The sequence below is a fragment of the Sphingomonas sp. Leaf357 genome, assembly GCF_001423845.1.
Taxonomy (GTDB): Bacteria; Pseudomonadota; Alphaproteobacteria; order Sphingomonadales; family Sphingomonadaceae; genus Sphingomonas.
The window spans coordinates 55,116-111,606 of record NZ_LMPM01000002.1; the positions used below are offsets into that span (position 1 = coordinate 55,116).

Annotated in this window: 51 protein-coding genes, 1 tRNA gene and 2 pseudogenes (1 of these 54 running past the window's edge); 28 read left to right on the plus strand and 26 right to left on the minus strand. The window is 66.3% G+C overall.

What is annotated here, in order from left to right:
* Positions 1-13: 13 nt before the first annotated feature.
* The 4 genes from ASG11_RS13255 to ASG11_RS13270 all read right to left on the minus strand — a co-directional run bounded on the left by ASG11_RS13255 (position 14) and on the right by ASG11_RS13270 (position 7,193).
* Positions 14-1,336 (minus strand): spinster family MFS transporter, encoded by a 1,323-nt coding sequence (locus ASG11_RS13255; protein WP_055780998.1) that lies wholly within the window; start codon positions 1,334-1,336, stop codon positions 14-16.
* 300 nt (positions 1,337-1,636) lie between these two features.
* A complete protein-coding gene (locus ASG11_RS13260) occupies positions 1,637-4,498 on the minus strand; it encodes a TonB-dependent receptor (protein ID WP_055781002.1) in 2,862 nt (953 codons plus the stop codon).
* Positions 4,499-4,799: 301 nt separating this feature from the next.
* Positions 4,800-5,867, minus strand: coding sequence for an acyl-CoA dehydrogenase family protein (locus ASG11_RS13265; RefSeq protein ID WP_055781005.1), 1,068 nt, complete (start codon positions 5,865-5,867; stop codon positions 4,800-4,802).
* A 108-nt stretch (positions 5,868-5,975) separates the two neighbouring features.
* Positions 5,976-7,193 carry an acyl-CoA dehydrogenase family protein gene (locus ASG11_RS13270; RefSeq protein WP_055781008.1) on the minus strand — a complete coding sequence of 406 codons (1,218 nt, stop codon included), beginning with the start codon at positions 7,191-7,193 and terminating at the stop codon, positions 5,976-5,978.
* Positions 7,194-7,596: 403 nt separating this feature from the next.
* On the opposite strand from ASG11_RS13270, the gene ASG11_RS13275 reads away from it, so the two are divergent.
* Together ASG11_RS13275 and ASG11_RS13280 are read left to right on the plus strand one after the other, a co-directional pair.
* Positions 7,597-8,814, plus strand: coding sequence for an MFS transporter (locus tag ASG11_RS13275; RefSeq protein ID WP_055781011.1), 1,218 nt, complete (start codon positions 7,597-7,599; stop codon positions 8,812-8,814).
* Between the two features lie 46 nt (positions 8,815-8,860).
* Positions 8,861-9,559 carry a glutathione binding-like protein gene (locus ASG11_RS13280; protein WP_055781014.1) on the plus strand — a complete coding sequence of 233 codons (699 nt, stop codon included), beginning with the start codon at positions 8,861-8,863 and terminating at the stop codon, positions 9,557-9,559.
* 189 nt (positions 9,560-9,748) lie between these two features.
* Here ASG11_RS13280 and ASG11_RS18795 read toward each other — a convergent pair whose 3' ends face one another.
* Together ASG11_RS18795 and ASG11_RS13290 are read right to left on the minus strand one after the other, a co-directional pair.
* A complete protein-coding gene (locus ASG11_RS18795) occupies positions 9,749-10,348 on the minus strand; it encodes a hypothetical protein (protein WP_236697520.1) in 600 nt (199 codons plus the stop codon).
* 189 nt (positions 10,349-10,537) lie between these two features.
* Positions 10,538-11,323: an SDR family NAD(P)-dependent oxidoreductase gene (locus tag ASG11_RS13290; RefSeq protein ID WP_055782668.1), complete on the minus strand. Its 786-nt coding sequence runs from the start codon at positions 11,321-11,323 to the stop codon at positions 10,538-10,540.
* A gap of 78 nt (positions 11,324-11,401) precedes the next feature.
* On the opposite strand from ASG11_RS13290, the gene ASG11_RS13295 reads away from it, so the two are divergent.
* The 5 genes from ASG11_RS13295 (at position 11,402) to ASG11_RS13315 (ending at position 17,024) form a co-directional block, all read left to right on the plus strand.
* Positions 11,402-12,955: a class I adenylate-forming enzyme family protein gene (locus ASG11_RS13295; RefSeq protein WP_055781021.1), complete on the plus strand. Its 1,554-nt coding sequence runs from the start codon at positions 11,402-11,404 to the stop codon at positions 12,953-12,955.
* On the plus strand, positions 12,952-13,725 hold the full coding sequence (locus tag ASG11_RS13300; protein ID WP_055781022.1) for a thioesterase family protein: 774 nt from the start codon (positions 12,952-12,954) through the stop codon (positions 13,723-13,725). Before ASG11_RS13295 ends, ASG11_RS13300 begins: the two co-directional genes overlap by 4 nt.
* Positions 13,726-14,061: 336 nt before the next feature.
* Positions 14,062-14,745 (plus strand): EF-hand domain-containing protein, encoded by a 684-nt coding sequence (locus tag ASG11_RS13305; RefSeq protein WP_055781025.1) that lies wholly within the window; start codon positions 14,062-14,064, stop codon positions 14,743-14,745.
* A 196-nt stretch (positions 14,746-14,941) separates the two neighbouring features.
* A complete protein-coding gene (locus ASG11_RS13310; RefSeq protein WP_055781028.1) occupies positions 14,942-15,661 on the plus strand; it encodes a response regulator in 720 nt (239 codons plus the stop codon).
* A 55-nt stretch (positions 15,662-15,716) separates the two neighbouring features.
* A complete protein-coding gene (locus tag ASG11_RS13315) occupies positions 15,717-17,024 on the plus strand; it encodes a sensor histidine kinase (RefSeq protein ID WP_082472845.1) in 1,308 nt (435 codons plus the stop codon).
* A 21-nt stretch (positions 17,025-17,045) separates the two neighbouring features.
* Here ASG11_RS13315 and ASG11_RS13320 read toward each other — a convergent pair.
* Positions 17,046-17,130, minus strand: a tRNA-Leu gene (locus tag ASG11_RS13320).
* A gap of 130 nt (positions 17,131-17,260) precedes the next feature.
* Here ASG11_RS13320 and ASG11_RS13325 point away from each other — a divergent pair.
* Together ASG11_RS13325 and ASG11_RS13330 are read left to right on the plus strand one after the other, a co-directional pair.
* A complete protein-coding gene (locus tag ASG11_RS13325; protein WP_055781034.1) occupies positions 17,261-17,641 on the plus strand; it encodes a hypothetical protein in 381 nt (126 codons plus the stop codon).
* A 67-nt stretch (positions 17,642-17,708) separates the two neighbouring features.
* Positions 17,709-18,212, plus strand: coding sequence for a methylated-DNA--[protein]-cysteine S-methyltransferase (locus tag ASG11_RS13330; RefSeq protein WP_055781036.1), 504 nt, complete (start codon positions 17,709-17,711; stop codon positions 18,210-18,212).
* Positions 18,213-18,305: 93 nt separating this feature from the next.
* Here ASG11_RS13330 and ASG11_RS13335 read toward each other — a convergent pair.
* Positions 18,306-19,187, minus strand: a pseudogene (locus tag ASG11_RS13335) (YifB family Mg chelatase-like AAA ATPase); the annotation flags it as partial.
* 31 nt (positions 19,188-19,218) lie between these two features.
* Here ASG11_RS13335 and ASG11_RS13340 point away from each other — a divergent pair.
* Positions 19,219-20,916, plus strand: coding sequence for a recombinase family protein (locus tag ASG11_RS13340; protein WP_055781039.1), 1,698 nt, complete (start codon positions 19,219-19,221; stop codon positions 20,914-20,916).
* Here ASG11_RS13340 and ASG11_RS13345 read toward each other — a convergent pair.
* The 4 genes from ASG11_RS13345 to ASG11_RS13360 are packed head-to-tail and all read right to left on the minus strand — an operon-like array spanning position 20,913 to position 27,188.
* Complete coding sequence (locus ASG11_RS13345; protein WP_055781042.1) at positions 20,913-24,119, minus strand: efflux RND transporter permease subunit; 3,207 nt, start codon at positions 24,117-24,119, stop codon at positions 20,913-20,915. The genes ASG11_RS13340 and ASG11_RS13345 overlap by 4 nt on opposite strands.
* Positions 24,119-25,276, minus strand: a complete 1,158-nt coding sequence (locus tag ASG11_RS13350) for an efflux RND transporter periplasmic adaptor subunit (RefSeq protein ID WP_055782671.1) — start codon at positions 25,274-25,276, stop codon at positions 24,119-24,121. The genes ASG11_RS13345 and ASG11_RS13350 overlap by 1 nt, the downstream gene beginning before the upstream one ends.
* Before the next feature lie 5 nt (positions 25,277-25,281).
* Positions 25,282-26,538 (minus strand): TolC family protein, encoded by a 1,257-nt coding sequence (locus tag ASG11_RS13355; protein WP_055781044.1) that lies wholly within the window; start codon positions 26,536-26,538, stop codon positions 25,282-25,284.
* On the minus strand, positions 26,535-27,188 hold the full coding sequence (locus ASG11_RS13360; RefSeq protein WP_055781049.1) for a cation transporter: 654 nt from the start codon (positions 27,186-27,188) through the stop codon (positions 26,535-26,537). The genes ASG11_RS13355 and ASG11_RS13360 overlap by 4 nt, the downstream gene beginning before the upstream one ends.
* Positions 27,189-27,246: 58 nt before the next feature.
* Here ASG11_RS13360 and ASG11_RS13365 point away from each other — a divergent pair, with 58 nt between their 5' ends.
* From ASG11_RS13365 to arsH, 5 genes are all read left to right on the plus strand, one after another.
* The gene (locus ASG11_RS13365; protein ID WP_055781052.1) at positions 27,247-27,657 is read left to right on the plus strand and encodes a MerR family transcriptional regulator; all 411 of its coding nucleotides are present in this window, start codon (positions 27,247-27,249) and stop codon (positions 27,655-27,657) included.
* Between the two features lie 174 nt (positions 27,658-27,831).
* A complete protein-coding gene (locus ASG11_RS13370; RefSeq protein ID WP_055781055.1) occupies positions 27,832-28,164 on the plus strand; it encodes an ArsR/SmtB family transcription factor in 333 nt (110 codons plus the stop codon).
* 11 nt (positions 28,165-28,175) lie between these two features.
* Positions 28,176-28,604 carry an arsenate reductase (glutaredoxin) gene (gene arsC, locus ASG11_RS13375; RefSeq protein ID WP_055781058.1) on the plus strand — a complete coding sequence of 143 codons (429 nt, stop codon included), beginning with the start codon at positions 28,176-28,178 and terminating at the stop codon, positions 28,602-28,604.
* Positions 28,604-29,890: an arsenic transporter gene (locus tag ASG11_RS13380; RefSeq protein WP_055781060.1), complete on the plus strand. Its 1,287-nt coding sequence runs from the start codon at positions 28,604-28,606 to the stop codon at positions 29,888-29,890. The genes arsC and ASG11_RS13380 overlap by 1 nt, the downstream gene beginning before the upstream one ends.
* 40 nt (positions 29,891-29,930) lie before the next feature.
* Entirely contained in the window at positions 29,931-30,674 is a 744-nt protein-coding gene (gene arsH / locus ASG11_RS13385) for an arsenical resistance protein ArsH (protein WP_055781063.1), read from the plus strand.
* Between the two features lie 185 nt (positions 30,675-30,859).
* Here the strand turns inward: arsH and ASG11_RS13390 are convergent, their stop codons facing one another.
* From ASG11_RS13390 to ASG11_RS13415, 6 genes and pseudogenes are all read right to left on the minus strand, one after another.
* On the minus strand, positions 30,860-32,068 hold the full coding sequence (locus ASG11_RS13390; RefSeq protein ID WP_055781066.1) for a reverse transcriptase domain-containing protein: 1,209 nt from the start codon (positions 32,066-32,068) through the stop codon (positions 30,860-30,862).
* A gap of 597 nt (positions 32,069-32,665) precedes the next feature.
* Positions 32,666-35,458 (minus strand): MobF family relaxase, encoded by a 2,793-nt coding sequence (mobF, locus tag ASG11_RS13395; protein ID WP_055781069.1) that lies wholly within the window; start codon positions 35,456-35,458, stop codon positions 32,666-32,668.
* Positions 35,458-37,284, minus strand: a complete 1,827-nt coding sequence (locus ASG11_RS13400; RefSeq protein ID WP_055781072.1) for a type IV secretion system DNA-binding domain-containing protein — start codon at positions 37,282-37,284, stop codon at positions 35,458-35,460. The genes mobF and ASG11_RS13400 overlap by 1 nt, the downstream gene beginning before the upstream one ends.
* A complete protein-coding gene (locus ASG11_RS13405) occupies positions 37,281-37,652 on the minus strand; it encodes a ribbon-helix-helix protein, CopG family (protein WP_055781075.1) in 372 nt (123 codons plus the stop codon). The genes ASG11_RS13400 and ASG11_RS13405 overlap by 4 nt, the downstream gene beginning before the upstream one ends.
* A 174-nt stretch (positions 37,653-37,826) precedes the next feature.
* A complete protein-coding gene (locus ASG11_RS13410) occupies positions 37,827-38,135 on the minus strand; it encodes a hypothetical protein (protein ID WP_055781078.1) in 309 nt (102 codons plus the stop codon).
* Positions 38,136-38,202: 67 nt separating this feature from the next.
* A pseudogene (locus ASG11_RS13415) lies at positions 38,203-38,841 on the minus strand (magnesium chelatase domain-containing protein); the annotation flags it as partial.
* Positions 38,842-38,994: 153 nt separating this feature from the next.
* Here ASG11_RS13415 and ASG11_RS13420 point away from each other — a divergent pair.
* The 8 genes from ASG11_RS13420 to dapE all read left to right on the plus strand — a co-directional run bounded on the left by ASG11_RS13420 (position 38,995) and on the right by dapE (position 44,918).
* Entirely contained in the window at positions 38,995-39,297 is a 303-nt protein-coding gene (locus ASG11_RS13420) for a hypothetical protein (protein ID WP_236697521.1), read from the plus strand.
* A 119-nt stretch (positions 39,298-39,416) separates the two neighbouring features.
* Positions 39,417-39,551, plus strand: a complete 135-nt coding sequence (gene rpmH / locus ASG11_RS13425; protein ID WP_055781084.1) for a 50S ribosomal protein L34 — start codon at positions 39,417-39,419, stop codon at positions 39,549-39,551.
* A gap of 11 nt (positions 39,552-39,562) precedes the next feature.
* Positions 39,563-39,874 (plus strand): ribonuclease P protein component, encoded by a 312-nt coding sequence (gene rnpA, locus ASG11_RS13430; RefSeq protein WP_082472901.1) that lies wholly within the window; start codon positions 39,563-39,565, stop codon positions 39,872-39,874.
* A 127-nt stretch (positions 39,875-40,001) separates the two neighbouring features.
* Complete coding sequence (gene yidD, locus ASG11_RS13435; RefSeq protein ID WP_055781087.1) at positions 40,002-40,214, plus strand: membrane protein insertion efficiency factor YidD; 213 nt, start codon at positions 40,002-40,004, stop codon at positions 40,212-40,214.
* A 30-nt stretch (positions 40,215-40,244) separates the two neighbouring features.
* A complete protein-coding gene (yidC, locus tag ASG11_RS13440) occupies positions 40,245-41,951 on the plus strand; it encodes a membrane protein insertase YidC (protein ID WP_055781090.1) in 1,707 nt (568 codons plus the stop codon).
* 173 nt (positions 41,952-42,124) lie between these two features.
* Positions 42,125-42,790: a ribosome biogenesis GTP-binding protein YihA/YsxC gene (gene yihA, locus ASG11_RS13445; protein WP_055781094.1), complete on the plus strand. Its 666-nt coding sequence runs from the start codon at positions 42,125-42,127 to the stop codon at positions 42,788-42,790.
* A gap of 353 nt (positions 42,791-43,143) precedes the next feature.
* Positions 43,144-43,806, plus strand: coding sequence for a glutathione S-transferase family protein (locus ASG11_RS13450; protein ID WP_055781096.1), 663 nt, complete (start codon positions 43,144-43,146; stop codon positions 43,804-43,806).
* Positions 43,770-44,918, plus strand: coding sequence for a succinyl-diaminopimelate desuccinylase (gene dapE / locus ASG11_RS13455; protein ID WP_055781099.1), 1,149 nt, complete (start codon positions 43,770-43,772; stop codon positions 44,916-44,918). Before ASG11_RS13450 ends, dapE begins: the two co-directional genes overlap by 37 nt.
* Before the next feature lie 137 nt (positions 44,919-45,055).
* On the opposite strand, the gene ASG11_RS13460 is transcribed toward dapE, so the two are convergent.
* The 3 genes from ASG11_RS13460 to ASG11_RS13470 form a co-directional block, all read right to left on the minus strand.
* A complete protein-coding gene (locus tag ASG11_RS13460) occupies positions 45,056-46,732 on the minus strand; it encodes a putative bifunctional diguanylate cyclase/phosphodiesterase (protein WP_055781103.1) in 1,677 nt (558 codons plus the stop codon).
* A gap of 68 nt (positions 46,733-46,800) precedes the next feature.
* Complete coding sequence (locus ASG11_RS13465) at positions 46,801-47,523, minus strand: Smr/MutS family protein (RefSeq protein WP_443024482.1); 723 nt, start codon at positions 47,521-47,523, stop codon at positions 46,801-46,803.
* Between the two features lie 92 nt (positions 47,524-47,615).
* On the minus strand, positions 47,616-48,260 hold the full coding sequence (locus ASG11_RS13470; RefSeq protein ID WP_156363812.1) for a Tim44/TimA family putative adaptor protein: 645 nt from the start codon (positions 48,258-48,260) through the stop codon (positions 47,616-47,618).
* A gap of 164 nt (positions 48,261-48,424) precedes the next feature.
* On the opposite strand from ASG11_RS13470, the gene secB reads away from it, so the two are divergent.
* From secB to trpS, 3 genes are all read left to right on the plus strand, one after another.
* Positions 48,425-48,928, plus strand: coding sequence for a protein-export chaperone SecB (gene secB / locus ASG11_RS13475; protein ID WP_055781111.1), 504 nt, complete (start codon positions 48,425-48,427; stop codon positions 48,926-48,928).
* A gap of 61 nt (positions 48,929-48,989) precedes the next feature.
* The gene (murJ, locus tag ASG11_RS13480; RefSeq protein ID WP_055781114.1) at positions 48,990-50,558 is read left to right on the plus strand and encodes a murein biosynthesis integral membrane protein MurJ; all 1,569 of its coding nucleotides are present in this window, start codon (positions 48,990-48,992) and stop codon (positions 50,556-50,558) included.
* A 17-nt stretch (positions 50,559-50,575) separates the two neighbouring features.
* Positions 50,576-51,583 (plus strand): tryptophan--tRNA ligase, encoded by a 1,008-nt coding sequence (trpS, locus tag ASG11_RS13485; RefSeq protein WP_055781117.1) that lies wholly within the window; start codon positions 50,576-50,578, stop codon positions 51,581-51,583.
* Here the strand turns inward: trpS and ASG11_RS13490 are convergent.
* From ASG11_RS13490 to mutM, 5 genes are all read right to left on the minus strand, one after another.
* Positions 51,580-51,981, minus strand: coding sequence for a PIN domain-containing protein (locus ASG11_RS13490; RefSeq protein ID WP_055781120.1), 402 nt, complete (start codon positions 51,979-51,981; stop codon positions 51,580-51,582). The two genes, trpS and ASG11_RS13490, sit on opposite strands and share 4 nt — an antisense overlap.
* Complete coding sequence (locus tag ASG11_RS13495; RefSeq protein WP_055781123.1) at positions 51,971-52,201, minus strand: AbrB/MazE/SpoVT family DNA-binding domain-containing protein; 231 nt, start codon at positions 52,199-52,201, stop codon at positions 51,971-51,973. Before ASG11_RS13495 ends, ASG11_RS13490 begins: the two co-directional genes overlap by 11 nt.
* Before the next feature lie 60 nt (positions 52,202-52,261).
* Positions 52,262-53,632 carry a chromosomal replication initiator protein DnaA gene (gene dnaA / locus ASG11_RS13500; protein WP_055781125.1) on the minus strand — a complete coding sequence of 457 codons (1,371 nt, stop codon included), beginning with the start codon at positions 53,630-53,632 and terminating at the stop codon, positions 52,262-52,264.
* A 471-nt stretch (positions 53,633-54,103) separates the two neighbouring features.
* Positions 54,104-54,367 (minus strand): 30S ribosomal protein S20, encoded by a 264-nt coding sequence (gene rpsT, locus ASG11_RS13505; RefSeq protein WP_055781128.1) that lies wholly within the window; start codon positions 54,365-54,367, stop codon positions 54,104-54,106.
* 134 nt (positions 54,368-54,501) lie between these two features.
* Positions 54,502-55,314 carry a bifunctional DNA-formamidopyrimidine glycosylase/DNA-(apurinic or apyrimidinic site) lyase gene (gene mutM, locus ASG11_RS13510; protein ID WP_055781130.1) on the minus strand — a complete coding sequence of 271 codons (813 nt, stop codon included), beginning with the start codon at positions 55,312-55,314 and terminating at the stop codon, positions 54,502-54,504.
* Positions 55,315-55,560: 246 nt separating this feature from the next.
* Between mutM and ASG11_RS13515 the strand changes: the two genes are divergently transcribed.
* Positions 55,561-56,304 (plus strand): class I SAM-dependent methyltransferase, encoded by a 744-nt coding sequence (locus ASG11_RS13515; protein ID WP_055781134.1) that lies wholly within the window; start codon positions 55,561-55,563, stop codon positions 56,302-56,304.
* Between the two features lie 48 nt (positions 56,305-56,352).
* Positions 56,353-56,491, plus strand: the 5' end (the start) of a protein-coding gene (gene ubiB, locus ASG11_RS13520) for a 2-polyprenylphenol 6-hydroxylase (protein WP_055781136.1). The gene runs 1,397 nt beyond the window's last position; only the first 139 of its 1,536 coding nucleotides appear in the window; the start codon lies at positions 56,353-56,355; the stop codon falls past the right edge of the window.

Consider the following 56,491-nt stretch of genomic DNA (forward strand, 5'->3'; position numbering starts at 1 on the left):
CTCCCCCCGTCATCTACTTCGGCGTCACCAGTTCCTGCCGCCGCTTCAGGATCACGCCAGCGCGCCAGTAATGGAAGATCGCCCAGGGCGTCGCCGCCACCGCGACGACCAGCGCCCAGCGCAGCGATTCCGCCTTGCCCACATACGGCACCAGCGCGTCGCTGAGCAGCCCGATCGACGTCGGCCCCAGCCCAAGCCCGACCAGGTTGATCACCAGCAACGTGATCGCCGCCCACATCGCCCGCATCCGCAAGGGGGCCAGACCCTGCAGCATCGCGAAGGTCGGCCCGAGATACGAATTGGCGAACAGCATGTTGCAGGCATAGACCGCGATCGCCACCGCCGGGATATGGGTGGTGAAGAAGATCAGGGTGAACGGCAGGGCCGCGCATTTCAGCAGCCCGACCATCCAGCTTTGCGCGTGGATGCCCCAGCGTTTCGCCGCCCAGTCCGCCACGCGCCCGCCGCCGACGCCCGATACCGTGCCCAGCACCGCCGCGATCGGCGCGACGATCAACGCCACTTGGCCGACCGAAAAGCCCAGCGAGCGCTGCAGATAGCTCGGCCCCCAATAGGTCGTCGCATAGCCGATCAGCGAGGTCAGCGTGACCGCCAGCACCAGGTGCCGCGCTGCCGCGTCGCGCCACATATCGGAAAAGGCGGACCAGATGCCGGGCAGTTCCCCCGATCCTGCGGCACTATCCACCGCGCGCGCCGCGTCGGACAATCCCCGTCGCGGCTCGATCACGAACATCCGCACGACCAGCGCGAGCACGATCCCGGGAATGCCGATCGCGATGATCGCCACGCGCCAGCCGTAATGGCTGGCCAGCGCCCCCCCCAGCATCGTGCCGAACCCGCCGCCCAGCACGACGCCGAGCGAATAGATCGCCATCGCGCTCGCCCGTTTCTCGACCGGATAGAGATCGGCGATGATCGAATGCGATGGCGGGCTCGATCCGGCCTCGCCCACCCCGACGCCGATCCGCGCGAGCAGCAATTGCACGAAATTCTGGGCCAGCCCGCACAGCGCCGTCATCAGGCTCCATAGCGCCAGCGACACCGCGATGATGTTGCGCCGGTTCGAGCGATCGGCGAAGCGCGCCACCGGAATGCCCAGCCCGGCATAGAAGACCGCGAAGGCCAGCCCGCCCAGCATCCCCATCTGCGTGTCGGACAGCTTCAGGTCCGCCTTGATCAGCTCGACCAGGATCGAGAGGATCTGCCGGTCCATATAGCTGAAGAAATACACCATCGTCAGCAAGGCGAGCGTCAGCGTGCGACGCTTCAGCGCCAGCGTATCGGCGATCTCGGGATGGCTCGCGGCGAGGGTCATGATGGCTCCTCTGTCATCTTAGAGAGGAAACAGGCGCGCCCAATCCCATTGCCGTCACCCCGGGCTTGACCCGGGGTCCCGCTTCTTTGCCACCGAGGCCCCCGCTCGAAGAAAGCTGGACCCCGGATCAAGTCCGGGGTGACGGAGCGTTGAAATGCAGGCTGCGCGTCACCACACATGAATCCGGGATCAAAGATCATCGCAGGCCTCAAAAAAAAGCCCCCCGTCCTTCATGTCGGACGAGGGGCTGTCAGTCACTTCATTCCGGCATGTCCGCCGGTAACATTGTGTTGCTGGCGATCAGAACTTGCCCCGCAGCGTGATGCCGTAGGTACGCGGCTCGGCGAGGAACTGCGAGAACAGCTGGCGGCCACCCGGATATTGCGGATCCTGGAAGGCGGCCGTCGCGGCACCTTCCTGGAACGGCGAGTTGAACGCGACCTGGGCATAGTTCTTGTTGAAGATGTTCTGGCCCCAGAACTCGATCGCCCACACCTGATCCTTGCCGCGCAGGCCCACGCGGGCGTTGAACAGCGCGTAGCCGTCCTGCGCCTTTTGCGGGAACAGATCGGAACCGGTATTGTAGTCGCTGGTCAGGCGGCCATCGACGTAGAACAAGGCCGAGAGCCCGCTATCGCCGATCTCCGGCGTGAACGACACCGACGTCGTCGCGACGATCCCGGCGGAGTTCGACAGGCGCTGTCCGGGCAACAGGCGGAGCGCCTGATCGAGCGGAGCGCCGGCCGAGTTGCCGACCAGATTGTTGCGATACTTCGTGTCGGTGAACGTCGCACCCAGCGAGACGCGGAAGTCGCGCGCCGGCACCAGCGACGCTTCCAGCTCGACGCCCTGCGCCCGCACGCCATAGCCCACGCTGCTCGCGGCGCACGCGCCGGTCGTCGCGGCGGCGGCGTTGTAATTGGTCGCCCCGGCGAACTTGCTCTGGTCGCGATCGCCGCCGTTCAGGCTGTCGCTGCACCCGTTGATGTTCTGCACCAGGAAGACCGTGCCGTTGAACGTGTTCAGCTGGAAATTGCTGAAGTTCTGACGGAACGCGGCAATGTTGAGCGAGAACGGACCGGTGGCATATTTCGCCCCCAGTTCGAACGCGTTGACCGTCTCCGGATCGAACTGCAGGTTGTTGACCAGAGCCTGTGCGCCACCAGCCGCAGCGAAGGTCGCCGTCGGCACGCCGTTCACGATCTGGATCGGGTTCTTCAATGCCGAGCGATCGAGATTGAAGCCGCCGGCCTTGTAGCCGCGGGCGAAGCTCGCATAGACGAGCAGGTCGTCCATCGGCTTCCACGACAACACCGCCGTGCCGGTGAACTTGCTTTCGCTACGCTTGGAATTGATCGAGACGCCGTTCAACTCGGCCGTCGAATTGCCCTGGCAGCCCAGACCGATCAAAGCCGCGGCCAAGGCCCGCGCGGTCGCGACCTGGCTGGCGGTGCCCGCCGTCGTCGTCGTCAGATCGTCCGTCAGCGAGGATTCGAGCCGCGTGCAGACCGTGTTGTCGTTGCCGAACGTCGCGTTGAACTTCTTGCGTTCATGCGTGTAGCGGCCACCCAGCGTCAGGCTGACCGTATCGGTGACGTGGATGATATTGTGCGTGAACGCGGCGTAGCTGCGGCTATTCTGCTTGTAGACGTCGTTGGTCGTGCCGAGATCGTTGAGCGAATCCAGCAGGTTGAAACCGGCAACGATGTCCGGGCCGCTGGTTCCGGTGGCACCGGCCAAGGTCGCCGAACCGATCCCGGGCGCGTTGGAGCCGCCGGCGACGCAGCCGGGGCTGGTCGGAGAATAGAGCCCGGCCAGACCGCCACCGGAAATGATGCGGCAGGTGGCGAAGCGGCCATATTGGCTGCCGAAGCGCAGATTGTCGTGCACCGTCAGGTCTTCGTTGGCGAAGAATCCGCCGACCAGCCAGTCGAGCTTGCCGCCGAAGGCCTCGCCCTGCAGGCGAAGTTCCTGGGTGAAGGTCTTGAACTGACGCGACGAATTGCCGTCTGCCTTGCGATACAGGATGTCCGCCGTGCTGTAATCGGTGTCGGAACCCTGGTCGGACTTGTAGTCGCGATACGCGGTGATCGAGGTCAGCTTGGCGCCGCCGAAATCATAATCGATCTGGCCCGAAAAGCCGTAATCCTTGGTGACGCCGCCGAACCCACGCCCGGCGGTCGACGAGATCGTGCGCGAATAGCCCGCCGACTGCAGCCGGTCGAGCGGCTGGCCCAGTGCCGTCAGCACGTTGACGATGTTGTTGCCGTTGGGCAGCCCGGTCGTCAGCGGCGTCGCCGGATCGTTCAGGTTGCCGATATACGGATTGACCGAGCGCGTGACGTACGTCGCCGCGCAGCACTTTTCCTTGCGATGCGTGTAATCCGCGATGAGGCGGATCTTCAGGTCCGACGACGGCTCGAACAGCAACTGGCCGCGCACGAAATAGCGGTTGCGGTTGTTCACGTCGGTGTTGTTGGCCGGATCGTAATAGAAGCCGTCGCGCTTGTTGTAGACCGCATCGACGCGCGCCGCGATCGTCTCGCTCAGCGGCACGTTGACGTTACCGGCCAGGCGGATGTTGTTGTAATTGCCGTAGGTCGCCTCGCCGCCGGCGCTGATGCGGCTGAAGCTCGGCGACTTGCTGATGATGCTGAGCAGACCGGCGGTCGAGTTGCGGCCGCCGAGCGTGCCCTGCGGCCCGCGCAGCACTTCGATCCGGTCGATCTCACCCAGATCGTTCATGCCGATGCCGGCGCGCGAGCGGTACACGCCGTCGATGAACACCGCGACCGAGCTTTCCAGGCCGGGATTGTCGCCGACCGTGCCGATGCCACGAATACGCGGCGAGGCGTTCGCCTCGGAACCGGTCGAGGAGACCAGCAGCGACGGCGCGACCTGGTTCAGCTGGCGGATGTCGTTCGCGCCGGAATTCTGCAGCGTCTCGGCCGAGACGGCGGAAATGGCGACCGGCACGTCGGCCAGCGCCTGGGCACGGCCCTGCGCGGTGACGACGATATTGCCCTGGTCCGAAGTATCGTCGGCCGGCGTTTCGGCCGGTGCGGGCGCGGTCGGCTGGGCCACCTGCGCGAATGCCGGCGTCGCCAATCCCAGAGCCAGGACCGTAAGGGCGCACGCCGACATATACTGCTTCTTGAGCATCACTCTCTCCCATATTGGCCGAAGCGCTAACCGGCTCCGTACCTCATCCTCGAAATGACAGGCAGAGTGCGTTCGCGTCAAGCGGAACTAACGTTGCAAAACGCTACTTACGGAGGCGTGTTGCCTAAAAAGCATAGTCGAGAAACTTCCGAACCGGCCAGAACGTACATTCGAAACGGGTGTTTCGCGGTTTAAAAACCGGGATGACGTAACGTTAACCTCGACGGCATCCGGCCAAACGTCCCCGCCGCCCCTGCGGAGGCAAGGATGACGGAAGGCGACAATTTCGTTCGATCAGCCCTCAATAACCGTTCAACCGGGCGAACCGCTCGCGATGGAACGCCGCATTTCCCCACATCGTCTCAAGCACATAGGCGCGCTTCAGATAGAAGCCGGCATCGTGCTCGTCGGTCATGCCGATGCCGCCATGCAGCTGCACCATCTCGCGGCTGACCAGATGCAGCGCGTCGCTGGCGATCGCCTTGGCCAGGCTCACCGCCTGGTCGGTATCGCTGCGCCCGGCATCGATCGCCTCCAGCGCGCCTTCCACGGCGGAGCGCATCAATTCCAGTTCGGTGAACATCTTCGCCATCCGGTGCTGCAGCGCCTGGAAGGTCGACAGCGCCTGGCCGAACTGCACGCGGGTCTTCAGATAATCGTTGGTCACCGAAAACGCCTGCTCCGCCATGCCGAGCATTTCCGCCGACAGCGCGGCGGTGGCGAGATCGATTACCTTCGCGGTCAAGTCCGGCCCGCCGAGCTTCTCGGCCTTGGCACCATCGAATGTCACCTGCGCGTGGCTGCGGAAATCCGCCATCTTGCGCGTCGAGCGCGTCACGCCGGTATCGCCCGATACGAGATACAGCCCGTCCACCGCCGCGACGACGAACAGCTGCGCGCTGTCGCCCTCGGCGACGAATTCCTTCGTGCCGGTCAGCAGCCCGTCCGAGACGCTCGTCGCGATCTTCGCCGGATCGTGGTTCGGGCCTTCGTCCACGGCCACGGTCGCCACCACCTCGCCCACCGCGATCTTCGGCAGCCATTCCGCCTTCGCCGTATCCGATCCGCCCAAAGCGATCGCCGCCGCCGCCGCTGCGGTCGAGGCCAAGGGCGACGCGGTCAGGTTGCGCCCCAATTGCTCCAGCACCATGCCGAGCGACAGATAGCCGAACGCCGATCCGCCGAATTCCTCCGGCACGACGATCCCGGCCCAGCCCATCTGGCCCATTTCGGCCCAGGCGGCGGTATCGTACCCTTCCGTCGGCGCGGCGTTGCGCACCTTGCGAAATGCGCTCACCGGCGCCTCGTTATCCGCCCATTCCCGCGCCATGTCGCGCAGCATCGTCTGTTCTTCGTTGAGTACGGCCATGTGAAATTCCCCAGCCCAATTTCGTCATCCCAGCGCATGCTGGATTATCGAGGAGGCGCGCGCAGCGCCTGCCCATAAAGATCCCGGCCTTCGCCGGGGTGACGCTATCTATTGATGATCCAGCATCCCCAGGATGCGCTTGGCGATCACGTTGTTCTGGATCTCGCTCGATCCGCCATAGATCGACACCGCCTTGCCCCACAGCCAGGTGCGCGTCTGGTTCAGCTCGTCCTCGCTGAACCCCTCGCCTTCCCAGCCGAGACCGTTCATCCCCATGATCTCGATCGACAGTTCGGCGCGGTCCTGCGTGATCCGCGCGCCGACATTCTTCATGATCGAGGTCGCTGCCGACGGCCCCTGGTTGGAGCGCGATTCCAGCGCCGCGCGGCGCAGCGTCAGCGCGAAGGCGCGGCTGTCCATCTCGTGCCGCACGATCCGCATCCGCAGGTCGCTGTCGTTGACCCGGCCCGCCTCGTCCGTGCCGCGATACTCCCTGGCCAGCGCGCCCATCGGCTTGCCCGCGAACATCCGCGCCGCCGATCCGCCGCCCGACAGGCTGGAGCGTTCGTGCTGCAACAGCCGCTTGCCGATCGTCCAGCCCTCGCCCTCGCGCCCGACCAGATTGCCCTTCGGCACGCTGACATTGGTGAAGAACGTCTCGCAGAACGGCGACGAGCCCGAGATCAGCCGGATCGGCTTCACCTCGACACCGGGCGAGGTCATGTCGATCAGCAGGAAGCTGATGCCCTCATGCTTCCTGGTCTTGTCGGTCCGCACCAGGGCGAAGCATTTGTCCGCCCATTGCCCGCCGCTGGTCCAGGTCTTCTGCCCGTTGACGAGATAGTGATCGCCCTTGTCCTCGGCGAACATCTGCAGGCTGGCCAGATCGGATCCCGCGCCCGGCTCCGAATAGCCCTGGCACCAGCGGATCTCGCCGCGTGCGATCGGCGGGATATGCTCCTGCTTCTGCGCCTCGGTGCCATATTCTAGCAAAGTCGGGCCGAACATCATCACGCCCATGCCGCCGATCGGGTTCCACGCGCCGATCCGCGCCATCTCCTCCTGCAGCACGCGCACCTCGGCCTTGCCCAGGCCACCGCCGCCATATTGCGCCGGCCAGGCCGGCACGCCCCAGCCCTTCTCGCCGACCGCTTTCTTCCACTGCGCCTCGGCCGGGGACAATTCGGTCGGCCCGTCGATCGCGGACATCGCATTGTCCTTGCCCTTCAGCTCGGGCGGGAAATTCGCCGCAAGCCAGTCGCGCGCCTCCTTCCGGAACGCATCGGTGGGGTTGACGGGAGCGTCGAGTTCGGCGGCGGAAGCCATGAATCCTCATCCTTTTATGCGAATCTGAATTTCGGGTATGGCGAAACGATGCCACAGAACGAAGCCCAAGCAAAGGGGCGTCCCTGTTCCCCGGCGAAGGCCGGGGTCCAGTCGCGAAGCTCGCCGTAACGACGCGCAGCACCAGCCAACGTCAATCTGGCAACTGCCTCGACCGACGTCGCCTCAAGGGAGAAGAAGTATCGCTCGCACGAAGACACGAAGACGCGAGGCAGAAAAAGAAGGGATTGCGCAGGAACACAGCACGATATCGTCCCTTTAGCGCCTTTCTCCTTCGCGTCTTCGTGGCTTCGTGCGAGCCCAAACCTTCTTCTTGCTTAGCCGAAGGACAGGGCCGAGAACCCTCCGCCGAAGCCAGCAAGCCCCACCGACATAAGGCCCTGACATGCGATTCGATCACCGCGCCGTTCCCATCGTGCTCGCCGCCGTGCTGATCGACACGATCGGCTTCGGCATCGTCATGCCCGTCTTCCCCGCGCTCATCACCCAGCTTGGCCATGTCGGCCTCGAACAGGCGACGCGCATCGCCGGCTACATGCTGGTGATGTTTGCGGTCACGCAATTCTTCGCCGGGCCGATCCTCGGAAACTTGAGCGACCGGTTCGGCCGCCGCCCGGTCCTGCTCTTCTCGATGCTCGCCTTCGCCGCCGATTACGCATTGATGTCGGTCGCCCCGACGCTCGCCTGGCTGTTCCTCGGCCGCGCCATCGCTGGCGCGGCAGGCGCGGTCTACGGCCCGGCCAGTTCGGTGCTGGCCGACGTCACCCCGCCCGAAAAGCGCAGCGGCGTTTTCGGCCTGATCGGCGCGGCGTTCGGCATCGGCTTCATCGTCGGCCCGGCGATCGGCGGGCTGCTCGCGCAGTTCGGCCACCGCGCGCCGTTCATCGCCGCCGCCGTGCTGGCGTTCGTCAACGCGCTCGTCATACTGGTCGCGATGCCGGAGACGCTGAAGCCGGAGAACCGCCGCCCGTTTCACCTGCGCGACGCGCACGTCATCGGCGCGTTCCGCCCGCTGTTCGCCGCCGGCCTCGCCGCGCCTTTGCTGATCGCATGGTTCATCTGGCAGCTCGCGCACATGATCTACCCCGCGACCTGGTCGTTCTGGGCCGCGATCCGCTTCGGCTGGGATGCCAAGGCGATCGGCTGGAGCCTCGCCTTTGTCGGCCTTGTCATGGCGATCGTGCAGGGGGGCCTGACCGGCAAGTTCATCGCCCGCTACGGCGAGCGCCGCGCGCTGGTCGTCGGCCTCGCGGCGGGCGGCACCGCCTTCCTGGCCTACGCCTTCGTCACCGCCAGCTGGCAGGCCTACGCGCTGTTCCTGGTCAGCGCCCTCTCCGGCTTCGTCTTCCCGGCTATGAACGGCCTGCTCTCGCACCTCGTCGACGCCTCGCATCAGGGCGCGTTGCAGGGCGGGATCGGCAGCATGACCAGCGTGTCCTCGATCATTGCGCCCCTGTTGCTGACCCAGGCGCTGGCGTTCGGCGTCGATCGCGGCTTTCCCGGCGCGGCGTTCCTGCTCGCGGCGATCTTCGCGTTCATCGCGCTCGGCATCATCGTGTGGAAGGTGCTGGACCGCGTACCGCCGCCCGAACCGGTTGCGTGAGCCGAGCCGGCTCCCCACCTCGCGCGCACCAACCAAGGAGCATGCGATGATCGACCTGCATTACTGGCCCACGCCGAACGGCCACAAGATCACGCTGTTCCTGGAGGAAGCCGGGCTCGAGTATCGCATCGTCCCCGTCAACATCGGCAAGGGCGAGCAGTTCGAACCCGATTTCCTGAAGATCGCCCCCAACAACCGCATGCCCGCGATCGTCGATCACGCCCCCACCGGCGGCGGAAACCCGATCGCGGTGTTCGAAAGCGGCGCGATCCTGTTCTATCTCGCCAACAAGACCGGCCGCTTCATCGGCGACGACGAACGCGCCCGCACCGATACGATGCAATGGCTGATGTGGCAGATGGGCGGCCTCGGCCCGATGCTCGGCCAGAACCACCACTTCACGCGCTACGCACCCGAACAAGTGCCCTACGCGATCGACCGCTACGTCAAGGAAACCAACCGCTTGTACGGCGTGCTCGATCGCCGCCTGGAGGGCCGCGACTTCATCACCGGCGCTGAGTACACGATCGCCGACATGGCCAGCTATCCGTGGATCCTCCCCGAAGCGCAGGGCCAGGACATCGAGGATTTCCCGAACCTGAAACGCTGGCATGCCGCGATCAAGGCCCGTCCCGCCACGATCGCCGCCTACGAGAAGGGCAAGGCAATCCAGCCGACCCAGACCCCGATGTCCGACGAGCAGAAGAAGGTGCTGTTCGGCCAGACCGCGAAGGTCGGGGGCTGACAGAAAGCCTCGACCGTCCGCCAATCACGAGTTCCCCGGCGAAGGCCGGGGTCCAGTCGGGAGACAGAAGTGATCGTGCGCTGCGCGACGTAGCTTCGCACTTCGCCCCTGGACCCCGGCCTTCGCCGGGGAACCGCTAAGGCGGTCAAAAAAAACGGGGGCAGCCAACAGACCGCCCCCGAAATCGCTTCACTTCTTGGCCGGAACCGCAACCGGAACCGTGGGTGCGACCGCGCCGGAAACCGGCACACTTGCGACCGGTGCCACCACCGTGAGCGGCTTCACCGCAGCCGTGTTGACGACGAACGGCACGTCCTCATCGATAAAGCCCTTCACCGGAGCGCCGAGCGCGATCTTCGCGCTAGTGCCCGTCATGAAGAACCCCGCCGGCAGGAACACGACCGCCGACACCGCCGCGGCACCGATGCCGCCCGCAGTGCCCTTGTCGTCGAACGCGCCTGAGAGGCGAATCTGCCGACCATTCACCGTCAGATACAGGATCCGCGCGGCGAGATGGCCCGACTTCCCCCACATACCCTTGTTCCGCACGTCGGTGATCTCTCCGACCGCAGGCGATCCTGCGGGCACCACGATCGATCCGTTGACCGTCATGTTTTCCGCGACTTCCATCTGGAAGCGCTGCCCGACCTTCAGCTTCTTGCCCTTGGTGGTCAATTCCTCGCTCGTCTTGAGCGGCACGGGCGTTCCAACCCGCAGCACGCTCTCGCCCGCAGCCGGCTGCAAGACGACGCCGGTCGCGGACGGGGTCTGTGCGACTTCGGTGGCCACGACAGGCTTCACCGTGGCGGCTGGAATAGCGACCTGAGCAATGGCGGTACCGGAAACCGCAGACGCAAAGACGGCGCTAACAACTAACAAACGCATGATAAAATTTCCCCCGGGATGAGAATCTCCCCAAGGTTACATCTGTGACCAATCATGCCCTGTCAATGTAATATGAACCCGGAATGAATGAACTCAGATCTCCCGCCCCGGCCGCCGGCTCAGCCCCACGTCCAGATGCGCGCCCGCGTCCACCAGCATCACCTCGCCGGTGATCGCGCGGGCGTCGGGGTCGAGCAGCTGGACGATCGGCCCGGCCACGTCGTCCGGCCCCGCCGCGATCCCCATCGGCGTCTTGCTCGCGATTCGTTCGTTGAGCGCCGCGAAGCCCTCCTCGCCCAGCCGTTTCTCGAACCAGCCGGTGCCGACATAGCCCGGTGCCACCGCATTCACGCGGATCGCCGGGGCCAGCGCCCGCGCCAGGCTGCGCGTCATCGTCACCAGTGCGCCCTTCGACGCGGCATAGGCAACCGACGATCCGTTGCCGAACACCCCGGCCACGCTCGCCACGTTGACGACCGCGCCGATCCCGCCACCGCGCATCGCCGGCGCGCACGCGCGGATCATCTGGAACGGCGCGATCGTATTGAGCCGGTAGATGTCCACGAAATCCTCCGCGTCCAGCGCATCGAGATCCTCGTGATCGGCGAACTTGGTCCGCCCCGCATTGTTGACCAGGAAGTCGATCCGCCCGAACGCGTCCACCGCCGCCCCGGCCAGCGCGCGGCACGCCGCATCCTCGACGATGTCCGCCTGCACCGCGATCGCACCGGTGCCGACCTCGGCCGCCAGCGCCTCGGCCTCGTCGCGGCTCGACGCATAGTTGATCACGCAGCGCACGCCACGCTTGGCAAGCTTGCGCACCACCGACGCCCCGATCCCGGTGCCGCCCCCGGTAACGATCGCAACCGCATCCTGCATCATCCGCCCCTTCCCGATTCCATTTTTCGAACGTTGCGTATGGCATTTCGCGAAGGCCTGGCCTAGCGATCTCGAACCATGGGAACCGAAACCACCGCCGCCGCCCCGACCGCCGCCGAGATGCTCGAGAGCGACTTCGCCACCCTCCCCGATCTGATCCGCGCGCACGGCCGAGACCGCGGCGAGAAGATCGCGCTGGCCGAGGCCGGCGGCGAACTCGATTATGCCGGGCTGGACGCGCTGATGGACCGCATCGCCGCCGCCTTGCAGCGCGACGGGATCGCGCAAGGATCGTCCGTCGCGATCGTCGCCGCCGCCAGCATCGAATATGCCACCGTTTTCCTCGGTGCGCTGCGCGCCGGCTGCGTCGCCACCCCGCTCGCCCCCTCCTCCACCGGCGAGGCGCTGGTCGCGATGATCGCCGATTGCGGCGCGCCCATCACCTTCATCGACGCCGACGCCGCGACCACGCTCGCCGGCCGGCACATTCCCGGCAAGCTCGTCCATCTGAAGTCGCTCGGCACCTGGATCGCGCCCGAAGGCGCGGAGCCGACGCCGGTCGAGATGGCGCCCGAGGACGGCTTCAACATCATCTATTCGTCCGGCACCACCGGCACGCCCAAGGGTATCGTGCAGAGCCATGCGATGCGCTGGGCGCATATCGCGCGCAACGCCGCCGCCGGGTTCGGCGAAGCCGTCACGATGATCGCCACGCCGCTCTATTCGAACACGACGCTCGTCAGCTTCCTGCCGACGCTCGGCTGGGGCGGCACCGTCGTGCTGATGAAGAAATTCGACGCGCGCGGCTATCTGCAACTCGCCGAACGCCATCGCGCCACGCACACCATGCTCGTGCCCGTCCAATATCAGCGCATCATGGCGCTGCCCGATTTCGACGGCTTCGATCTGACCAGTTTCCGCCTCAAGACCAGCACCAGCGCGCCTTTCTCCGCCGCGCTGAAATCGGACGTCGTCGCGCGCTGGCCCGGCATGCTGCTCGAATATTACGGCATGACCGAGGGCGGCGCCTCGACCGGGCTCAACGCCACCGCGCATCCGGACAAGCTCCACACCGTCGGCGTGCCGCTGCCCGGCCACGAGATCCGCCTGATCGACGAAGACGGCAACGAAGTCGCCCCCGGCGAAATGGGCGAGGTCGTCGGCCGCAGCCCGACGATGATGACCGGCTATCACGGCCGCGCGGACGCCACCGCCTCGGCCGAATGGCACGATGCGGAGGGCAATCGCTACATCCGCCACGGCGATGTCGGCCGCTTCGATGAGGACGGCTTCCTGATCCTGATGGACCGCAAGAAGGACCTGATCATCTCGGGCGGCTTCAACATCTATCCGACCGACCTCGAGGCGGTGCTGCGCCAGCATCCCGCCGTCGCGGATTGCAGCGTCATCGGCGTGCCGAGCGAAGCTTGGGGCGAAACCCCGGTCGGTTTCTACGTGCCGCACACCGGGATCGACGCCAGCGCGGAGGACATCCGCCAATGGACCAACACGCAGCTCGGCAAGACGCAGCGGCTGTCCGAACTCCACGCGATCGAGGAACTGCCCAGGAGCGCGATCGGCAAGGTGCTGAAACGCGAATTGCGCGATCGTCTCGCGGGGGTCGACGCATGAATACGCTGCGCGACATCCTCGCCGCCGCCACGCCCACGGACACCGGCTTCACCGCCAACATTCCCGCCAACTGGCTGCAGGGCCGTACCGCTTATGGCGGCCTGTCCAGCGCGCTCGCGCTCCACGCCGCGCAGGGCATCGAGCCGGACCTGCCCCCGCTCCGCTCGGCGCAGGTCTCCTTCATCGGCCCGCTCGCCGGCGACATCACCGTCACCGCGACCAAGCTGCGTCGCGGCCGCAACGCCGCCTTCATCCAGTCCGACATCACGTCCGATGCGGGCTTGGGCTACCGCGCCACCTTCGTCTTCATGGCGCCGCAGCAATCGCGCGTCGATCTCGACGCCGCCGCGCCCGCCACGCGCACGCCGCCCACCGCCGACGATAAACTGTATGTCGGCCCGCCGGAATTCTTCACCGGCAATTTCGAGTTCTTCGACTACAAGGACGAACCGGGTGCCGCGACCTGGCTCCGCTGGGCGCGGCTGCGCGATCGATCGGCGCTGGATCCGATGGTCGAGATGCTGGCGATCGGCGACGCGCTGCCCCCCGCCGCGTTCAAGCTGTTCGGCAAGGAATTCGTGCCGCTCTCCTCGCTCACCTGGATCATCAATCTGCTCACGCCCGAACCGAGGACGACCGACGGCTGGTGGTTGCTCGCCGCCGAGTCCAGCTTCGCGCGCGGCGGCTGCTCCAGCCAGACGATGGCGGTATGGAACGCCGACGGAGTCAAGGTCGCCGAGGGCATGCAGAGCGTCGCGATCTTCGGGTGAGATAGGGCCGATCGACCGTCCCATGTTTGGCGCGCCGTATCCCCAATCAACCGTCACCCCGGACTTGTTCCGGGGTGACGGCGCCGCGAGTCCGGCGCCCATATCGTCCGCAACGAAAGCCGCTTGGTGGACCCCGGAACGAGTCCGGGGTGACGGTTTCAGGGACGACAAATCGATCTCAAACCTTCTGCCACGAAATCACGCTCCCAGCCCATTTGCGACAAGTTGCGACACTTTCCCCCGCCGCCTGACACATCGCAACGACAGCCCCGGTGCATTACCCTGTTCAGGACGCGGATCGACTGCGTCGTTCGTGAACAAGGAAATTTTAGGGCCATGAAGATGCTCTTTCTCGCCGCCGCGCTTGCCGGCACCACGCTGGCCGGTGCCGCCATCGCCGGACAGACCGCCCCCGCCCCCGCCGCGCCGAAACCCGGCCGCATGCTGCAGGCCGACGTCAATGGCGACGGCACGATCACTCGCGCCGAATTCCTTGCCCAGGCCGGCGCGCGCTTCGACGCGCGGGACACCAACAAGGACGGCACGATCTCCGGCGACGAACTCGTCGGCCGCAACGGCCAGACGCGCCCCAATGCCAGGCCGATGACGCGCACTTCGGCGATGGAGCGCGCCGCCGCGATGTTCGACCGGCTCGACACCAACAAGGACGGCAAGCTCGATTCCGCAGAGCGTCAGGCGATGATGGAGCGCGTGGGTAACATGCGGCGCGGCGGCGGTGGCGAAGGCGCACCCGGCATGGCCCCCCCGCCCCCGCCGCCCGGCGCGGACGGCCCGCACGCCATGAACGGCGGCCGCCACGGCAAGATGCTCGCCAGGCTCGACGCGAACAAGGACGGCAGGATCAGCCGCGACGAGATGCGCGCACAGGCCGACGCCCGCTTCGCCCGGCTGGACACCAACAAGGACGGCTTCGTCGACCAGACCGAACTCGCCGCCGCCCGCGCGCGCCACAAGATGCACGCCCCCGGCGCCATGCCCCCGCCCCCGCCGGCCGGGTAATCGGGCCGCTTCCTCACCCACCCCGTCACCCCGGAACAGGTCCGGGGTGACGGAGAGTTTGGAGTGACGCGCTCTACCGGTATCGAATGCCGCTCGGCTCCCGGCGAATGGCTGCCTCGCCAAACGCCTCGCACCGCCCGGCACCTTCCCCCAAGCCTTCTTCCCTACAGGGAGTATCATGCTAAGCCCGGACCCGATGGGAGATCTGCCACATCTGCTGCTGGTCGATGACGAGCGCTCGATCCGCGAGCCGCTCGCGCAATATCTGACCAAGCAGGGCTTCCGCGTGACCCAGGCCGGCGACGCCGAGACGGCGCGCACGCGGCTCGCCGCCTATGCGATCGATCTCGTCGTGCTCGACATCATGATGCCGGGCGAGGACGGGCTGAGCCTGACCCGCCACATCCGCGAGAATGGCGAGATCCCCGTCATCCTGCTCACCGCGCGCAGCGAGGAGACCGACCGCATCGTCGGCCTCGAAATGGGCGCCGACGATTATGTCGTGAAGCCCTTTTCGCCGCGCGAACTCTCCGCCCGCATCAAGGTCATCCTGCGCCGCGCCGCCGCCGGCGGCACGCGCCAGCATGCGCCGGACAGCGGATCCTTCGCCTTCGCCAGCTGGGTGCTGAAATCGGGCGAGCGCGCGCTGGTCGATCGCGAGGGCGTCTCCGTCCCGCTCTCGACCGGCGAATACAATCTCCTCCACGCGCTCGTCATCCGCCCGCGCCAGGTGTTGACCCGCGATCAGCTGCTCGATCTGACGCAGGGCCGCGAGGCCGCCGCCTTCGATCGCGCGATCGACAATCAGGTCAGCCGCCTGCGCCGCAAGATCGAGGCCGATCCGAAGAATCCGGACCTCATCAAGACGGTGTGGGGCGGCGGCTACACGCTGGCCGCCGAAGTGACGCGGTTATGATCGTGTCACGCCTGTGAAGCATCTCCGCTTATGGCCGCGCAGCCTTGCCGGCCAGATGGCGCTGATCATCGCCATCGCGCTGTTCCTCGCCCAGGCGATCAACTTCACCCTGTTGCTGCAGGAGCGGAAGAACTTCCGCTACGAACAGGCCACCGGCCCCGCCGTCGCCCGGATCGTCGATGCGGTCGAGCGCGCCAACAATGGCGGCTTCTCCGAGCGGCGCGGCGGGCGCGTCCGGGCCATGGCCGCCTCTCCGATCAAGCCCGGTGCCGAGCGTCGCGCCGAGATCGAACAGGGCGTGCACGAGGCGCTGGCCGAGGCCGGGCTGAAGGTCGGCCGGGTCGAGACCGGCGTGCGCGATGTCCGCGCCGACAGCCCGCGCCTGAAGGGCATCAATCCCCGCCTGGCCCAGCGCATGGTCCGGCGCGGCGGCGAACTGGTCATCGCGGTCGAACAGGCCGGCGGCACGTGGCTCGTCCTCACCTCGCCCTGGCCCCGCGCCGACATGGCGATGATCTGGCGCACGATCGCGCAGACGCTGATCCTCTACGGCATCGTCCTGCTGCCGGTATTGTGGATCGGCCGCCGCATCTCGCGCCCCTTGCGCAGCCTCGCGCTCGCCGCGCGCAACTTCACCCCCGGCGAGGTCGACACCCCGATCGCGGAAGGGGGGCCGCAGGATCTGCGCGACGTGGTCAGCGCCTTCAACGCGCTGCGCCTGCGCGTCACCGCGATGCTGGACGAGAAGGACCGCATGCTCGGCGCGATCGGCCACGATCTGCGCACCCCGCTCGCCGCTTTGCGGGTCCGCATCGAATCGGTCGAGGACGATGCCGATCGCACCAAGATGGCCGATACGATCATGGAGATGGATCGCACGCTGGACGATATCCTCAGCCTCGCCCGCCTAGGTCGCCCGAGCGAACCGCTGACCGAGGTCGATCTCGCCGCGCTGGTCGATGCCGTGGTCGAGGATTTCCGCGATCTCGGCGCGGACGTGTCGTTCGACGAGGAGACGCCCCGCCTGCGCATGCGCCTCCGCCCCTCGCTGATGCGCCGCGCGGTGCGCAACCTGATCGAGAATGCGGTGAAATACGGCACCACCGCGGAGGTCAGCATCGCCGCGACACCGGACAGGGTCGAGATCGTCGTCGCCGATTCCGGCCCCGGCATCCCGGCCGATCGGCTGGGCGACGTGTTCGATCCCTTCACGCGCCTCGAAACCTCCCGCAACCGCGACACCGGCGGCATCGGTCTCGGCCTGGCCCTGGCGCGCGCGATCGTCGGCGATGCCGGCGGTCAGATCGTGCTGGCAAACCGCCCCGAAGGCGGCCTCAACGCGATCATCGCGCTTCCGCGCTGACTGGCCTCTCGATCGAAAAGTTGGTGCGGGCGGTCGGAATCGAACCGACACTCCTTTCGGAACCGGATTTTGAGTCCGGCGCGTCTACCAGTTCCACCACGCCCGCATCGGCCAGGACGGATCGAGCGTTGCCGCTCCCGTAATCGCGAGCGGCGCAGATGGCATAACTGGTCCCGCCCCGTCCACCCCCTTTCGCTGGACTTGCCCGCCAGGCTTTCTCCGGGGATGGTCCGGCGATGCACGACGCCGACTTCCCCATTCCCGTTTCCGACATCGCGCATGTCCGCGCCCTGCTGATCGCGGCCGCGCGGGAGCGGCGGGCGATCAGCTATTCCGAAATCCTCCTCGCGCTCGGCCACCGTTTCACCCGGCCGAAGATGCGCGCGATGTGCAAGACGCTCGACGCGATCGACGCCCGCGCCGCGGCGGACGGCGAGCCCGAACTGGCGGTGCTGGTGGTGCGCGAGTCGGATCGTCTGCCGGGGCAAGGCTGGTGGGTCGGTCTCGCGCAATCGCCTCATGATTATGCCGGCCCGTGGGATGGCCCCGAGGCGCTGGCCTTCGTCCGCCGCCTTCACGGCGTCGCCTTCGAATATTGGGCCAAGCATTCCTTTTGAGCGCAGGAATCGGAAAGCATCGCCGCCCATCCTGCCCTATCCAAAGGATACAGGAAGGACGCGAACCATGACCTACGCCTACAAGACGATGCCCTCCCCGGTCGGACACTTGAAGCTGGTCGCCAGCGCGAGCGGCCTCGTCGCGATCCTGTGGGAGAACGACGCCCCCGACCGCGTCCGCCTCGGCGCGATGCTCGAAGACCCGGCCGACCCCATCCTTGCCGAAACCGAACGCCAGCTCGCCGCCTATTTCGCCGGCACGCTCACCGAATTCACCGTGCCGCTCGATTTCCGGGGCACCGATTTCCAGAAAAGCGTCTGGGCGGCATTGCTCGCCATCCCGTTCGGCGAAACCCGCAGCTATGGCGATATCGCGCGCGCGATCGGCCGCCCCACCGCCTCTCGCGCGGTCGGTGCCGCGAACGGCCGGAACCCGATCTCGATCATCGCCCCCTGCCACCGCGTGATCGGCACCAACGGCAGCCTTACGGGCTTCGCCGGCGGGCTGGAGGCGAAGCGGCTGTTGATCGAATTGGAGTGTGGACATCACCCCCAATCCCGTCTGTGCTGAGCCTGTCGAAGCACTGCCCTTTTTCTCAACGGCAGAAAGAAGGACAGTCCTTCGACAAGCTCAGGACAGACGGCAATTTTGGCACGCGCCCCCCTAACTCCGCGGGACCTGCCGCCGATAACTCAACGCCTCCGCCACATGCACCCGCCCCACCGTCTCACTCCCGCCAAGGTCCGCGATCGTCCGCGCCACCCGCAGGATCCGCGTATAACCGCGCGCGGACAGCCGCATCGCCTCGCTGGCCTGCGCCAGCAGCTTGCGGCCCGCTTCGTCCGGCGTCGCCACCGCCTCCAGCAGCACGCCGTCGATCTCGGCATTGGTCCGCACCGGATGCTCGCCGTAGCGCGCCGCCTGCACCCCGCGCGCCACCGCCACCCGTGCCCTGACCTCGGCCGACCCCTCGGCCGGCGGCGGCAGTACCAGATCGGCCGCGCTCACCGCCTGCACGTCGACATGCAGGTCGATCCGGTCGAGCAACGGCCCCGACACCTTCGCCTGATAATCCGCCGCGCATTTCGGCGCGCGCGAACAGGCCAGGGCCGCATCGCCCAGATGCCCGCAGCGGCACGGGTTCATCGCCGCGACCAGCTGCACGCGGGCCGGGAACGTCACATGCGCATTGGCCCGCGCCACGCTCACGGTGCCCGTCTCCAGCGGCTGCCGCAGCGAATCGAGCACCGCGCGCTGGAATTCGGGCAGTTCGTCGAGGAACAGCACGCCCAGATGCGCGAGGCTCACCTCGCCCGGCTTCACCTTCAGTCCGCCGCCGACCAGTGCCGCCATCGATGCCGAATGATGCGGGCTGCGATACGGTCGCGTCCGCGTCAGCCGACCGTTCTGCAACGTCCCCGCCACGCTCGCCACCATCGACACTTCCAGCGCGTCGGCGGCGTCCAGCGGCGGCAAGATTCCAGGCAAACACGCCGCCATCAGCGATTTGCCCGCGCCCGGCGGCCCGACCATCAGCAGGTTGTGTCAAGCTACACCTCATGGTAGCTAATTGCGTATGGATACCATCATCTACGTGCGCTGGTCCAGTGCTGAGCAGTCCAAGGGGGATTCTAAGGAGCGTCAGCTCGGGCTGTGCTACGATCACGCGAAGCGCAACGGCTGGAACGTCATCCGTCCCCCCGTCATAGAAGAGGGCCAGTCTGCGTTCACAGGCGTGCACCTACGCCTCGGTGAATTGGGGAAACTTCAGCGGGAGTTCGAGGAGGACAAATACCCCAATGGCGTAATCCTGCTCGTCGAGCGGCTCGATCGCCTTTCCCGCGAGGCTCCGGGCCAGTTCTTCCTCTGGCTCAGTGCTATGACGCAGAAGGGTGTCACGATCGCCACTGTCGATGGCAATCGGACCTATCGCGGCAACCTCGACATGGCGACAATCATCGAGGTCGTCGTCAAGGCCTCGCTCGCGAACGACGAGTCGGTCGCCAAAAGTGGCCGTATTGCATCGGCATGGGCGAATAAGAGGGCACGCCTTGCCGCAGGCGACACGCAGGTGATGACGGCGCGAATTCCGGGGTGGCTGACTATAACCGAGGAACGGACCTTCGCTGTCGATCCTGGTCGAGCCGCTACCATTAAGCGCATTTTTGAAGAGACCGTTCAGGGAGCCGGAAAGCATACAATTGCCCGTCGACTCAACGCCGATGAAGTTCCTACATTCGGCAGGTCGTCCGCATGGCACGCTTCTTATATTCAGAAGATCCTGAACAGCCCCGCCGTTCTCGGAGAGTTTCAGCCCGGAGTTAAGCCAAGAGGAGCTGCACGCACGATCGTAGATCAGCCTGTGGCTGATTACTATCCAGCAGTAATCGACGCTGACTTGTATTCAAGAGCGCGAGTAAGCATGCAGGCTAGATCGCGCAAGACTCTCGGAAAGGGCCGCCGCGTCGCGAATCTATTCTCCGGCTTGGGGCGCTGCGACACTTGTGGTGGTAAGATGACAATGCGTAGTAAAGGTGCCAAGACGCGGGCCGATGGAAGGATCGTCCATGAGGATTACCTCGTATGCGATAACATGCAACGCGGAGTCATTCGCGACACCGGCGATAAGTGCCATAACAATGTCCGCTTCAATTACGGAGTCGTAGAAGATGCTGTTCTTGACGCAATTCTGTCTGATGCGTTGGACGATACTCATTTCGCGGAAGGATCGCTTTCGCATCAGTTGTCGATTGAACATGCACAGCTGAGTATGGATCTCGATCGGCTGCGCAGAAAAGCTAAATCAACACTCGATCTTCTTGGAGACGACAAAGGGGACCAGGACGTCAAGGAGGCATATCGTCAAGCGAAGGTTGGGCAAGATAATTTGAAGATACAGATTGCTGAGGTTTATGATCGACTACTATTAGCACGGGGCCACGTTTCTCCCGAGGAGCATGCAACTAGAATTGCATCCGTTCGCGCTGACATGCATAGTGCAGACGAAGATACTAGACATCGTGCTCGAACCACTGTTCGGCTAGCCATCAATGAGCTAGTTTCTGAGCTTAGCTTTCATCGAAAAGGACGGAGAGTTGGCGTTAAGTTGCTCAGCGGCTCACGCAACATCACAATTAGCGGAGAAGACGGTCGTATCACTTTCGACATCGCGCCCTCTAAAGTCAGCGCTGCCACCAGCGATCTTTCCGATCGTCAGGAACGTGCACGTGATCGGGTGCTTGAGTCGAACCGGTCTAGGCGCCGACAGATTTAACCACCCACGGACACTCTCGGAGTATCCCCCTCCCTCCTCAACGATCCGAAGCGTGCATACAACGTCGGCAGCACGAACAAGGTGAGTAGCGTCGCGGAGATCAGCCCTCCGATCACCACGGTGGCCAGCGGCTTCTGCACCTCGGCACCCGCGCCGTGACCCAAGGCCATCGGCACGAAGCCGAGGCTTGCTACAAGCGCCGTCATCACGACGGGCCGGAATCGGAGGAGCGCACCCTCGCGCGCCGCCTCGGCTCTGACCCGTCCCTGTCGAACGAGTTCCTGGATCGAGCTCAGCATGACGAGGCCGTTGAGCACGGCGACACCGGACAGGGCGATGAACCCGACGGCCGCGGAGATGGAGAACGGCAGGCCGCGGAGCAGCAGCGCCAGGATGCCGCCGACCAGTGCCAGCGGCACGCCGGTGAACACGAGCGCCGCGTCGCGGACGCTGCCTAGTGCGCCGTAGAGCAGCAGCATGATGGCGGCGAAGCAGATCGGGACGACGATGGCGAGCCGTGCGCGCGCCGAGGCGAGGTTCTCGAACTGCCCACCCCATTCGAGATAGGTCCCGGCTGGAAGCTGCACCTGCGCAGCGATGCCGGCTTGCGCGTCCTCGACGACGCCGGCCACGTCGCGGCCGCGGACGTTCGCCTGCACCACGACGCGGCGCTTGCCGTTCTCGCGGCTGATCTGGTTGGGTCCGTCACCGATGCCGATCTCCGCAACGCTGGCGAGCGGCACAAACGAGCCGCCGGCCGTCGGAACGGGAATTTGACCGAGCGCCTGAAGGTTGGAGCGCGATGTCTCGGCGAGACGGATCACGACGGGGAACCGACGGTCGCCCTCGAAGATCATGCCGGCCTCCCGGCCGCCGACGGTGGCCGCGACGACGTCCTGCACATCGCCTGCCGTGACGCCGACGCGGGCCATAGCGTCCCGGTTCGGTCGTATGTCGAGCAAGGGCAATCCCTCGGTCTGCTCGACGCGCACATCGGCGGCTCCGCGGACCTTACGCAGGACGTCGGCGATCCTGTTGGCTGTGGCGTTCATCTGCCCGAAGTCATCGCCGAACACCTTGATCGCCAGGTCGCCACGCACGCCCGCGATCAGCTCGTTGAACCGCATCTGGATGGGCTGTGTGATCTCGTAGCTGTTGCCGGGAATGGTCGAGACCCGCTCCTCGATCCGCTCGACCAGCTCCTCCTTCGGGAGGCCCGGCTCCGGCCACTCGCTGCGGGGCTTCAGGATCACGAAGGTGTCCGTGGCGTTCGGCGGCATCGGATCGGAGGCGATCTCGGACGTGCCCGTGCGCGAGAACGCGTAGCGGACCTCGGGCTCCCGCGAGATCGTCTTCTCGACCGCGAACTGCATGCGCTGGCTCTGCTCGACCGACGTGCCGGGTGGGCGCCAGGCCTGGACGAGGATGTTGCCCTCGTCGAGCTGCGGCAGAAACTCCTGTCCGAGGGTGGTGAACGCGAGCGCCGCGGCGGCGACGCCGAGAACCGCGCCGCCCATAGTCAGCGTTGGTCGGCGCATGGCGGCGGCGAGACCGGGTTCATAGCGGCGCCGCAGCCAGTGGACGATCCGGCTCTCCTTCTCCTCCACCCGGCCGCTGAGCCAGGCGGCGATCGCCGCGGGCACGAACGTGACGGAGAGGATGAAGGCGAACACCAGCGCGATGATGACGGTCAGCGCCATCGGCTCGAACATCTTGCCCTCGACGCCGGTGAAGGTGAGCAGGGGCGCGTAGACGAGTATGATGATCGCCTGGCCATAGACCGATGGCCGGATCATCTCGCGCGCCGACGCCGCGACGATGTCGAGCCGCTCGCGCAGGGCGAGTCGGTCGCCCGTTTCGTGCTGGCGGTCGCCAAGTCGCCGAAGCGCGTTCTCGACGATGATGACGGCGCCGTCGACGATGAGGCCGAAGTCGAGCGCGCCGAGGCTCATCAGGTTAGCCGACACGCCCGCGCGCAGCATGCCGGTGGCGGTCAGCAGCATCGTGATGGGGATGACGAGCGCGGCGATCAGCGCCGCCCTGAAGTTGCCGAGCAAGAGGAACAGGACAACGATCACCAGCACCGCGCCCTCCGCAAGGTTGCGGGCGACGGTGGAGATCGTCGAGTTGACCAGGTCGGTGCGGTCGAGGACCGGTTTGACCACGATGTCGGTGGGCAGCGACTTGCCGATCTCGCCGAGCCGCTCGCGGACCGCGGTCGCGACGGTCCGGCTGTTCTCGCGGATACGCATCACCGCCGTGCCGACCACCACCTCGTGGCCGTTCTCCGACGCCGAGCCCGTCCGGATGCCCTGACCCGCCTGCACCGTCGCGACCTGGCTGAGCAGGATGGGGACGCCTTCCCGGGTCGCCACAACGTTGCGCGCCAGCTCGTCGGCGGTGCGCACGCGCGCGTCCGATCGCACGAACAGCCCGGCGCCGTTGCGGTCGACCGTGCCCGCGCCGATGCTGGTGTTGCTGCGCTCCAGCGCTCGGGCAAGGTCGTCGATCGTCAGCCTGAGCGCAGCGAGCCGCTGGAGATCGGGGACGACGAGGAACTGACGATCGAAGCCGCCGAGCGAGTCGACGCCGGCCACGCCATCGGTGCCGCGCAGCTGTGGCGCCACGATCCACTCCTGAACGGTATGGAGGTAGGTCGCCTTGTCACGCTCGGAGACGAGGTGCTCGCCTTCCGGGGTTATGTAGCTTCCGTCCCTTTGGACGCCGGGGTCGCCGTCTCGGTGCCGGACGCGGTCAAGCTCGCGGTATTCCACCGTCCACATGAAGATGTCGCCGAGCCCCGTGGCGATCGGACCCATCTCGGGCATCACGCCCTGCGGCAGCCGGCTCTGGGCCGCGTTGATCCGTTCGCTGACCTGCTGGCGGGCGAAGTAGATGTCGGTGGAGTCGGAGAACACCGCGGTGATCTGCGCGAAGCCGTTTCGGTTCAGCGAGCGGGTGAATTCCAGACCGGGGATGCCCTTCAACGCCGTCTCGATCGTGAAGGACACCTGGCGCTCGATCTGGTCGGGTGACAGCGATGGCGCCATCACGTTGACCTGGACCTGGTTGTTAGTGATGTCCGGGACGGCGTCGATCGGCAGGCGCTGAAGCGCGAACACGTCCGCGAGGGCGGCGACCGCGGTGAACAGGAGGACGAGCCAACGGCGCTCGACCGAGAAGGTGACGAGGCGGCTGAGCATCAGTCCATGTCCATTTCGCCGCCCTTGCCGAGTTCGGCCTTGAGCGTGAACGAGTTCGTCGTCGCGATCCGCTCCTTGCCGGTCAGCCCGGAGGTGACCACGATCCTGTCCCCATTCGGGCGGCCGGTCGCGACCGGCACGGCGCGGAAGCCGGTAGGCGTGCGCACGAAGACGACGGTCCTGTTCTCGACCGACTGGATGGCGGTGGACGGCACCGAGATGCCGCCGCCCCCGGTCGACGGCAGGATCACCGCGGCGGTCACGGGCTCGCCGACACGCCAAGTCGATCCGGCATTGTCGAGCCCGACGATGACCTGCACCAGCCGGGTGGTCTCGTCGAGGATCGGCGAGACGAAGGTGACGCGCCCTTCCTGCCGTCGTCCTGCGGCAGTTACCTCTACGCGGGTTCCTGGTCGCACCCGGCCCGCGTCCGCTGGCGACAGCGAGGCGGTGACGGTCACCTTGGCCAGGTTCGCCACCCGGAACAGCTCCGCGTTCGCGTCGACGGCCTGGCCGAGCACCGCAGGGCGCGCGATCACCTTGCCCGCGATGGGCGAGCGCATGGCGATCCGGTTGGGCGCGCCCCCGCCGCCGCCGGTCGCACCGAGCTGCTGCCGCGCGAGCCGCAGCGCGATGCCGGCCTCCGTTGCCGCGGTGCGCGCGGCGATCAGGTCCTGCTCGGGTGACACGCGCTCCGCGAACAGCCGCTGCTCCCGCCGCAGGTTCGACTGGGCAAGGGCGGCACGCGCGCCGGCTGCCTCGAGTTCGGCCTTCAGCGAGGCGGCCTCACGGCTCTCGATGACGGCAAGGGCGTCACCGCGCGCTACGGACTGTCCGAGGTTGCGGGTGAGCGAGACGATCCGGCCGCCCAGCGTAGCGGACACGACCTGCACACCCTGCGGATCGCCCTGGATGATGCCCGGGGCTTCGATCGTGCCGGACGCGCCGCCAACCGTCGGCGCCGCGACCTCGATGCCGGCATCCGCGATCTGGCGCGCGGTCAGAGTGACGGCGTCCTTGTCGGCGCGTTCCCCCGCCTCGCCCTTTTCCGTTCCCTCCATGCCGGCCATCTCGCCGGTCTCGTTCTCGGTCGTCCCACCACCGCACGCGGCAAGCGCGACCGGCAAGAGCATTGCCAGCAAAGACCGGCTGATCATCGTCGTCATCGTGGAAGCTCCGCGTCGGTGGGCGCCGGGGCGGTCAACCGTTCCAGCCGGGCCTGTGCGTCATGGTAGGCTGCGAGTGCGTCTATCGCGGCGGAACGTGTCTCGGCGAGGGTCCGCTCGGCCTCCAGCAGGTCGAGCTGGCCGAACTTGCCTTCGCGGTAGCCGATCCGCGCGATACGCGCTGCCTCCTGCGCCGCCGCCAGCGTCGGCCCGGTGGCGTTGCGCGCCGTGGTGGCGCCGTTCGCCGCGTCCACCTGTGCTGAGGCGATCCCCTGCTCGGCGTCCAGCACTGCGGCGCGGCGCTGGGCGTCGGCCTGCTGCCGCTGGGCCGAGGCGAGGTCGACCCCTGCGCGCCCGTTGTTGAACAGAGGCAGCGGAACCGACACGCTGAACACGCCCGCGATGTCGTTGCTGGCCTCCAGGCGACGCGCGGCGGCGCTGACGGTGACGTCGGGAATTCGCTGGCTGCGCGCGAGTCGTACCTGCGCGGTCGCGGTGGTCAGGTCGGCCCGGGCGGCCGCCACGGCGAGCGTGTCCCCCGTCGCGACGGGGAGTGCTGGGCCGGTCGCGGCCACGCGCGCGAACCACGCTCCGTCAAGCGTTCCCATGGCGCGCCCTGTGAGCCTGGCAAGGTTGTCGAGCGCCACCTGGGCGGAGCGCTCGGTCCGTTCGGCGGCTCCCTCGGCGTTGAGTCGGGCCACGTCGGCGCGCTGCTCCTCCAGCGGTGAAGCGCGCCCTGCGGCGACGCGGACACGAGCGGCCCGCAGGACCTCGGCGGCTATGCCCACCTGCTCGCGCGCGTTCTCCGCCCTGCGCCGGGCGGCGACCGCGTCGTTGTAGGCCTGCGTCACCCGCAACCGCAGGTCCGCCCGCGCGATTGCCGCCCCCAACGTCGCCCTGTCGAGCTGAGCGCTGGCAACGGCAACCCGTGCCGAGCGCTTGCCGCCGAGTTCGAGCGGAAGGGACAACCCCACGGTTGTCTCCGACGAGCGCAGGCCGCTGTAGGCGCCGGTGCCCGCGACGTTCTCAGCCATCGCGTCGATCGAGGGGTTCGGACGCAGCCCTGCCACACTCCGCTGCGCCTCGGCCGCGCGGATGCCGGACTGCGATGCCTCGATCGATGGGTTGGTCGCGCCTGCCGCGGCGAGTGCGTCGTCGAGCGACATGACCGGGCCGGGGTAGGTCTGCCCGATTGCCGGGCTCGCGGCGATTGCCAGCCCGATTGCGAAGGCTAGATGGCGGGCGATCATCATGCGCGAGCCCTTCTGTGTGCGGTGTCACCCCGCATCTCGGCGGACGCGCCGCTGATGATCTCCCACGCCGAATGCAGGAAGATCAGCGCGATGACGCCCGCGACGGCGAGGTCGGGCCATGCGCTGCCTGTCCATGCGACCATTCCCGCCGCCGCGATGACGGCGACGTTCGCCAGCGCGTCGTTCCTGCTGAACAGCCAGATCGCGCGGACGTTTGCGTCGCCATCGCGGAAGCGCGCCAGCATCAGCGCGGCCGCGACGTTGACTGCCAAGGCGGCGATCCCGATCCCGCCCATCAGGTCGGCCTCGGGCGCGAGCGCGTTTATCGCGCGCCACGCGGCGAACGCCAGGACGCCGATGCCGAGCAGCGCGAGGAACGCGCCTTGCGCCAGCGCCACCTGGGACCGTGCCCGTGCCGTCCAGCCGAGGGCCAGCAGACCGAGGAGCGAGATCGTGCCGTCACCGACGAAATCGAGCGCATCGGCCTTTAGCGCCTGACTGTCGGCGAGGAAACCGCCGACGATCTCGAGCGCGCCGAATCCGAGGTTGAGGACGATGACGCTGAGGAGCGCGCGCCGATACGCGGGGTCGCGCGTCGCACGACTCGTATCGCCGGTGCAGCCGCACGATGTGGTTTCGCTTGTGGTCATCGCGGCCCCTTACGATCTACAGCAACTGTAGGATCAAGCATTATCTGAGGGATGCAGGATGTTGATGATCGGCGACTTGGCCAAGCTGACAGGGACCAAGGTCAACACCGTCCGGTTCTACGAGGCGGGCGGGCTGCTGCCGCTTGCCGAACGAACCGCGTCAGGACGCCGGATATACGGTCAGGCCGACGTGCAGCGGCTGCGGTTCATCCGCCGCACTCGACATCTCGGGTTCTCCTTGGACGAGGTCAGGACCTTGCTCGATCTCGCGGGCCAGCATGATCGAGACTGCGGCACGGTGGACGAGATCGCCAATCTTCACCTGGAGGAAATCGACAGGAAGATCGCCGACCTGACCGCGCTCAGGCGCGAGCTGTCGGGAGTGATAGCGAGCTGCACGGGCGGCAAGATGGCCGAGTGCCGCATCCTGGAGGCGTTCTCACCAACAGCCAATTGCGAACCGACCTGATTCATGAAGAGCTAGACGCCGATCGTTGTGATTCAGTGTCGTGCGCCAGATATTTTTTGACAGGATCGCTGGGCCTTAGCGGCACGGCTGCATAGGCTGTCACCGGAAGTCTACGTTCGACGCGCCAACATCACATAAGCTCGCAATACACCAGATATCCGTTATGCTGGATATATGAATAACGATTCGGCCATCGCCGCCCTCGGGGCGCTCGCGCAGGGCACCCGCCTCGACGTGTTCCGCCTGCTGGTCCGGCACGAGCCAGACGGCATGGCGGCGGGTGAGATCGCCCGCCAGCTCGACGTGCCGCAGAACACCATGTCCGCGCATCTCGGCATCCTCGCGCGCGCCGGCATCGTTCGATCCGAGCGGCACAGCCGGTCCATCATCTACCGCGCCGACCTCGACGGCCTGCGGGCGCTGACGCTGTTCCTGGTCAAGGACTGCTGCGCCGGCTCGCCCGAGCTGTGCGCGCCGCTCCTCGCCGAAATCACCCCCTGCTGCTGAAAGGACGCTCCATGGCCGTCGACGTCGTGATCTACCACAACCCCGCCTGCGGCACCTCGCGCAACACGCTGGCGATGATCCGCAACGCCGGCATCGAGCCGCACGTCGTGGAGTATCTGAAGACCCCGCCGTCCCGCGCCCTCCTGGTCGAGCTGATCGATCGCGCCGGCATCACGCCCCGGGATCTGCTGCGCGAGAAGGGCACGCCCTACGCCGAGTTCGGTCTCGCCGACGTCTCGCTGACCGACGACGCCCTGCTCGACGCCATGATCGCGCACCCGGTCCTCATCAACCGCCCGCTGGTCGTCTCGCCGCTCGGCGTGAGGCTCTGCCGCCCGTCCGAGGCGGTCCTCAATCTGCTGCCAGAGCCGCAGCAGGGCGCGTTCGCCAAGGAGGATGGCGAGCAGGTCGTGGACGTCTCCGGGCAGCGCATCGTCTGATGCTTCTCGCCCTCGCCATCTTCGTCGTCACGATCGCGCTCGTCATCTGGCAGCCCCGAGGCCTCGGCATCGGATGGAGCGCGTTGGGCGGCGCAGCCGTGGCGCTGCTCGTCGGAGTGGTCTCGCTCTCCGACGTCCCGGTGGTGTGGGGCATCGTCTGGAACGCGACCGCGACGTTCGTCGCGATCATCATCGTCAGCCTGCTGCTGGACGAAGCCGGGTTCTTCGAATGGGCGGCGTTGCACGTCGCCCGCTGGGGCGGCGGGCACGGTCGACGGCTGTTCGTCCTAATCGTCCTCCTCGGCGCGGCCGTGTCGGCGCTGTTCGCCAACGACGGCGCGGCGCTGATCCTGACGCCGATCGTCATCGCGATGCTGCGGGCGCTCGGCTACCGCGACAAGGCGACGCTGGCGTTCGTCATGGCGGCGGGCTTCGTGGCCGACACGGCCAGCCTGCCCCTGATCGTCTCCAACCTGGTCAACATCGTGTCGGCCGACTTCTTCCGCATCGGGTTCGCCGACTACGCGTCCGTGATGGTGCCGGTGGATCTCGCGTCGATCGCCGCGACGCTGGTCGTGCTGCTGCTGTTCTTCCGCCGCGATGTGCCGACTAGCTACCACGTTGCGCAACTCCGTGCGCCAGCCGACGCGATCCGCGACCGGGCCACGTTCCGGGCCGGCTGGGTGGTCCTCGCCGCCCTCCTGGCCGGCTTCTTCTTGCTCGAACCTATCGGCGTACCGGTCAGCGCCGTCGCCGCTGCCGGCGCGGTCCTGCTGCTCGTCGTCGCCGCGCGCGGCCAGGTCATCGAGACCCGCAAGGTGCTGCGGGGCGCGCCCTGGCAGGTCGTCATCTTCTCGCTCGGCATGTATCTGGTCGTCTACGGCCTCCGAAACGCCGGCCTGACCGACCACCTCGCCGGTCTCCTCGATCGCACCGCCCAGGGCGGCGTCTGGGGCGCGGCGTTCGGCACCGGCATCATCGCCGCGCTGCTGTCGTCGGTGATGAACAACATGCCGACGGTCTTGGTCGGCGCGCTGTCGATCGACGCGACCCACGCCACGGGCGCGGTCAAGGAAGCCATGATCTACGCCAACGTGATCGGCTGCGACCTCGGCCCCAAGATCACCCCGATCGGCTCGCTCGCTACGCTGCTATGGCTGCACGTCCTAGGACAGAAGGGCATCCGCATCGGCTGGGGCTACTACTTCAGGATCGGCGCGACCCTGACCGTCCCGGTGCTGCTGGTGACGCTCGCCGCGCTCGCGCTGCGGATCAGCGGGCAGTGAGCCGTGGAAACCCCCTGAACATCACCGGAAACCCCACCTGATGCCCCTCCGCACCCTCACCAACCCCGATCATCTGCCCGCGCTCGATCGCCGCTACGCGCTGGATCGCCCCGCCCTTGGCCTGGGCGCGGGCGACCCGCCCCCGCGCATCCTGCTGCTCTACGGATCCCTGCGGGAACGGTCCTACTCCCGGCTGTGCGTCGAGGAGGCGGCGCGCCTGCTGCGCTTCTTCGGCGCGGAGACGCGCATCTTCGACCCCTCGACCCTGCCGCTGCCCGACCAGGTGACCGGCGACGACCATCCGGCCGTAAACGAACTGCGCGAGCTGTCGATGTGGTCGGAGGGGCATGTGTGGTGCAGCCCCGAACGGCATGGCCAGATCACCGGCATCATGAAGCTGCAGGTCGATCACCTGCCGCTGTCAATGGGCGGGATGCGACCGACGCAGGGCCGGACGCTCGCCGTCATGCAGGTGTCAGCCGGATCGCAGTCGTTCAACAGCGTGAACACCCTGCGCGTCCTCGGCCGCTGGATGCGGATGGTGACGATTCCGAACCAGTCGAGCGTCGCCAAGGCGTTCGAGGAGTTTGACGACGCCGGCCGGATGAAGCCGTCGAGCTACTACGACCGCATCGTGGACGTGATGGAGGAGCTGGTCCGCTTCACGGTCCTGCTGCGCCCTCACGCCGCCCAGCTGGTCGACCGGTATTCGGAGCGGAAGGACGCCGGCGTGCCGATCGACGCGGCTATCGATTTATCGAGCATAGCAACAGCTAGACCATAACAAAAACCCGATCTCCCGATCGAACAAGTTGAAAGAGGTGTCACAAACCCCGGTCAGCGGTTCAGAACCCTGTCCGTGGGCTTAGACGAATTGGGATTCGTTCTGGAGCAGCAGGACCAGTTTGCGCGTCAAGGCCTAACAGAATCTAAGCGGGTGGTAGCTGCTGCGCTCGGAACTATGCATCGTCACGTTTTCAGAAGAAGGCTGACCTTCATCGCTTGCCTCTGCTGCGCACGGTTCATCTTGGCCATCCGCGCCCGATAGTAGCCGTGAAAGCCCTCTAGCCGGCGATCGATCTCTCTATCCATGGCTGCAAAGACATCTGGACAATTCGACGTTCGGAATGAGCCGCGCCAGCCCCGAACGGTATTGTCGATCGCGACGAGAGTCTGAGCGTAGCACCTATCTTGTGATTGAAGCGCGCGCCCGCTCCCAGCCTTGTCAATTGAGCGCTGTCCTTCGGCGATGAGCGTTCCGATTTGAGACATCAGTCTTTCGCGTGCGCCAGCGGCTGGCGGAAATGACCCAGGGCAGAGTTCATGTCCAAGAAACGTATGTGGCTCGCCGATCTTACCTTCGAAGGCCTTCGTTGGCGCGCGCACTGGATCATAGATGCTCATCCCATAAGCTGCCAGCATTTCGCCAGCCGAGGTCATTGCCTTACGCACCCCTCGCTCGCTTCGTCCGAGCACGATGAAGTCGTCGATATAGCGAATGCAAGTGATGCCCCGCTCGTTCATACGTGCATCGAATTCCCGGAGCACGATGTTGCCCGCAAGCGCGGAAAGCGGGCAGCCCTGCGCAACACCGTCCGGGCCCGTGGGAAACAGCTTCCTATCAGCAGCACTAAGCCGATCCTCGTTGGCGAGCTCAACGGTGAGAGCTTTCTCGACCAATTCAACAAATTCTATTTCGACTCCGGCGCCCGTCAAGAACTCAAAAACTTTCTGCCGAGGAATTTTTGTGAAAAATGCAGCAATGTCAGATCCAGCACAATACTGATCCCCGGCCTCAACTCGGGCCTGGAAGAGTTTCAATCCTGTATCGACACCTCGCCCGCGAATGCCTCCAACGGAAGTTGGACACGCCAGCACGGCTTGCAGAAGCGGCAAATCATCCGCATCCTGCAAGACATCCAAAAGTGCTCGCTGAACGATCCGGTCTTCTAACGGAGCGACGACTAGCGGGCGCTTGCCCGGCTTTCCCCCGGCCTTGGGGGGCGTGGCACCGTGCGCCTTGGCGAACACGTATCCTGCTTCCAACCTGCTCTGGAGCTTGCGGAGATTTACGACCAAGTCCTCTCCGAACTCACGCGCACGGCGCTTCGTCGCTTCCTGCCGCGAAGTTTCCGCGTTTCGACGGATCGCGTGCCAAGCCCCCATGAGCACAGCCATGGAGCGCGCACGCTTGCACAACCCCTTCGGGCGCCGCCTTCTAGCTGCGGGGCCTGCCGACAAAGTCTTCCCCCGGCCAGTGGCGTCCTTCCATCGCCGCCCCGACGATCAACGTCGCCGATGCGTCGACATGCACCGCAAGGCTCATCGCCCGGCGATGGTCCCCGCCTCTCGGACCTAATAAGGGACAGCGACAAAGCGGCAACCCAGCAGCGAACAAAGCTCGCCGCGAGCGCCGTAGTAACTCCGCGTCCACGCATACTATCTCCCCCCATCAGCTTAGCAGCTTTTTGGGCGCGTCAAGCACTTGCATGGCTCGCCGCCCAGACCGACACTTATGTTCGGAGACTGATCGGCAGGCCGCCGTGAGCGGAACACCAGTCTCGCACATGCTAGCCGGGGCGTGCGGGCGTCCTTCCATCGCCGCCCCGACGATCAACGTCGCCGATGCGTCGACATGCACCGCAAGGCTCATCGCCCGGCGATGGTCCCCGCCTCTCGGACCTGGCGAGAATAAGGGACAAGTCAGCATCCGCTCCGTAGCTCATTCGCAAGTGGAAGGAAAGGAGAACAGAGCGAAGGCCCGATGGCGTTTCGCTAAAGGCCTATAGCGATGCCCACAGTCCGTGCAGATAGCGGCGACGCGACCGACGCTCCCTGGCGCTTCAGCATCTCGTCGATCGCGCCGACCTTGGCGCTGCTGCGTCCTTCGATGGCACTGGCGAGGCGGTCGCGGTCGTCGGTGTAGATGATCGCAGACGCTTTGGCTCGGGAGACGGCGACGTAGGCGATGTTGGCGTCGACGTTGCTGCGAAAAGATTCGAGGTGAGCCATGACGCGCTCACAGGTCGCCCCTTGCGCGCTGTGGATGGTGCGGACCCAGCCTGGGCGGATGTGACGGTCGGCGACGTTGGCCATGTCGAGGGCCTGCCGATTGCCGTTCTTGGAGCGGACGACGAGGATGCCTTCGTCGGGGTCGATCGCAACCACCTCGGCAGTGCGTCCGTTGAGCCGCTTGGCCTCGTAGTTGTTGCGGGTGAACTGGATGCGGTCGCCGGTGCGGAACTGCTGTTCGACTTCCGTGAAGGCATCGGCATTGGCGGCGCTGCCATCGCCGGGGGACCAGGTGAGCGCCTGACCTTCGGGGTCGAGCAGGCGGACGGTGCCGCCCTCGGCGTCGACAGACCCGACGCGGTAGCCGGTGTTGCGACGTGGCGCGCCGTCTTCCCCGCCCTTGCGGAAAATGACGACGGTGCCGGGGCGGTAGCTGGCGGCGCGGGTGCGGGCGGCGTCGGTGAGCCCGACCGATTCGAGTACAGTGACGGCCATCGCGCGCTCGCCCAGCGTGCCGTCGCGAACCAGTTCGGCGCGAATGGCGTCGGTGAGCGCCTGGCGACCCTCGCGGGTCGGGTCGAGGACGAGCGTGCGGGCGCGGTCCTTCGGCGACAGGCGCGCGAAGTCGCGGGCGAGCCGCGCACGCCGCACGTCGTGGTCGGCGTGCTGGATGACCTCGCCACCCCCGTCGTCGAGGGCGGCGAACGCGGCCTCGGCATTGCCGGCGAGCAGCGCCTCGACCGCACGCTTTGTGTCGGGGTTGGACTGGCGGACGATCTCGGCGAGCTTGGGCGTCTCCATGCCGGCGTCCTGAAGCTGGCCGAATGCACGGCCGGCCGCGACGCTACCCAATTGCTTCACGTCACCGACCAACACGACGCGTGCGCCCTCGGTATGGGCCTGGGCGAGCAGCGCCTCGCCGTCGCGGGCGCTGAGCATGGACGCTTCGTCGACGATCCAGATTTCGGGCTTCCTGTCGCCGCACGGCGTGGCGGGACTGGCGGTGAGCATCTTGGCGACGGTCATCGGCTCGCCCCCGATCGCGCGCGCCAGTTCGTCCGCAGCCGTGGCCGTGGGTGCGAGCGCGCGGACGGTGTAGCCGCGTGCCTTGGCGGCATCGGCATGGACGCGCAGGACCGTAGTGGTCTTGGCGGTGCCGGCGCTGCCCAGGATGCCGACGACGCTGTTTGGAGAGACAAGCAGCGCCTTGGTGGCGGTGCGCTGCCCGTCGGTCCATGTGTGGCCCATCTTCTCCGACACGGCCTCAGCCTTAGCGACGATGATGGCGGCGTCGAAATGGTCGGCGAGCGGATCGAGCGTGCCCCGACCGGCGCGTTCCAGACCCAGCATCCGCTCTTCGGTCGCGATGGCCTCGCGGGTGGTATAGCCGACGACGCCGCGCGCCATGCCGGGGGCGGCGCGGATGACGAGGTCCTGGGCGCGCTCGGCGCGGGCGATGGCGGCGACGATGTCGCCGGGGAACACTTGGCCGCGTGCGGCGTCGCCGGCCTCGCGTTCGAGGATGGCGGCTGCGAACACCGCGTCGCGCTCGCCGACATGCGCAGCGGCGAAGGCGACCTCGCGGTCTGCGATGCGCATCCGGGCGCGGGTGCCAGGCATGGCCTGACCCACGCGAGCTTCGGCCTCGGCGACAAGCGTGCGGCGCGCGGCCTCGGTGAAGCCGAGTTCATGGGCGCGGTCGCGCCATGCGCCGGTGAGCTGCTGGTAGTCGACGGCCTCCTTGGGGCTGCGGGTGTCGAGCGCGACGACGGCCTTCTCGGCTGCGGTTGCGCTGGCACGGGTCTGGCCGCGTGCGGCGAGCGCCGCCTCGATCTGGCGGGAGCGGTTGGCGAAGGCGTCGCGCACTTCTGGGGTGATGGCGTCGAGTTCGAACAGCCCGTTCTCTCCCCCGATCGTGACGGTATAGCCCAGCCGCTGCACCTCGGCCGCGAGCTGCTGGTGGTAGATGGCACCGATAGCCTTCTGCAGCTGATAGAGGGGATGGCTTTCGATGCTGCGCCATGTGCCGTCGTCGTCGCAGGTGGCGTTGATGATGACGCAGTGGGTGTGGACCTGCGGGTCGGGCAGGTTCTCGGTCTCGCGGGCGGTAAAATGCGGGAACGCGGCAATGGCGAGATTGCCGGTCGCGACGCGCGGGGTGGTCTTGCCCTCGCGGATGCGGGCGGTGGCGGCGTGCCTCTCGGTATAGTCGAGCGCGACCCCAACGGCGCGGTCATGGGCGTCGAGCAGGCGACGGTCGCCCGCCACCAGTGCCGCGACCGACACGGATTTCGGTGCGGAGCAGGCCAAGTCCCAACCGGGCTTGTGCTCGCGCACGCCGTCGCGAACGGTGCCGAGCACGGTCCCGTTCGGCAGCTTGCCGTGGAGCGAGGCGGCGAAGGCGTCGGGGTCGACCTCGCCACGCAGGCCCAGCTTGGCCGCGCCGCGTCCGTGCCATGCCGAGGGGGCCTTAGCGTCGCCGACATAATATTCGTCGGCCTCGTAATAGCCGAGCGCGTCGTCGGGGTTGGTGAGGTTGATAAGGGTGGCGACCATCAGCGGGGTCCTGCGGTGAGCCAGTCGTCGCCGTCCTCGATGCGGGCCTCGATGTGGGGGCGTGCTGGCGTAGTGTCGCCCGATAGCGGGGCGATGTCGGGCATGGTGACGGGTGCGGGCACCCATGCGGGCGCGATGTCGGGCATGGTGGGGCCTGGGTCGATCGTCACCCTGGCGAGCGGATAGCCCGACAGGCGCAGATAGGCCTGGCCGGTCGCCAGCCCCGTCACCTCGGAGTCGATGATGAGCGAGTTGCGCTCGCGGTGCGTGGCGAACGAGCCGCGCTCGCCCTTGGCGCTGCCTTCGAGCGATTCGGTCGTGCGCTGGTTCTCGACTTCGACGGTGCCGCACAGCTCGACCGCCCATGTCGCGGTCGGATGGTCGCCGACCGACATGATGAACTGGGTCGAGGTCTGGCCGGTGATGATATGGACGCCCTCCTCGCCGTATTTGTCGCGGAGCTGGGCGACGGACTGGAAGGCGATGGTGATGGCCGCGCCGTATTTTCTCCCCTCCGGGAACAAGGTCATCAACGAGGTGATGGGCGGCAGCGAGGGCAGTTCGTCGAGGATAAGCCATGCCCGGCACGGCGCGTTGGTATCGCGCTGGAGGATGGCGGATGCGGCCGCATCCAGCCACGCGGTGACGACGGGAAGGCCGGCGTCGCGGTAGCGGCGCGGTGCCGTGAGGAAGATGAAGGGTCTGTCCCCCTCGTGCTGATCGAGCGCGGCATAGAAGGCGTCGAAGCTGAACGTCTGCGCCGATGTCGGCACGGCCGCGAGCATGGCGACGATGCGGGCGGGCTGGCTGAGCATGAAGGCGACGCTGGAGGACGCCCGTTCGGCTCCCGGCTCGAAGGCGCGCGCGGCCTCGGTCCTGGCGACGAGTTCGCGCAGTTCGTCGATGTTGGCCACGGTGAGCGTGGTGGCGAGCTGGTCGAGGTCGGTGCGACCCTCGCGGACGAACCGATAGATGATGCGGGCGATGACGGCGCGCGCCTGGTCATACCATATATCGTTGTCGCCGCGCCCCTTGGGGAGTGGGAGCAGGATGGCGGCAAGCCGGTAGGCGTCGGCCGGGTCGGCGATGTCGGCCAGCGGATTCCAGCGCACGGTCCTGGCATCCCAGACGTTGAGGATGATGTCGCCGCGTGCGGCGTTGTAGAAGCTGCGGATGTAGGAGCCATCGGGGTCATAGACGAGCGCATGGTCGCCGCGTGCGGCGATCTGGCGGACAATGCCGCGCAAGGCGGTCGACTTGCCAGACCCGGACTGACCGACCGCGAGCAAGTGGCGGGTCTCGTTCTCGGGGGGTAGCGGCACGCCGCCCAGCTCGATGGGGGCACCGGTCTTCCTCGTCCATGCGAGCAGCGACGCCAGTTCCTGCGGTGTGACGATGCGGTTGCCGCGCTTCACCTGGTCGCGTGCCGCCTCGCGCGACGCCTTGATCCACTGGCGCCCCAGCAATGTCGGCAGGCCGATCGCGAGCAGGACGGCGAACGGCACGCCGATGTAGCCGAGCCTGTGCAGCATCCCGGTCGCGGCGACCTGTTCCGGCGGTGCCGGCACCTCGAACCCGGTGTAGGTGGGCGGGGACTGCTGCGCCTGCAACATCGCGGCCGGGTTGAGTCTCTGGTTGATCTCGTGGCGCAGCCATACTTGCGCCAGCACCCGGTCCCCGGCGCTGGTGGTCGCCCAGGTGAGCGCGGTGCCGAGCACCATGCCGAGCAGCCCGCCCAGCGCCGCGACGCGCAGCAAGGTCAGAACGGCGTTGGAGCGATGCGCCTCGATGACGCGGCCCCGGCTCGCTTCGAGTACGCGGTTCATGGCTGCACCACCTTGGCGACGACGGGGACGAGCTGGCCGACGAACGTCGCCTGCTGATCCTGCGGCAGCATCTTGAGCGCATGGAGGCGGGTCGTCGCGTAGGCCGCGAAGGCGTTCACCGCCGCATGCTCGCTCGCCTCGTTGCACGCGTCGACTTTGACCGCGAGGCGGGCGAGCGCGTCGAGGATGCGGTCCATCAGCGGATCGATGACGGGCACGACCTTGGCCGGCTGCGGGGCGGCGAGTGCCGCTGCCAGCAACTCGCGTAGGACCTCGGCACGGGTCATCTTGGCGCTGGTTGCACGGGCGTCGATGGCCTTGACGAGAGTGTGGTCGAGCCTGACCTGAACGGGAATGGTGACGGACATCAAGCGGCCTCAGTCTATCGGGAAAGTACCGTTGTTTCTCAGTGACTTAGCCAAAAAAGATACAGGGAAATACGGCTAAGGTGCTAGAAACGCTGGCATTGGAACCTGCACTTGTGCGTGGGGTGTGTTCCTAGCCTTGGAGGATGCGGCGCATCCTCCAGAGCCAGCGAGCAGTCATTGAGGGAAGAGGTTAGCGTCGAAGAAGGAGGGCTCGCGCTCGCTCTCGGTGGAGCGATATTCGTTGTTGGCCCACGGCTGACGCGAGGTGAAGTAGGTGTTCGTCGTGTCGAAATTGGACCGGTCTTCGGTGGTCTCGTCCCGACAGGAGGCGGTGCCCAACAGGATCAGGACAGCCACGGCGCGCTGATACAGGGTGGCCCGGCTCTGGATGTACTCGTCGGGATGTTTGGGATGCGGGGGCTCAATCGTAAGCCAGTAGGCCCAGGCTCCATCTCGGAGGACGATCTTATGCTTCACGGCCATCTAGTGCGCTCCACCTCTAGCCCTGACCACTATGGCCACGACTCGTAGGTGTAGCTATATTTCACCGTAGCAGGTTGTGCCCGCCCGCCGCCGCGATCTCCAGCGCGCGCTTTGCCGTCTCCTGCCCCTTCACCTGGCGCAGGTCCGGCCCGGCGAACGCCTCGTCGGCCTGCCCCGGCTGCGGTGCGGAAAGCAGGCCGTGTCCCTTGAAATGGTTGAGCAGCGACAGCAGGTCCGGCGGCGCGATCACCTCGATCGATCCCGCCCAGGCCGCCTCCGCCCCTTGCGCCGCCGGGCAGATCAGCCCCTTGCCGTCCTCCGATGCGTGCAGCGCGGCCAGCAGCACCCCCGGCGACGGCGCGATCCGCGCATCCAGCCCGAGTTCGCCGACCGCGACATAGCCGCTCAGTGTCTCGGCATCGATCACCCCCATCGCCCCGAGCAAGGCGAGCGCGATCGGCAGATCGTAATGCGATCCTTCCTTGGGCAGATCGGCCGGCGACAGGTTCACGGAAATCCGCTTCGGCGGCAATGCCAGCCCCATCGCCGAGATCGCCCCGCGCACCCGCTCGCGGCTTTCCGCCACCGCCTTGTCGGCCAGTCCCACGACAATGAAATTGGGTAGCCCCGGCGCCAGCGACACCTGCACCTCGACCGCGCGCGCCTCCAGCCCGAGATACGCGACAGTCGATACGATCGCGACCATCCGCGCATTCTCCTCCGAACGACACGACCATAGCGGCAAAACGCGTATGAGAAATATCCTATGCGCGAATATCCCATATCGCGTCTCGCGGGTGAAGAGGTTGAATGACTGGCTGTCTTGCACAAACAAGACACCTGCCCCACATGCCCGATCGTGACCGACCCCGCCCCCGCACCCCGTGCCAGACGCAGTCCCGTGCGCCGCCAGGTCGAGCTCGCCGGTGGGATCCTGCTCGTCGTCGTCACCCCCGCCGTCGCCATTCTTCCCGGGCCGGCCGGCACGATCGTCTTTGCCGGCGGCATGGTCCTCATCCTGCGCAACTCGCATTGGGCGCGGCTGCGCTGGGCACGGCTCAAGCGACGCTTTCCCCGCATCGGCGGGTTCATCGATCGCATGATGCGCCGGGGCAGCGCGCTTCGTCGCCACGCGCGCGACAAGATGGCGGCGGAGAATTGACTTCCACGCGACCTTTGCCTAATGGCCCTGCCTTCAAGGTCGCCCCTGTGGCGGCCCTTTTACGTTCAGATGCACCCCCAATGCAGAGTTCAGGGGGTATAGAATTCAGGGAATGACCGATGAAGCGGACTTTTCAACCGAGCAACCTGGTGCGCGCCCGTCGCCACGGCTTCCGCGCACGCTCGGCGACCCCGGGCGGCCGCAACGTCCTGCGCGCTCGCCGCAACCGCGGCCGCAAGAAGCTGTCGGCCTAAAGACTTTAGCGATTCGCCGCGATTTCCTCGCGGCGAACGCCGGTAAGCGCGCACCGATGCCGGGCTTCGTCCTGCTCGTGCGCGATCGGCAGGACGGTTCGCCCGATATGCGAATCGGCTACACCGTCACCAAGAAGATCGGCAACGCCGTCGTCCGCAACCGCATGAAACGGCGGTTGCGCGAACTGGCGCGCGAATTGCTCCCGACCTCGGGGATTCGCGGCGCGGATCACGTCCTGATCGGACGGGCCGGCGGGGTCGAACGCGATTACGGCCTGTTGCGGACCGAACTCGCCAAGGCGCTGGCCAAGGTGATGCGATGAGTTTGTCCCTCACCGTGCCGCACATACCGGCCGTGCTGCGCTTGTCGAAGCACTGCGCTTCTTGTCCACCGTCGAAAGAAGGACATTCCTTCGACAGGCTCAGGACAGACGGTGCGGATTGCTACCCATGCTAGCCCGCCTGCTCATCCTTCTCGCCCGCGCCTGGCAGCTCGGCCCGTCGGTCGTCCTGCCGCCCACCTGCCGCTACGCCCCGAGCTGTTCGGCCTATGCAATCGAGGCACTTCGCCGCTATGGCGCGCTCAAGGGGGGCTGGCTGGCCGCACGCCGTATCGGGCGCTGCCATCCCTGGGGCGGTTCGGGTTACGACCCGGTTCCTTAACTAGACTTAGCACGACAGGATTCCCGACCGGTGAAAGACGACCAAAAGAATTTCATCCTGTTCGCGGTGATCGCGGCGCTGATCCTGTTCGGCTGGCCGTTCCTGCAGGGCAAGTTCTTCCCCACCGCCAACCCGCCGGTCACGCAGATCGTCGACGGCAAGGCGAAGGTCGTGCCGAACCCGTCCGCCGATCCCGCCGCCGACGGCGTCGCCGCGACGCGTGATCGCAAGGTCGTGCTGGCCGAATCCCCCCGCATCCGCATCCAGACCCCGACGCTCAGCGGCTCGATCAACCTGAAGGGCGCGCGGATCGACGATCTCGTGCTGACCAAATACAAGGAAACGATCGCCAGGGATTCGGCGCCGATCCGCCTGCTTTCCCCCGCCGGGTCGCCCGACGCCTATTTCGCCGGCTTCGGCTGGCAGGATAACGGGCTGAAGCCGCCCGCGCGCGACGCGGTCTGGACCGCCACCGGCGACGTCCTCGCCCCCGGCAAGCCCGTCCGCCTCGATGCCGCCAACGCCCAGGGCCAGCGCTTCCGCATCGAACTGTCGGTCGATGACGGCTACATGTTCACGATCCGCCAGACCGTGCTGAACGCCGCCACGAACGCGGTGCCGGTGGCGAGCTATGCCTTGGTCAACCGCTCGGGCCATTCGAAGGATCCGACGACCTGGACCACCCATGTCGGCCCAATGTCGGTGCATGACGGCGGCGCGAAATACGGCCCCAACTTCACCGATCTCGACAAGGAACCCGCACCCGGCTTTACTATCCAGGGCGGCTGGCTCGGCTTCACCGACAAATATTGGCTGACCGCGCTCATCCCCGATCAGGGCCAGCCGGTCTCCGCCGAATTCCGCAAGGGCGGCAACGACACCTATCAGGGCAATTTCGCCAGCGCCGCGCGTGTTCTCGCCCCCGGCCAGGCGGTCACCCAGACGAGCCGCTTCTTCGCCGGCGCGAAGGAAGTGAAGCTGCTCCAGCGCTACGAGAATGACGGCAAGATCCTGATGCTCGACAAGGCGATCGACTGGGGCTGGTTCGAGATCGTTGAAAAGCCGATTTTTACCTATCTCGACTGGCTGTTCCGCATGGTCGGCAATTTCGGCGTCGCGATCATCCTGCTCACGCTCACGATCCGCGGCCTGATGTTCCCGATCGCGCAGAAGCAGTTCAAGTCGATGGCCGCGATGAAGCTGCTCCAGCCCAAGATGAAGGCGCTGCAGGAACGCTACAAGGACGACAAGCCGCGCCAGCAGCAGGAAATCATGGCGCTCTACAAGACCGAGAAGGTCAATCCGCTCGCCGGCTGCCTGCCCACTTTGCTGCAGATTCCGATCTTCTACGCGCTCTACAAGGTCCTGTTGCTGACGATCGAAATGCGCCACCAGCCGTTCGTGCTGTGGATCAAGGATCTGTCCGCGCCCGATCCCGCGACGATCCTCAACGCGTTCGGCTATCTCAACTTCACCCCGCCGCACTTCCTCGCGATCGGCGTCGTGCCGGTGCTGCTCGGCATCAGCATGTACTTCCAGTTCAAGCTGAACCCCGCGCCGATGGACGACACGCAGAAGCAGATCTTCGCGATCATGCCCTGGGTGCTGATGTTCGTAATGGCCCCGTTCGCGGTCGGCCTGCAGGTCTACTGGATTACCTCCAACTGCCTGACGATCCTGCAGCAGCGCGTGCTGTATGCGCGCCATCCCGGCATGAAAGAGGCGGTGGTGAAGTAGCGAGCTAGCGTCCTTAACCGTCACCCCGGACTTGTTCCGGGGTCCACCGGGCGGCATGCTCTACACAAGAGGCTCGATCCGAAGCGTTACCGGCGCAGTGGACCCCGGAACGAGCCCGGGGTGACGATTTGGATTTGTCGGCCCGAATATACCGAACCGAACGGATCGAAACGATGACCGACGCCCCCGAGACGCCCCCCACCGAAGGCTTCACGCCGGAACTGCTGGAACATGCGCGAAAGACCTTCGCCGGCCCGGTCACGTTCCTGAAATCCGCGCCGAAGCTGGAATTCCTGCCCGACGCGCACGTGCCCGAGATCGCCTTTGCCGGCCGCTCCAACGTCGGCAAATCCTCGCTGCTCAACGCGCTCACCGGGCGCAAGGCGCTCGCGCGCACCTCGGTCACGCCGGGCCGCACGCAGGAACTGAACTTCTTCGACGTGGGCGAGCCGCTGGCGTTCCGGCTGGTCGACATGCCCGGCTACGGCTTCGCCAAGGCGCCCAAGGACATCGTCAGGAAATGGCGTTTCCTGGTCAACGATTTCCTGCGCGGCCGCCAGGAACTGAAGCGCGTCCTCGTCCTGATCGACAGCCGCCACGGCATCAAGGACGTCGACCGCGACATCCTCGAAATGCTCGACAAGGCCGCCGTCAGCTACCGCATGGTGCTGACCAAGGCCGACAAGATCAAGGCCACCGAACTGGCCGACGTCTACCAGCGCACCCAGGAAGAAGCCCGCAAACGCCCCGCCGCGCACCCCGACATCCTGCAGACGTCGAGCGAGACCGGCCTCGGCATCCCCGAACTCCGCGCCGCGGTGATGGAAGCGATCGGCTAGACCGAACGACTGGGTTTTGAATCACCCCCTCCGTTCGTTTCGAGCGCAGTCGAGAAACCGCGACCGGGCACAACGTGGCTGTTTCTCGACTGCGCTCGAAACGAACGGATCAACGTAAAATCGAACATAGTCTGGCGCGGCCACGCAGGTCTCTGTCCTACAAAGGCTGTCTCCTGTTAGAAGGCGACCAACATCGCCGCACCTGTCCGATCCGCTGCTCGCTGGGAATTCACGGTATGCCTGTACAGGCCGATACCGTGTGAACTTTCGTGAACTTCCGAACTGCCATCGACCGCCGACCGCCGACCGCCGACCGCCTTGAGAACCACGGTATCAGGCGATAGGGCAATGCCATGAAGCTCATCATCGGCAACAAGGCCTATTCGTCCTGGTCCCTGCGCGGCTGGCTCGCCTGCAAGCAGTCCGGCCTGCTGTTCGAGGAGGTCGTGGTCCCGCTCTACGACGCCGAATGGGACAAGCGACGGGAAGGCGACGAGTTCGCCCCCTCCTCCGGCAAGGTGCCGATCCTGTGGGACGGCGATGCGGTGGTATGGGACAGCCTCGCGATCGTCGAATATCTCGCCGAGAAGACCTCGCGCGACCTGTTCTGGCCCGACGACGACGCCGCCCGCGCCATGGCCCGTTCGATGTCGGCGGAGATGCATTCCAGCTTCACCGCGCTGCGCCGCAAGCACAGCATGAACATCCGCCAGTCCTTCCCGCCCAAGACCCCCGACGACGACGTCCTCGCCGACCTCAGGCGGATCATGGAACTCTGGGCACAGGCGCGCGCGCGCTTCGGCGGCGAGGGCGATTTCCTGTTCGGCGGCTTCGGCGCGGCGGACATCATGTTCGCGCCCGTCGTCACGCGCATCGTCACCTACGGCCTGCCGATCGCCCGCTTCGCCGCCGGCTATATGGACGCGGTGATCAATCACCCCTTCATGCAGGACTGGATCGCCGCCGCGCAGGAAGAGGAATGGGTGATCGAGAAGTTCGAACTGCCCGTCCAGTGACCGACGTCGTCGGTCTCGCCAGCGCGCTGATCGCCTGCGACAGCGTCACACCCGCCAGCGGCGCGGTGTTCGACGTGCTGGAGCAGGCGCTGGTGCCGCTCGGCTTCGACGTCGATCGATTCATCACCGGCGAGGCCCCGGACGGCCCGGTCGAGAACCTCCTCGCGATCCGTGGCACCACGGGCAGGCATTTCGCCTTCGCCGGCCATCTCGACGTCGTACCGCCCGGCACCGGCTGGACCGGCGGTGCCTTCGTTCCCGCAATCCGCGACGGCCTGCTTCACGGGCGCGGCGCGGTCGACATGAAGGGCGCGATCGCCGCCTTCGTCGCCGCCATCCCGGAACGGAGCGACGGCACGATCAGCCTGATCATCACCGGCGACGAGGAAGGCCCCGCCACCTACGGCACGCCGGTCATCATCGATCGCATGGCCGCGCGCGGGATCCGGCCGGATCTGTGCCTGGTCGGCGAACCCACCTCCGCCAGGCGGCTCGGCGACATGATCAAGATCGGCCGGCGCGGTTCGGTCAACATCTGGATCGACGTGCCGGGCAAGCAGGGCCATGTCGCCTATCCCGACCTCGCCGACAATCCGATCCCCAAGCTGATCGCCGCGCTCGCCGAGATCGACGCGATCGTGCTGGACGCGGGCAATGCGTGGTTCCAGCCCTCGAACATCGAGGCGACCGACATCACCGTCGGCAATCCCGCGACCAACGTCATCCCCGCCCACGCCTCGGCCCGGCTCAGCATCCGCTTCAACGACGAACAGACCGGCCCCGATCTGGTCGCTCGCATCGCGAGCGTCGTCCACGGCCACGCGCCCGGTGCCAAGGTCGTCGCGCGCATCTCGGGCGAGGCGTTCCTGACCCCGCCGGGCGAAGTCTCGACGCTGATCGGCGACGCGATCGAGGCGCATACCGGGCTGCGGCCGGAACTCTCCACCACCGGTGGCACCTCCGACGCGCGTTTCCTGTCCGCGCTCTGCCCGGTGGTGGAATTCGGCCTGCTCAACGCCACGATGCACAAGCTCGACGAGGCGGTCGCGGTCGCCGATCTGGAAATGTTACGCGACATCTACGCCGACATCCTCGCGCGCGCCCTAAAGTAAAGGCGCACCTCTACCCTCATATCCGTCATCCGAAGGTCAGGATCCGTTTCTCAATAGGCTCAGCCGGGAATTGTGGAGAAGTGGATGCTGAAACAAGTTCAGCATGACGGTAGCGGGTACGGCAAAGAGCAAGCTGATCAGCCCGCCAGCGCGCGCCGCTCGTCCGTTCGCGACCAGGCGATGAACTCCGCCTCGTCCATCGGTTGGGCGATCGCATAGCCCTGGATCACGTCGCAGCCGATCACGCGCAGCACGTCGGCCTGCGCCTGATGCTCGATCCCCTCGCCCACCGCCTCGCAGTTCAGGCTGTGGATCAGCCCGATCACCGCATGCGCGATCGTGCGCGCCTCGGCGCTGTCGGCGATATGCTCGATCAAGCTCTGGTGCAGCTTGATGCGGTCGACCGGCAGCGCGCGCAGCCGCGCGAGATTGGAATATCCGGTGCCGAAATCGTCGATCGCGATCGTCGCGCCGTCCGCGCGCAGCAGCTCCAGCGCGGCGATCACCTCCGATGAACAGTGCATCGCCAGCGTCTCGGTGATCTCGAGTTCGAGCAGATGCGCCGGGGCCTCCGCCGCCAGCATCGCGGCGCGCAGCCGGTTGAAGAACGCGGCATGATCCAACTGGCGTTGCGCGATGTTGATCGCCAGCCGCTGCTCGATCCCCATCCGCCCCCAGCGCGCGATCGTCTCGGCGACGGTCGCGATCACCCATTCGCCGATCTCGACGATCAGCCCGGTCTCCTCGGCGCGCTGGATGAACGTTCCCGGCAGCTTCAGGCCATCGCGCGGATGCTGCCAGCGCAGCAACGCCTCCGCCCCCACGATCCGCCCCGCCGGCAGGCTGACCTGCGGCTGGAACACCAGGGCGAACTGGTCTTGATCGATCGCCCGGCGCAAGTCGCTTTCCAGCGTGACACGGTCGGCCAATTGATCGGCCAGCGCCTGCGTGAAATATTCCGCCCGGCCCCGTCCGCACGCTTTGGCGTGATACATCGCGGCATCGGCCGCGCGCATCAGGTCGGTCAGGTTCTCGCCGTGATCGGGGCGCAGCGCGATGCCGATCGACGCGCCGATCTCCACCTCGTGCCCCATCAGGTCGAACGGTTCGGACAATGCGAACAGCATCGCCCGCCCAATCTTCGCCGCCTCGCCGATATCCTTCAGGTCGCGCACGAACATCGTGAATTCGTCGCCGGCCAGCCGCCCGATCAGCGGCGGCGGCAATTCGGTATCGACCTGCACCCGGTCGGCGACCGCGCGGAGACGGTTGGCGACCATGCCGAGCAGCATGTCGCCCATCGCATGGCCCATCGTGTCGTTGACCGATTTGAACCGATCCAGATCGATGAAGAACAAGGCGGCGATATTGCCCTGCGGCAATTCGCTCAGCGCGCGCTCGCAGGTGCGGCGGAAATTGGTGCGATTGGGCAGGGCGGTGACCGAATCGAACATCGCCAGCCGGTGCACGCTTTCCAGATTGGTGCCGAGCTGCTGGAAAAGCCCGCGCATCGCGACCGCCAGTTGCGGCACCTGCTCGGCGATCTCGGCCGGGATCTCGCTCTCGAGATCGCCATGCGCGGCACGCGTCAGCCGGGCGATCGCCGAATCGACGGCGGCGGCCGTGCCGGAAATCGCGCGCTCCGCCGATGCCCAGCACATCGCCGCGCAGACGATCGCCGGAATGATCGCGCGCGCGACGTTGTCGAGGCCGATATTGCCGTTCGACGTCGCAAACACCGCGAGGATGAACGCCACCGCCCCGGCGCACATCGCGAAGGCGACAGCACGGCTTTTCAGCGTCACTCCTTCCATCGCGTTCGCGCATCCCCGCAATCTGCGACCCACAGGCCGGTCCAGTGCAGGGACATGGACCCAATAGGTTAATAAATTCGATTCGGGTCGTTTCGCCGCAGGATGATGTACAGCGCACCCGCTCCGCCATGGCGCGGATGCGCGCCGCGCACGGCGGCGATCGCGGAGGCATGGCGCGACCCCGCGAGCCAATCGCCGATCGCCGCCCGGATCGCGCCCCGGGCGTGCGGTCGCTCGCTTTCGGCGCGCGGCGGCTTGCCGGTCACGAGCAGCACCACCCGGTCTCCCATGCGGATCGATTGCTCCAGCGCACCGTCCAGCGTGGCATAGGCGGTGGAAAGGTTGTGCCCGTGCAGATCGATCGAACAATCCGGCGAGACCAGGCCACGCGACAGCTTCTTGTCCCAGGAGCCGTCGAGCGTATTATGGGCCTGCTGCTTCCGATGCCCCTCCGCTTTAGGAGCATCGGGTCGGTCATCCCCCCGGGATGACCTGAACAGCGCGGGGCGCTGTTCACCCGATGCTGGGTTGGGGTGGGGCCGTGCAGCAGAACCATGCTTGGGAGACTCAATCCCCCCCACACCCAGCTTCAAAAGCTTCTCGAACAGATCGACCGCGCTCGACCCAACCCCAGCCCCTACCTTGCCCGAAGGTTGAGCGGTGTGCGTCACCGTCACACGGTTGGTCTTGGCCGCCGGCTTGACCACCGCGACCTTTGCCGCGGCAACCTTCGCCACCGGCTTCGGCGCCACCCGCAAGGGCCGCACCGTGGCCAGCACGCGGTCCCACAAGGCCGCCTCATCAGGGGATAGAGGTCGATCCGACACTCAAGGACCCGGGCGACGCGCCGCGCGACCAGTCGCCCGCCCCCCGACGCCGCGCATTACGCCTCGTCGGTGTCGGCGAGCTTCCAGTTCGGATCGCTGCTCCTCAGCGTCCGCGCGAAGGTCCACACGTCGTGCGTCTCGACCGCATCGCTCATCGATCCGGCGACCACGTTGCCGTCGGCATCGCGCGTCACCGCGGCGATATCGGCATCGAAGCGCAGCGTGATGCGCGCCTGCTTGCCGTCCAGCGCCGCGTCCGCGATCACCGCGCGCTCGATCGACACCAGACGGTTGTCCAGCACATGGCCCGACTCGCTGCGCGCCGCGATCGCCTCGGCAAAGGCCTGCTTCACGTCCGGTTCGACCAGCCAGTCGAGCGACTCCTCGTCGCCCTTCCAATACGCCTCCAGGATCATGCGATACGCGCCCTGCGCCCCGTCAACGAACTGGCCGACGTCGAAGCCGGGTTCGGCCGACACGATCTGGCGCAGGCCGGGTTCGGCCTTGGCCTCAACGTTGCGGTTCGCGATCTCGCGCGGTTCCGGCGCGCTCTCGATCGGGCGCGGCAGCGTCGTGATCGGCGCGCGTTCCTCGACCGGCTTGGGCAGCGATTGCTCGTGCCCGGTGCGCTTGCCCAGCACCATGTACAGCCGGAGCGCCACGAACCCGGCGATCATCGCGAGAATAACAACGTAAAGCACCCGGTTCTCCGATATTGGCCGCTGCGTACGGCCGAACACTCTACATAGGCCGAAGGAGGAAATGTTTCAAATGCCACTCGGGCACGGATTGTTCCCGACCCGTTGAACATGCCGCCCCCTCCTGCTAGGCGCGCCCATCTCCTACATACAAGGCAAGACTTCACATGGCAGAGCAGGACAACGGCGGCACCACCGAACCCTATAGCAACGGCGAGGACACGTTGCCGGCGGTCGGCCTCATCTCGCAATACATCAAGGATCTGTCGTTCGAGAACCCGAACGCCCCGGCGATCTACCAGAACCCGGAAGCGCCGCAGATCGACGTGCAGTTCAACATCGCCTCCAGCCAGGTCGGCGAGGACGTGTTCGAAGTGATCCTGAAGGTCGAGGTCCGCGCCGAGAGCGATACGACCGTCGCCTTCATCGTCGACCTTTCGTACGCCGGCCTGTTCGGCATCCGCAACGTGCCGGCCGAGCATATCCAGCCTTTCCTGCTCGGCGAAGCGCCGCGCCTGATCTTCCCGTTCGCCCGCCGCGTGCTGGCCGATGCCGTGCGCGACGGCGGCTTCCCGCCGCTGCTGCTCGAGCCGATCGATTTCGCCGCGATGTACCAGCAGCAGGCCGCCGGCCAGCCGGCCGTCACCACGGCGGAAACCGGCACCGCCTGATCGTCTCGGGATAGGCATCCCGTCCCCCGTGGAAGCGGGGGACGGCTAAGAGGCGACCGGCATGAACCTGACACGCGCGCTGGGCTCAGTCGGGGGCCTCACCCTCGCCAGCCGCGTGCTCGGGCTGGTGCGCGATTCGCTGTTCGCGCGCTTCGTCGGCGCCAGCTTCGCCTCCGACGCCTTTCTCGTCGCGTTCCGCCTGCCCAACATGTTCCGCGCCCTGTTCGCGGAAGGGGCCTTCTCCGCCGCCTTCATCCCGATGTTCAACCGCAAGGTCGGCGACCGGCACGGTGCCGGGCTGGCCGACGGGGTGCGCTTCGCCGAGGACGCATTGTCCGTCCTGCTGCCGATCCTGATCGTGATGACGGTGATCCTGGAGATCGCCGCCTGGCCGGTGACGCTGGCGCTGTCCGGCAAGTTCAACGGCGTCAGCCACGATCAGTTCGCCTTCGCGGTCCTGCTCTCGCGCTTCACCATTCCCTATCTGATGCTGATCAGCCTCGTCTCGCTGCTCGGCAGCATCCTCAATTCGTTGCACAAATTCTGGGTCAATGCCGCCGCGCCGATCCTGCTCAACCTCACGCTGATCGCGGCGTTGCTGTTCTTCCACGATCCCGATCCGTACCTCACCGCGCGCAATCAGGCGATCGCGGTCAGCGTTTCGGGAGCGCTGCAACTGCTCTGGCTGGTCTGGGCCTGCCGCGCCAACGGCGTCCGTCTGCGCCTGCGCGGGCCGCGGCTCGGGCCCGACGTGAAGCGGCTGCTGTCGCTGATCTGGCCCGCCGCCGCCGGGGCCGGCGCGGTGCAGATCAACCTCGTCGTCTCCACCGCTCTGGCCGCCTCGCTGCTCGACCACGGCTCGGTCACCTATATCTACATGGCTGACCGGGTGAACCAGTTGCCGCTCGGCCTGATCGGCATCGGTCTCGGCACCGTCCTCCTGCCACTCATCTCGCGACAGCTCGGCGCGGGCGAGGAGGCGGCGGCGATGGAGACGCAGAATCGCGGGCTGGAACTGGCGCTGTTGCTCACCCTGCCCGCCACCGTCGCATTGATACTGTGCGGCGGCCCGATCGTCGCGGCGCTGTTCGAACACGGCAAGTTCGGCGCGCAGGACACGCATTTCACCGCGCAGGCGCTTGCCGCCTTCTCGATCGGCCTGCCCAGCTACATCCTCGTCAAGGTGCTGACCCCCGGTTTCTACGCCCGTGCCGACACGCGGACGCCGGTGCGCTATGCGACGATCTCGATGGCGGTGAACCTCGTGCTGAACCTCGCGTTGATCGTGCCGCTCAAGCATATGGGCCCGCCGCTCGCGACCGCGCTCGCCTCCACCGTCAACGTCGCGTTGCTCTACGGCATGCTGCGCCGGCGCGGCCATTTCGTGCCCGACGCCCGGCTGAAGCGCCGTGCCTGGCGCCTGGCCCTCGCGGCACTCGCGATGGGCGCGATCCTGTGGCTGCTGCAGGGGCTGCTCACGCCCTACACCCACGGCAATTGGCTCGTCCGCTCCACCGCCATGCTCGCGCTGGTCGGCGCGGGCGGCGTGGTCTATGCGATCGCCACGTTCGTCCTCGGCGCGTTCACCCGCGACGATCTTGCCTTCCTGCGGCGCAAACGCGCCGCCTGACACGAGTCCCCAGTCCCATGCGCGTCCTTTCCGGCATCAAGCCCACCGGCAATCTCCACCTTGGTAACTATCTGGGTGCCGTGAAGCAGTGGGTTGCGATGCAGGACGCGATCCAGGCACAGGGGGGCGAGACGTTGTACTTCATCGCCGATCTACACGGCCTGACCGAGTGGATCGCGCCCGCCGAATTGTCCGCCAATACGATCGAGATGACCGCGACCATCGTTGCGGCCGGCATCGATCCCGATCGCTCGATCCTTTTCAACCAGACTCGCGTTCCGCAACATAGTGAACTGGCGTGGTTGCTTAACAACGTCGCGCGCGTCGGCTGGCTGAACCGCATGACCCAATTCAAGGACAAGGCCGGCAAGAACCGTGAGGGCGCCAGCGTCGGACTCTACGATTATCCTGTGCTGATGGCCGCTGATGTACTGCTCTACAATACCACGCACGTGCCGGTCGGTGAGGATCAAAAGCAGCATCTCGAATTGGCGCGTGACATCGCCGCGAAGTTCAACCTCGATTACGATATCGATCTGTTTACGCCGCCCGAGCCCATGGTCAGCGCCGAAGCACCGCGGATCATGAGCCTGCGCGATGCGAGCACGAAGATGTCCAAATCCAACCCGTCCGAACAAGCGCGCGTCAACTTGGTAGATGACGACGACACCATCGCTGCCAAGTTCCGCAAGGCGAAGACCGACGCCGAGCCGCTACCTGATACCGTAGCCGCATTGACCGACCGCCCTGAGGCGAAGAACCTCGTGACGATCTACGCCGCGCTCGCTGATTTGACGCCAGACGCGGTGATCACGCAATACGCCGGTCAGGGCTTCGGCACCTTCAAGCCAGCGCTGGCGGACCTCGCCGTCGCCAAGCTCGGGCCGATCCGCGATCGCATGCTGCGCCTGCTCGACGACCGCGCCGAAGTCGGAAAACTACTCGACCAAGGGGCCGAAAAAGCCCGCGCACTGGCCGCGCCGACACTACTGAAGGCACAGCGCGCAATGGGGCTGCACGTCTAGGCGGCGAACGGATTGCGGATCGTCAGGCGACCGTCGATCACGAGGCCGTCGCGCATGTCTTCGGACCAGAGCGTGTCGCAATCGGAGAGCAATGCCGACGCCACGATGGCCGCATCGTAGAATGCCAGATCATAGCGCCACGACAGGGCGACCGCGCGATCATGGACCGCGGTATCGAGGGGCACGACGTTCAGGAGGAGCTTGAGCCGCTTCAGAAAGGCCACGATTATCGGCCACTCCAGGCGCAGCTTGCGACGGCTGACACTGACGATTTCGTTCAGGACCTGCACGCTGATGGTGCCGCCCTCCGCGATCAGGAAACGGCCCCGCTCCGCCTTAACTGGATCGTCGGCGAGGATATAGATCAGCACATTGCTGTCGAAGGCGTTACCGGGCATTTGCCTCTTCGCGATCGAACTTGAAATCCGCCGAAATCAACCCTTCGAAGCGGCGCAGATCTTCAAGCGCCTGCTCGCGCGTCAAGGAACGGGAAATCTCGATCGTACGCGGCCCGACCGCGTCCATGTCCACCTCGTCCCCGATCTTCAGCTTGAGCGTCTCGACGACGTCCTTGGGTATTCGAATGGCGAGGCTGTTACCCCATTTCGCGACCTGCATCACAACCTCCGATGATATACATTTTAATTAATGTATATCATCGCGAAGCCAGTTGCAATCTCAGCCCTCCAGCTCCCGCAACAGCATCCGCACCGCGCCGTCGATCTCGCGGTCGGTGTCGCGCAGTTCCTCGATCCGGCGCACCGCGTGGATCACGGTGGAATGGTCCCGACCGCCGAACTTGCGGCCGATCTCGGGCAGCGAGCGCGTCGTCAGCCGCTTGGCGAGGTACATCGCGATCTGCCGTGGCCGCGCCACCACCACGGCGCGCCGGGCCGAGACCAGATCGATCGTCTTCAGTTCGAAATGCGCCGATACCGCTTTCTGGATCTCGTCGATCGTCACCCGACGCTCCGCCCCGCGCAGCACGTCGCCGAGCGTCGCCACGGCAAAATCGAGATCGACCCGGTCGCCCGTCAACTGAGCATAGGCGACGACACGGCCCAATGCCCCTTCCAGATCGCGGATGCTCTGCGTGATCCGCGCCGCCAGCAGGTCGAGCACCTCGTCCGGCACGGTCGCGCCCGGCATGTCGGCCAGCTTGCGCGTCAGGATCGCTCGGCGCAGCGTCAGGTCCGGCGCCTTGATGTCCGCCACCAGCCCAACCGACAGGCGCGACGTGATCCGTGCCTCGACACCGTCCAGCCCCTGCGGGCAGCGATCCGCGCAGATCACCAGCCGTTTGCCGGCGGCCATAACCTCGTTGATCGTGTGGAAGAATTCCTCCTGCGTGGAATCCTTGCCGGCGATGAATTGCAGATCGTCGATCAACAGCAGATCAGCCGAGCGCAACCGGGTCTTGAAGGCATGCGTATCGCGCGCGCGCATCGCCGCGACGAACTCGAACATGAAGCGCTCGGCCGACATCAGGATCACCCGGGCTTCCGGCACCGCCGCCAGATAGGCCGCGCCGATCGCATGCATCAGGTGCGTCTTGCCCTGCCCCGTACCGCCGTGAAGGAACAGCGGGCTGAAGCGCGGCACGCCGGGCTCGGCCAGCGCCTTGCCGGCATTGTACGCCACCTTGTTCGAGGCATCGACCACGAACCGGTCGAACGTGAAGCGCGCATCCAGCGGCGGGCGCTCGGACGGTGCGGCGGCAACCACCACCGGCGCGGCGGACGTCTCGACCGTCAGGACGGCGGGCTTGGGCGCGGAGGCGGCGCGGGTCTCGATCGCGACGTTGCGCACGTCGGGCAGGATCGCGCGGAATTCGGCCACCAGCCGGTCCGCATAATGGTTGCGCACCCAGTTGGTCATGAAGGCCGACGGCAGCGCGAGACGGATCGTGTCGAGCTGGTCGTCCTCGATCAGTTCGATCGGCTTCAGCCACTGGTCGAACAGGCGTGCGCCCGCCGACTCGCGAAGATGCCCCCGCACGGTCGCCCATGCGCGCGCGGCATCATCCGGTCGGTTGATCGCAGACCCCATCGAACGCAAATCCTCTCACCCCACGGCGAAGCTTGATGCCCCCTTCGCCGAATCGATTTCACCAGCAAAACTCTCCCGCAGCCGGAATCGTGTCCGTCTGACGCCGAAGCTTTCGCATCTGGAACACGGTGGCGAGTCCGCCGCCGCGTGAGTTGGGTTAAAGGAGATCGGTCTGAGTCGATCAACCTCATTATTTCGGATTTGTGACCTTGACAGCGAACGCGCCAAGGTTTCCCGTCGATTTTCTTACAAGGTGCTGGAATCGCTTATTTATCCAGCGGAATACGACATCCTTCGTCTACCGCACTCGTGCGAATCGCGAGGAATCCTGCCTTTTCCGGGCACCCGGCCAGATCGGATATTTTCTTCGTAACCGCGGCCCGATCCGCTGCCGAACCACATCGCACGCACACGACAAAAAGCCCGCCGAGATCGATCCCGGCGGGCGATATGCCTGTCCGCTAACGCTTTTTAGGCGAGGGCGGCGACGGCCTTGGTCAGGCGCGAGAACTTCCGCGACGCGGTGTTCTTGTGATAGACGCCCTTGGCGACGCCACGCATCAGTTCCGGCTGCACCTGCGCCAGGGCGGCGGTCGCCGCCGTCTTGTCGCCCGATGCCAGAGCCGATTCGCACTTCTTGACGAAGGTGCGGATACGGCCGACGCGGTTGCCGTTCACGATGGTGCGCGCCGCGTTACGACGGATACGCTTTTTCGCCTGTGGCGTGTTCGCCATGAAATCCTCGTTTCAGAAATAGAAAGGGGCGCGGAATCGCTCCGGCCCCGGAAAGCGTCGCCCTTACCGGCGCATCGCGATTCGGTCAAGACTTCGGGTCGAGACTTTGCGTGCGCCGGGAACGACCCCGGGCATCACCGCTGGCATTTCGGGCACCAGAAGGTCGATCGCCCGCCCTCGCTATACCGCTGCACCTTGCCGCCGCACCCGCACGGCTCGCCCTCGCGTCCATAGACCGCGAACTGCTTGGAGAAATACCCAAGCTCCCCGTCGGGCCGGGCATAATCGCGCAACGACGATCCCCCTGCCTCGATCGCGGCGAGCAACACCGCGCGGATCGCCGGCACCAGACGCTCGAGCCGGAGCAACGACACCCGCCCCGCCGCGGTCTTGGGCGAGATCCGCGCCAGGAACAAAGCTTCGCAGACATAGATGTTGCCCAGCCCCGCCACGATCCGCTGGTCGAGCAGCATCAGCTTGATCGACGCCTTGCGCCCGGCCAGCGCGGCATGCAGATATTCGGCGGTCAGATCCTCGCCCAACGGCTCCGGCCCCATCGTGGCGAACGGCGGATAGGCGTCCAGTCCGTCGGTCGCCCAAAGATCGACCGAGCCGAATCGCCGCGCGTCGTTCAGCGCCAGCCGCCGCCCCGCATCGGTCGCGATCAGCAGGTGATCGTGCGGCAGCAACTCCGCCGGATCGACCCGCCACCGCCCCGACATGCCGAGATGGAAGATCATCGTGTCGCCGCGATCGGTATCGATCAGCCCGTATTTCGCGCGCCGGCGCAGGCCGGTGACGGTCGCGCCGGTCATGCGCTGGCGCAGATCCGCCGGAAACGGCCGCCGCAGATCGCCGCGTCGCGTCTCCACCGACGCCAGGCGCTGCCCCTCCAGCACGGGCCGCAAGCCCCGCACGGTGGTTTCGACTTCGGGCAGTTCGGGCATCCAACACTCCGTCACCTCGCTCCTGCGAGACCATATAACCTACTGCCGTCACCCCGGACTTGGTCCGGAGTCCACCGTGCCGCAAGAATGCAAGCGTTGCTTTGCGACACGGTGGACCCCGGAACAAGTCCGGGGTGACGGACGAGTCCAGGGACGGACAGCTTCCACATGTCGAGCGATTGCATGAAGGTCGCATAGTTGATCTGGGAGGTTTGCTATGGCCCCGCCCTCCGCTAGAGCCACGCCATGACCGCGCCCCACACAGACACCGTCTCCTTCGGCTATGAAGACATCGCCGCTTCCGAAAAGACCGCCCGCGTCGGCGGCGTCTTCACCAGCGTCGCCGCGAAATACGATCTGATGAACGATGCGATGTCGGGCGGCATGCACCGGCTGTGGAAGGACCGCTTCGTCCGCCGCGTAAAGCCGCGCGAGGGCGAACAGATCCTCGACATGGCCGGCGGCACGGGCGACATAGCCTTCCGCCTCGCCGCCTCGGGCGCATCGGTGACGGTCGCCGACATCAACCCGGCGATGCTCGAAGTCGGCATGGAGCGCGCCGGCAAGCGCGGCGTGGACGGCCTGGTCTGGACCGAGGCCAATGCCGAAGTGCTGCAATTCCCCGATCGCTTCTTCGACGCCTATACGATCGCGTTCGGCATCCGCAACGTCACCGACATCCCCGCCGCGCTGAAGGAAGCGCACCGCGTGCTGCGTCGCGGCGGGCGTTTCTATTGCCTCGAATTCTCGACCACCTTGTGGCCCGGCTTCGGCGAGATCTACGACGCCTATTCGCACAAGCTGGTGCCGAAACTCGGCCAACTGCTCGCCGGCGACAGCGACTCCTATCGCTACCTGATCGAATCGATCCGCCGCTTTCCCGACATGGGGCGGTTCGAGGGCATGATCGCCGACGCCGGCTTCGTGCAGACGCGGGTCGAACCGATGCTCGGCGGCCTGGTCGCGATCCACAGCGGCTGGAAGATTTGATGCCGCTCGTACGGCTTGCCCCCTTCCCGATGCGGGCGGGGCGCTGACGTGACCGCCCCCGCCACCCATCTCTGGCGCCTGATCAAATGGGGCCGCATCCTCGCCCGCCACGGCGCGCTGCGCGGGATCGAGCGCGACCCCAACACGCCCGCGCCGGTCCGCCGGCTCGTCCGCATCGCCCGGATCG

What these genes read in the sequence shown, in the direction of transcription:
- ASG11_RS13275 (WP_055781011.1), top strand. Translation starts at nt 7,597, where the DNA reads ATGCGATTCGATCACCGCGCCGTTCCCATCGTGCTCGCCGCCGTGCTG.
- ASG11_RS13300 (WP_055781022.1), top strand. Translation starts at nt 12,952, where the DNA reads ATGAATACGCTGCGCGACATCCTCGCCGCCGCCACGCCCACGGACACC.
- ASG11_RS13345 (WP_055781042.1), bottom strand. Translation starts at nt 24,119, where the DNA reads ATGCTCAGCCGCCTCGTCACCTTCTCGGTCGAGCGCCGTTGGCTCGTC.
- ASG11_RS13265 (WP_055781005.1), bottom strand. Translation starts at nt 5,867, where the DNA reads ATGGCCGTACTCAACGAAGAACAGACGATGCTGCGCGACATGGCGCGG.
- ASG11_RS13390 (WP_055781066.1), bottom strand. Translation starts at nt 32,068, where the DNA reads ATGGCTGTGCTCATGGGGGCTTGGCACGCGATCCGTCGAAACGCGGAA.
- ASG11_RS13380 (WP_055781060.1), top strand. Translation starts at nt 28,604, where the DNA reads ATGCTTCTCGCCCTCGCCATCTTCGTCGTCACGATCGCGCTCGTCATC.
- ASG11_RS13490 (WP_055781120.1), bottom strand. Translation starts at nt 51,981, where the DNA reads ATGCCCGGTAACGCCTTCGACAGCAATGTGCTGATCTATATCCTCGCC.
- ASG11_RS13305 (WP_055781025.1), top strand. Translation starts at nt 14,062, where the DNA reads ATGAAGATGCTCTTTCTCGCCGCCGCGCTTGCCGGCACCACGCTGGCC.
- trpS (WP_055781117.1), top strand. Translation starts at nt 50,576, where the DNA reads ATGCGCGTCCTTTCCGGCATCAAGCCCACCGGCAATCTCCACCTTGGT.
- ASG11_RS13515 (WP_055781134.1), top strand. Translation starts at nt 55,561, where the DNA reads ATGACCGCGCCCCACACAGACACCGTCTCCTTCGGCTATGAAGACATC.
- ASG11_RS13370 (WP_055781055.1), top strand. Translation starts at nt 27,832, where the DNA reads ATGAATAACGATTCGGCCATCGCCGCCCTCGGGGCGCTCGCGCAGGGC.
- yihA (WP_055781094.1), top strand. Translation starts at nt 42,125, where the DNA reads ATGACCGACGCCCCCGAGACGCCCCCCACCGAAGGCTTCACGCCGGAA.
- ASG11_RS13290 (WP_055782668.1), bottom strand. Translation starts at nt 11,323, where the DNA reads ATGCAGGATGCGGTTGCGATCGTTACCGGGGGCGGCACCGGGATCGGG.
- ASG11_RS13295 (WP_055781021.1), top strand. Translation starts at nt 11,402, where the DNA reads ATGGGAACCGAAACCACCGCCGCCGCCCCGACCGCCGCCGAGATGCTC.
- arsC (WP_055781058.1), top strand. Translation starts at nt 28,176, where the DNA reads ATGGCCGTCGACGTCGTGATCTACCACAACCCCGCCTGCGGCACCTCG.
- rpsT (WP_055781128.1), bottom strand. Translation starts at nt 54,367, where the DNA reads ATGGCGAACACGCCACAGGCGAAAAAGCGTATCCGTCGTAACGCGGCG.
- ASG11_RS13330 (WP_055781036.1), top strand. Translation starts at nt 17,709, where the DNA reads ATGACCTACGCCTACAAGACGATGCCCTCCCCGGTCGGACACTTGAAG.
- ASG11_RS13460 (WP_055781103.1), bottom strand. Translation starts at nt 46,732, where the DNA reads ATGGAAGGAGTGACGCTGAAAAGCCGTGCTGTCGCCTTCGCGATGTGC.
- ASG11_RS13255 (WP_055780998.1), bottom strand. Translation starts at nt 1,336, where the DNA reads ATGACCCTCGCCGCGAGCCATCCCGAGATCGCCGATACGCTGGCGCTG.
- yidD (WP_055781087.1), top strand. Translation starts at nt 40,002, where the DNA reads ATGCTAGCCCGCCTGCTCATCCTTCTCGCCCGCGCCTGGCAGCTCGGC.
- ASG11_RS13400 (WP_055781072.1), bottom strand. Translation starts at nt 37,284, where the DNA reads ATGAACCGCGTACTCGAAGCGAGCCGGGGCCGCGTCATCGAGGCGCAT.
- ASG11_RS13280 (WP_055781014.1), top strand. Translation starts at nt 8,861, where the DNA reads ATGATCGACCTGCATTACTGGCCCACGCCGAACGGCCACAAGATCACG.
- ASG11_RS13450 (WP_055781096.1), top strand. Translation starts at nt 43,144, where the DNA reads ATGAAGCTCATCATCGGCAACAAGGCCTATTCGTCCTGGTCCCTGCGC.
- ASG11_RS13310 (WP_055781028.1), top strand. Translation starts at nt 14,942, where the DNA reads ATGGGAGATCTGCCACATCTGCTGCTGGTCGATGACGAGCGCTCGATC.
- mobF (WP_055781069.1), bottom strand. Translation starts at nt 35,458, where the DNA reads ATGGTCGCCACCCTTATCAACCTCACCAACCCCGACGACGCGCTCGGC.
- arsH (WP_055781063.1), top strand. Translation starts at nt 29,931, where the DNA reads ATGCCCCTCCGCACCCTCACCAACCCCGATCATCTGCCCGCGCTCGAT.
- ASG11_RS13365 (WP_055781052.1), top strand. Translation starts at nt 27,247, where the DNA reads ATGTTGATGATCGGCGACTTGGCCAAGCTGACAGGGACCAAGGTCAAC.
- ASG11_RS13260 (WP_055781002.1), bottom strand. Translation starts at nt 4,498, where the DNA reads ATGCTCAAGAAGCAGTATATGTCGGCGTGCGCCCTTACGGTCCTGGCT.
- ASG11_RS13410 (WP_055781078.1), bottom strand. Translation starts at nt 38,135, where the DNA reads ATGGCCGTGAAGCATAAGATCGTCCTCCGAGATGGAGCCTGGGCCTAC.
- ASG11_RS13405 (WP_055781075.1), bottom strand. Translation starts at nt 37,652, where the DNA reads ATGTCCGTCACCATTCCCGTTCAGGTCAGGCTCGACCACACTCTCGTC.
- ASG11_RS13325 (WP_055781034.1), top strand. Translation starts at nt 17,261, where the DNA reads ATGCACGACGCCGACTTCCCCATTCCCGTTTCCGACATCGCGCATGTC.
- murJ (WP_055781114.1), top strand. Translation starts at nt 48,990, where the DNA reads ATGAACCTGACACGCGCGCTGGGCTCAGTCGGGGGCCTCACCCTCGCC.
- mutM (WP_055781130.1), bottom strand. Translation starts at nt 55,314, where the DNA reads ATGCCCGAACTGCCCGAAGTCGAAACCACCGTGCGGGGCTTGCGGCCC.
- ASG11_RS13360 (WP_055781049.1), bottom strand. Translation starts at nt 27,188, where the DNA reads ATGACCACAAGCGAAACCACATCGTGCGGCTGCACCGGCGATACGAGT.
- rpmH (WP_055781084.1), top strand. Translation starts at nt 39,417, where the DNA reads ATGAAGCGGACTTTTCAACCGAGCAACCTGGTGCGCGCCCGTCGCCAC.
- secB (WP_055781111.1), top strand. Translation starts at nt 48,425, where the DNA reads ATGGCAGAGCAGGACAACGGCGGCACCACCGAACCCTATAGCAACGGC.
- ASG11_RS13270 (WP_055781008.1), bottom strand. Translation starts at nt 7,193, where the DNA reads ATGGCTTCCGCCGCCGAACTCGACGCTCCCGTCAACCCCACCGATGCG.
- dnaA (WP_055781125.1), bottom strand. Translation starts at nt 53,632, where the DNA reads ATGGGGTCTGCGATCAACCGACCGGATGATGCCGCGCGCGCATGGGCG.
- ASG11_RS13315 (WP_082472845.1), top strand. Translation starts at nt 15,717, where the DNA reads ATGGCGCTGATCATCGCCATCGCGCTGTTCCTCGCCCAGGCGATCAAC.
- ASG11_RS13355 (WP_055781044.1), bottom strand. Translation starts at nt 26,538, where the DNA reads ATGATGATCGCCCGCCATCTAGCCTTCGCAATCGGGCTGGCAATCGCC.
- ASG11_RS13495 (WP_055781123.1), bottom strand. Translation starts at nt 52,201, where the DNA reads ATGCAGGTCGCGAAATGGGGTAACAGCCTCGCCATTCGAATACCCAAG.
- dapE (WP_055781099.1), top strand. Translation starts at nt 43,770, where the DNA reads ATGGGTGATCGAGAAGTTCGAACTGCCCGTCCAGTGACCGACGTCGTC.
- ASG11_RS13350 (WP_055782671.1), bottom strand. Translation starts at nt 25,276, where the DNA reads ATGATCAGCCGGTCTTTGCTGGCAATGCTCTTGCCGGTCGCGCTTGCC.
- ASG11_RS13340 (WP_055781039.1), top strand. Translation starts at nt 19,219, where the DNA reads ATGGATACCATCATCTACGTGCGCTGGTCCAGTGCTGAGCAGTCCAAG.